This window comes from Streptomyces sp. SAS_281, assembly GCF_052542855.1.
On the sequence record NZ_JBMNDO010000031.1, the window covers coordinates 1 to 55,976 of the forward strand.

Genomic DNA, 55,976 nt, shown 5'->3' on the forward strand with positions numbered 1-55,976 from the left:
TGGTCGGTGTGGTGGTGCTCGATCTCCACTCCGTACTCGCCGCCCATTGCCGCCCGCCCCCGCCGTCTCTCACGCCAGGCGTGCGCGGACCGTCTCGACCACGTCGGAGACGGGGACCGGCGTCTGTTCGCCGGACTCCATGTCCTTGAGCTGGACGTGGCCCTCGGCCAGGTCGCGCTCGCCGGCCACGATCGTGAACCGGGCGCCCGAGCGGTTGGCGCTCTTCATGGCGCCCTTCAGCCCCCGGCCACCGAACGCGAAGTCCGCGGCCACGCCCTCCCGGCGCAGCTGGGTGACGACGCCGAACAGGACCCGGCGCGCCTCCTCGCCGAGCGGGACAGCGAAGACGCTGGTGGTGGAGGGCAGGTCCAGCTCGATGCCCTCGGCCTCCAGGGCGAGGACCGTGCGGTCGACGCCGAGCGCCCAGCCGACCGACGGGAGCGCCGGGCCGCCGATCATCTCGGAGAGCCCGTCGTAGCGGCCGCCGCCGCCCACCGCGGACTGCGAGCCGAGACCGTCGTGCACGAACTCGAAGGTGGTGCGCGTGTAGTAGTCGAGGCCGCGCACCAGCCTCTCGTCGTCCTCGTAGATCACGCCCGCCTCGTTGAGCAGGTCGCGGACCTGCTCGTGGTACGCCTTGCACGCGTCGCACAGGAAGTCGCGCAGCACCGGGGCGCCGGTCAGCTGCCTCTGCACCTCGGGGCGCTTGTCGTCGAGGACGCGCAGCGGGTTGATCTCGATGCGCCGGCGGGTCTCCTCGTCCAGGTCCAGCTCGCGCAGGAAGCCCTGGAGCGCGTCGCGGTAGACGGGACGGCACTCCTTGTCGCCCAGTGAGTTCAGCAGGATCCGGAACTCGCGCAGGCCCAGCGCGCGGTACGCCTGGTCGGCGAGGATGATCAGCTCGGCGTCGAGCGCCGGGTCCTCGGCGCCGATGGCCTCGGCCCCGACCTGCGAGAAGTGGCGGTAGCGGCCCTTCTGCGGACGCTCGTAGCGGTAGTACGAGCCGGAGTACCAGAGCTTGACCGGCAGGTTGCCCAGCTTGTGGAGGTTGGCCTCCAGGGCCGCGCGGAGCACCGATGCGGTGCCCTCGGGGCGCAGCGCGAGCTGGGAGCCGCCCTTGGTGGTGAGGGTGTACATCTCCTTGGTGACGATGTCGGTGGACTCGCCGACGCCGCGGGAGAAGAGGGCCACGTCCTCGAAGCCGGGGGTCTCGATGTAGCCGTAGCCGGAGTTCTTCAGCGGGGCGGCGATCGCCTCGCGCACCGCCAGGTACTTCGCGGAGTCCGGCGGGGTCAGGTCGTACGTGCCCTTGGGGGCCTTGAAGGTGCTCACGATTCCGCTCTCGTCACATTCCTCGTCGGGGCGCGTCCGCACCGGGCATCCCGGTCAGAAACGGGTTGGTGGCGCGCTCGCGGCCGATGGTCGTCTGGGGGCCGTGGCCGGACAGCACCACGGTCGAGTCGTCGAGCGGCAGGCACACGCGGGCCAGCGACTCGAGGAGCTCGGCGTGGTCGCCGCCGGGCAGGTCGGTGCGTCCGACGGAGCCGGCGAAGAGCAGGTCGCCCGAGAAGAGGACCGGGGGGACCTCCGGGGTCTCGGGCATCCTGAACGTCACCGACCCCTTGGTATGGCCGGGCGCGTGCGAGACGCCGAACTCCATGCCCGCGAGGCTCAGGCGGGCGCCGTCGGTCAGCTCCTGGACGTCGTCCGGCTCGCCCACCGTCAGCTCGCCCATGAGCGGCATCCCGATGGAGCGGCCGAGCGCCTTCTCCGGGTCGCTCATCATGTAGCGGTCCTGGGGGTGGATCCAGGCCGGGACGTCATGCGCGCCGCACACCGGAACGACCGAGGCGACATGGTCGATGTGGCCGTGCGTGAGGACGACGGCGACGGGCTTGAGCCGATGCTTCTTCAGCGTTTCCTCGACTCCGGCGGCGGCCTGGTGGCCCGGGTCGATGATCACGCACTCCTCACCCGCGGCGGGGGCGACCAGGTAACAGTTGGTCCCCCAGGCTCCGGCGGGGAACCCGGCAATCAGCACGATCGTCCTTAATTCGTCGTCCTACGCGGAAGAGCGACCGCGAGGTCACAGCAGTTCAGAGCCTACCGGCGCTCCTCATTCCACAGCTAACCCATATACGGTACGGGGCGACCCAGGCCCGAACACACGACGTACAAGGAGAACACCCGGTGGTCACCAGCGATCAGCGGCGGCGGCAGCTCGCCCGGGAGAAGTACGAGCGGCAGCAGCGGCGCCGGGAGGACGCCCGGCGCCGGACGAGGCGGCTGACGCTCGCCATCACCTCGGCCGTCGCCGTGGTGGCGGTCATCGGCGGTGCGACGTACCTCGCCACCAGCGGGGACGACGACAAGGACAAGACGGACGCGGCGGCCAGCCAGAGCCCGTCGGCCGAGGCGTCGCCCTCCCCCACGGAGGAGGCGAAGCCCGAGCCGGCGATGAAGATCGACAAGAAGGCCGAGTACGCGATGTCGATCAGGACGAGCCAGGGGGACATCGCGTTCACCATGGACGCGTCGAAGACCCCGCACACGACGAACTCCTTCAAGTCGCTGGCCGACAAGAAGTTCTTCGACGGCACCAAGTGCCACCGGCTGACCACCGAGAACATCTTCGTGCTGCAGTGCGGCGACCCCAAGGGCGACAGCAGCGGCGGCCCGGGTTACACGATCCCCGACGAGAACCTGACGGCGCTGGGCAAGGCCGACTCGAACGGCGACGTGGTCTACCCGGCGGGCACGGTGGCGATGGCCAACACGGGCCAGCCGCACACGGGCGGCAGCCAGTTCTTCCTGGTCTACAAGGACAGCAAGCTGCCGCCCACGTACACGCCGTTCGGCACGATGGACGAGAAGTCGCTGAAGATCGTCGAGACCGTCGGCAAGGCCGGCGTCGAGGGCGGCGGCCCCGACGGTGCGCCGAAGAAGCCTGTGAACATCTCGAAGCTGACCGTCGACAAGGTGTGATTCCGGGGGCGGGCCCGCCGGGCGCCGAATAAATCCAGCCGGGCTGAGTGCGGACAGCCGGGTGGCCCGTCGCCTAGATTGGCGTCGTGCAGGGCGGGCGGTGCCCGCCCCAGGAAACTGTGGACGATGCCAGGGGGGTGACCCCCTCACGGGCATCAGGTGGAGGAGGCGCTGTGAGCAGCGACCCGTGGGGCCGTGTCGATGAGACAGGCACCGTGTACGTGCGTACAGCCGACGGCGAGCAGGTCGTCGGATCGTGGCAGGCCGGTTCACCGGCGGAGGCCCTGGCCTACTTCGAGCGCAAGTACGAGGGCATTGTGGTCGAGATCGGCCTCCTCGAACGGCGGGTGAAGACCACCGACCTGTCCGCGAAGGACGCGACGACCGCCATCGAGCACCTGCGTACCCAGGTCGACGAGCACCACGCCGTCGGCGACCTGGACGCGCTGCGCAAGCGCCTGGACGCGCTCGTCGCGACGGTCGACTCGCGGCGCGAGGAGCGCAAGGCCCAGAAGGCGAAGCAGGCCGACGAGTCGAAGCAGGCCAAGGAGGCCCTGGTCGCCGAGGCCGAGGAGCTGGCGCAGAGCGAGCAGTGGCGCTCCGCGGGCGAGCGGCTGCGCGCCCTCGTGGACACGTGGAAGGGCCTGCCCAGGCTCGACCGCAAGTCCGACGACGAGCTGTGGCACCGCTTCTCGCACGCCCGCTCGGCGTTCTCCAAGCGCCGCAAGGCCCACTTCGCCTCGCTGGACGCCCAGCGCGAGGAGGCCCGCAAGGTCAAGGAGAAGCTGGTCGTGGAGGCCGAGGCGCTCTCCGGGTCGACCGACTGGGGGGCGACGGCCGCCCGCTACCGCGACCTGATGACCCAGTGGAAGGCGGCGGGCCGCGCCCAGCGCGAGGCCGAGGACGAACTGTGGAACCGTTTCCGCGGCGCCCAGGACGTCTTCTTCGCCGCCCGTGGCGAGGTCTTCGCGGAGCGCGACGCGGAGCAGGGCGAGAACCTCAAGAGTAAGGAGGAGCTCGCCGACGAGGCCGAGAAGCTGGTGCCGGTGACGGACCTGAAGGCGGCCAGGGCCGCGTTCCGGGGCATCAACGAGCGCTGGGAGGCCATCGGCCACGTGCCGCGTGACGCCCGTCCGAAGGTCGAAGGGCGGATGCAGGCGGTGGAGCGGGCGCTCCAGGAGGCCGAGGAGGCCGAGTGGCGCCGGACGAACCCGGAGGCGCGGGCCCGCGCCGCGGGTCTGACCGGTCAGCTCCAGGCCGCCGTGGACAAGCTGCGGGGCCAGATCGACACCGCCCGCGCCTCGGGGAACAACGCCCGTGCGGACAAGCTGGCCCGTGAGCTGGAGGGCCGCCAGGCCCTGCTCGACCAGGCGCTCAAGGGCCTGGAGGAGTTCGGCGGCTGACCGCCTCCCGTGCTTCGTGAGAGGGGCCCTTCCGCGCTCGCGCGGAAGGGCCCCTCTTCGTGTGCGTGACTACGGCCGGCGTGCCGAGGTCACCCGGTAGACGTCGTAGACGCCCTCCACGCCCCGTACCGCCTTCAGGACGTGGCCGAGGTGCTTCGGGTCGCCCATCTCGAAGGTGAAGCGCGAGGTGGCGACCCGGTCCCGGGACGTCTGGACGGCGGCGGACAGGATGTTGACGTGCTGGTCCGAGAGGACCCGGGTGACGTCCGACAGGAGCCGGGACCGGTCCAGCGCCTCGACCTGGATGGCGACCAGGAAGACCGAGGACTGGGTGGGCGCCCACTCGACGTCCAGGATCCGTTCCGGCTGCTGGGAGAGCGAGTCGACGTTCACGCAGTCGGCGCGGTGCACGGAGACGCCGCTGCCCCGGGTGACGAAGCCGATGATGGGGTCGCCGGGCACGGGCGTACAGCAGCGGGCGAGTTTGACCCAGACGTCGTCGACGCCCTTGACGACGACCCCGGGGTCGGCGTTGGAGCGGCGCTTGGCGCGGCTGCGGGAGGGCGGGGTGCTCTCCTCCAGGTCCTCGTTGGCCGCGTCCTCGCCGCCGAGGGCCTGGACCAGCTTCTGCACGACGCCCGCGGCGGCGACGTGGCCTTCGCCGATCGCGGCGTACAGGGACGAGATGTCGGGGTAGCGCATCTCGTGCGCCAGCGTGACCAGCGAGTCGCCGGTCAGGATGCGCTGGATCGGCAGGTTCTGCTTGCGCATGGCCCGCGCGATGGCGTCCTTGCCCTGCTCGATCGCCTCGTCGCGGCGCTCCTTGGAGAACCAGGCGCGGATCTTGTTGCGGGCCCGGGGCGACTTGACGAAGCCCAGCCAGTCGCGGGAGGGCCCGGCACCGGCCGCCTTCGAGGTGAAGACCTCCACGAGGTCGCCATTGTCGAGCGTGGACTCCAGCGGCACGAGCCTGCCGTTGACCCGTGCTCCTATCGTGCGGTGGCCGACCTCCGTGTGGACGGCGTAGGCGAAGTCGACCGGGGTGGCCCCGGCCGGCAGCGCTATGACGTCGCCCTTGGGCGTGAAGACGAAGACCTCGTTGCGCGAGAGGTCGAAGCGCAGCGACTCCAGGAACTCGCTGGGGTCCTCGGTCTCCTTCTGCCAGTCAAGGAGTTGGCGGAGCCACGCCATGTCGTTGACCGTGTCCTGGCCGCGCCCGCTGTTCTTGGGGACGTCGGTGCGCACCTTGGAGGCGCCCGCGACGGCCTCCTGCTTGTACTTCCAGTGGGCGGCGATGCCGTACTCGGCGCGGCGGTGCATGTCGAACGTACGGATCTGGAGCTCGACGGGCTTGCCGCTGGGGCCGATCACCGTGGTGTGCAGTGACTGGTACATGTTGAACTTGGGCATAGCGATGTAGTCCTTGAACCGGCCGGGGACCGGATTCCATCGCGCGTGCACGGTGCCGAGCGCCGCGTAGCAGTCGCGGACGGTGTCCACGAGGACCCGGATACCGACCAAGTCGTAGATCTCGGCGAAGTCGCGGCCCCGCACGATCATCTTCTGGTAGACGCTGTAGTAGTGCTTGGGCCGTCCGGTGACGGTGGCCTTGATGCGGGCGGCGCGCAGGTCCGCCTGGACCTCGTCGGTGACGACGGCGAGGTATTCGTCGCGCTTGGGCGCGCGCTCCGCCACCAGCCGCACGATCTCGTCGTACATCTTGGGGTAGAGGATCGCGAAGGCGAGGTCCTCCAGCTCCCACTTGATGGTGTTCATGCCCAGGCGGTGGGCGAGCGGGGCGTAGATCTCCAGCGTTTCGCGGGCCTTCTTCTCCTGCTTCTCCCGCTTGAGGTACCGCATGGTGCGCATGTTGTGCAGCCGGTCGGCGAGCTTGATGACCAGGACGCGCGGGTCCTTGGCCATCGCGACGACCATCTTGCGCACGGTCTCGGCCTGCGCGGCCTCGCCGAACTTGACCTTGTCGAGCTTGGTGACGCCGTCGACCAGCAGGGCGACCTGGTCGCCGAAGTCGCGGCGCAGGGTGTCCAGACCGTACTCGGTGTCCTCGACCGTGTCGTGCAGCAGCCCGGCCATCAGGGTGGCCGGGTCCATGCCCAGCTCGGCGAGGATCGTGGTGACGGCGAGCGGGTGCGTGATGTACGGGTCGCCGCTCTTGCGCTTCTGGCCGCGGTGCCAGCGCTCGGCGACCTGGTAGGCGCGCTCGATCTGGCGCAGCGTGGCGGTCTCGGTCTTGGCGTCGTTGCCGCGCACGATCCGCAGCAGCGGTTCGAGGACCGGGTTGTACGGGCTGGAGCGCTGCACGCCGAGGCGGGCGAGGCGGGCCCGGACGCGGTTGGAGGAGCCGCCGGAGCGGGAGGCGGGGCCGGTGGGCGAGGTGGACCCGGCGGCGGGTTTCGCGGGGGGCTTGGGCGCGGTCGGGGCGGGCGCGGCCGGCTGGGCGGGCGAAGCGGGCGCGGGGCCGTTCGCCTCGGCGGACGCCGGGCCCGTGCCGGGCTGGGGCGCCGGAGGCTTCGGCTTCTCCGCGGGCTGCTGCTTCGCGGGCGTGGCGGAGGCCGCCCCTGGCTTGTCGGGCTGCGGGGCGGCGACTGGCTGGGCCTCGTCTGGCAAGAGCGCTCCTCGTGCGGATCCGGACACACCCGGAAGGGCCATCGTAACGACCCGGCGGCCGGTCCTCCCCCGGGGACCGTGAGAGCCCCCACAACGCCGACGGGCACCCGGTTGTTCCCGGGTGCCCGTCGGTGGCGGTGCGGCAGGTCCTCAGACCGTGATCAGGGCCTCCAGCGGGGCCCCGCGCAGGCTGTCGGCCAGGCGGGCCCTCCCGTCCAGGAAGCCGAGCTCCATGAGGACGGCGACCCCGGCGACCTGGGCGCCGGCCCGGCGGATGAGCTCCAGGGACGCGTCGGCGGTGCCTCCGGTGGCGAGTACGTCGTCGATGACCATGATCCGGTCGTCGGCGGACAGGTCCTCCGCGTGGATCTCGATCTCGGCGGTGCCGTACTCCAGCTCGTACGCCTGGCTGAGCGTGGCCCCCGGCAGCTTCCCGGCCTTGCGGACCGGTACGAAGCCGAGGCCGGCCCGGACCGCGACGGGCGCGGCCAGGATGAAGCCGCGGGCCTCCAGGCCGACGATCTTCGTGGCGCCGTGCCGGAGGCACAGTTCCGCGAGGGCGTCGGTGAGGGCCGTGAAGGCGACCGGGTCCGCGAGCAGCGGGGTGATGTCCTTGAACATCACGCCCGGCTTCGGGTAGTCCGCCACGTCACGGATGCGGCTGAGCAGGAGTTCCCTGGTGCTTTCGGTGGTGCTGGTCATCAGTGCTTCCCCGGGGTGCGGCCGTGGCCCCTGGGCTCCCGGCGCTGACCGACGACCGCACCGGCGTGGGCGGCGTCCTCGTGGTCGGCCCCGTCCAGCTCGGCCTGCTCGGCCTCGGTGGCCTCGCCCTTGGCGGCGGCGGCCGCGCGCTTGGCGAGGACCCGCTTCTTCAGGGCCTTCATCTGCGGCTCGCGTTCCTTGAGGTCGGCGACCAGAGGGGTGGCGATGAAGATCGACGAGTACGCACCGGCCGCGAGGCCGACGAAGAGGGCGAGCGAGATGTCGTTCAGCATGCCGGCGCCGAGGACACCGCCGCCGATGAACAACAGACCGGCGACCGGCAGCAGGGCGACGACGGTGGTGTTGATCGAACGGACCAGCGTGCTGTTGATGGAGCGGTTGGCGACGTCGCTGTACGTCCACCGGGTCTGCTTGGTGATCCCCTTCGTGCCCTCCTTGAGGCTGTCGAAGACGACGACCGTGTCGTAGAGGGAGTAACCGAGGATGGTCAGCAGACCGATCACGGTGCCGGGGGTGACCTCGAAGCCGACCAGGGCGTAGACACCGACCGTGATGGTGATGTCGTGGATCAGCGCGACGAGGGCCGCCACCGCCATCCGCCACTCGAAGGCGATGGCCAGGTAGATGACGACCAGGATCATGAAGACGCCGAGGCCGGTCCAGGCCTTGTTGGCGATCTGCTCGCCCCAGCTGGGACCGACGAGGTCGGCCGCGATCTTCTCGCGCGGGACGTCGAGGTCCTGGGCGAGCTTGTCCTGGATCTCGTCGGACTTGTTGGTGTCGACCTCGGTGATCTGGATGCGCAGACCGCCGTTGCCGAGCTTCTGGACGATGGCCTGGTGGCCGGAGGCGTCCGAAGCCAGGTCCTCCGCCTCGGAGACGGACACGCTCGTCTTCGGGGTGGTGAAGACGGCACCGCCCTTGAACTCGATGCCCATGTTCAGGCCGCTGACCACCAGACCGAGGATGGCCGTGATGGTGATCAGGACGGAGACGCCGTACCAGATCTTGCGCTTGCCGATGAAGTCGTAGCCGACCTCGCCTCGGTAGAGACGGGCGCCGAGATTCCCGAGTCGCGACATCTCACGCCTCCTTCGGTTCGGTGGGGGCGTTGACACGGCGGGAGCGGCGCAGCGGCGGCTTGGCGCCGAGGCGCTTCGGGTCCAGACCGGACCACGGGTGGCCGCCGGCGAAGAACTTCTTGCGGGCCATGATCGTCATGAGCGGCTTGGTGAAGAAGAACACCACGACGACGTCGAGCAGGGTGGTGAGACCCAGCGTGAAGGCGAAGCCCTGGACCTTGCCGACGGTCACCACGAAGAGCACGGCGGCGGCGAGGAACGAGACGAAGTCGGAGACCAGGATCGTGCGCCGGGCGCGCGGCCAGCCGCGTTCCACGGCGGGGCGCAGCGTACGGCCCTCGCGGATCTCGTCCCGTACGCGTTCGAAGTACACGATGAACGAGTCGGCGGTGATACCGATGGCCACGATGGCACCGCAGACGGCGGGCAGGTTCAGCGCGAAGCCGATGGCCGGGCCGAGCAGCGACATGATCGTGTAGCTGAGGATGCCGGAGACCAGGAGGCTGAGCAGGGCGATGAACGCCAGACCGCGGTAGTAGGCCACCAGGTAGACGACCACGAGGGCGAGGCCGATGGCGCCGGCGATGAGCCCGGCCTTCAGCTGCTCGCCACCGAGCGCGGCGGTGACGGTGGTGACGCTCTGCTCCTTGAAGGAGAGCGGGAGCGCACCGTAGGAGAGCTGGTTGGCCAGGGCCTCGGCGCTGTCCTGGTTGAAGCTGCCGGAGATCTCGGCGCTGCCGCTCAGTTGCTCGCTGACCCGGGGGGCGGAGACGACCTCGCCGTCCAGCGCGATGGCGAACTGGTTCTGCGGCTCCTGCTGCGTGGAGAGCTTCTTGGTGATCGTCTGGAACTGCTTGGAGCCCTTGCCGGAGAACTCCATCTGGACGATCCACATGCCGCGCTGCTGGTCGAAGGCGGCCTTGGCGCTGTCGACCTCGGTGCCGGACACCTCGGCCGGGCCGAGCACGTACTTGGCGTCGCCTTCCTGGCTGCACGCCACGACCGTGTCGCCGGCCTTGCTGCCCTGGGCGGCCTTGGAGCGGGACGCCTTGCTGGAGCAGTCGAGCGACTCGAACTGCTTCTGGAGCTTGGCGGCGGCGGCCTGGTCCTCGGCGGACGCGGACTCACTGGCCTTGGGCGTGGCGCTGGCCTTCGGCGAGGGCGAGGCGTCGGCCTTCAGGGCGCCGGTGACCGCGCGGCCCTGGGTGGTGGCGGACGCGGACGGCTTGGACGAGGGGCTGGCGGCCTTGTCGCCGTCCGTCGCCTTCTCGGAGGCGGACGCCTTGGGCGAGGGCGAGGCGCTGGCCTTGCCGGAGGGCGAGGCGCTGGGGTCCGGGGTGGGCGTGCCCTGGGCGACGGTCAGCACGGGCCGGAAGTACAGCTTGGCCGTGGTGCCGACCTGCGCCCTGGCCTCGGCGGAGTTCGTGCCCTTGGGGATGTTGACGATGATGTTGCGTTCGCCCTGGGTCTGGACCTCGGCCTCGCTGACCCCAAGACCGTTGACGCGGCGGTTCATGATGTCGACCGCGGTGTCCATGTTGGTCTTGTTGATGGCCTTTTCCTGGCCCGGCTCGGCCTTGGCCTCCAGCGTGATGGAGGTACCGCCGGCCAGGTCGATGCCGAGTCGCGGCGTCGGCTGGTCGGCCAGGAACATCCCGCCCGTGAGGGCGACCATGGCGATCAGGATCAGCGCCAGGGAACGCCCTGGGTTCCCCTGTCCGCCGGCCGCGCCTCGGCCCTTCTTCGGTGCTGCCACCTTGTCGTTTCTCCCTGTCCAACCGCCCCGCGCCGGGTATGCGCCCAAGCGGCCACGAAGTTTAGTGGGGGCCCGCCCCCGCGAAGGCACGCACACACCGGGGTGCCGGACGCCTGTGGGCTCACGGCATCCCCGGGTCGCGGTGTGCTACTTCGCGTCGGCCTCGCCGTCGGCCTTGCCGTCGGACTTCTTGTCGTCCGCGGCCTCGGCGTCGTCGTCCGAGTCGGTCTTCTTGACCAGGTCGGTCTTGGCGTCGTCGGCCTCGGTCAGCGAGGAGGCGTCGTCGGGCACGACCGGGGCGTCGACGTCGAGCTCCGGGGTGTCGCCGTGGACGATGCGGTTGTACTCCGCGTCGTCCAGGACTGCGCCGATCGCGTTCTTCGCGTACACGGCGTGGACGCCGGGCGCGACCTCGAGGAGGACCGTGTCGTCGTGAAGCTCCTTGACGGTGGCGTACATGCCCCCGATCGTGCGGACGCCGGTGCCGGGCTGCATGTCATTGCGCATGGCCGCAGCCGCCGCCTGCTTCTTCTTGGCGGACCGCGTCATCAGGAACATGGCCCCGATGAGCACGATGAAGGGGAGGAGAGTCACGGGATTCACGGGACGAATTTCCTTCGCACGACCGCACTGGAGAACGGCCTGGTCTACGGGGGTGGGTACACCGACCCTTTACGGGCGGCATCGGCGGAGTCTAAGCGAGTCCGCATCGATGGAACAACGCCCAGCATGGCACCGGGGTTCCGCTTCCGGTCAACCTGTGACCCATCACGCCCCGAACAGGCCCTGTTGTCCCGTTACGCCGTGCTGCGGAGGAACCAGTCCCAGGTGGGCCCAGGCAGCCGGGGTGGCGACCCGTCCGCGCGGCGTCCTGGCCAGCAGTCCTTCCCGTACGAGGAAGGGCTCGGCCACCTCCTCGACCGTCTCGCGCTCCTCCCCCACGGCGACCGCGAGCGTGGACAGGCCCACCGGACCCCCGCCGAACAGCTTGAGCAGCGCCCCGAGCACCGCCCGGTCCAGCCGGTCCAGTCCCCGGGCGTCCACCTCGTACACCCCGAGGGCCGCCGACGCGATCTCCCGGTCGATCCGGCCGTCGGCCTTGACCTGGGCGTAGTCCCGCACGCGGCGCAGCAGCCGGTTCGCGATACGGGGCGTGCCCCGGGAGCGCCCCGCGATCTCGGCCGCGCCCTCGGCGTCCAGTTCGACGTCGAGCAGGCGGGCGGAGCGGTGGATCACCCGTTCCAGTTCGACGGGGGCGTAGAACTCCATGTGCCCGGTGAAGCCGAAGCGGTCGCGCAGCGGGGGCGGCAGCAGCCCGGCCCGGGTGGTGGCGCCGACCAGCGTGAAGGGGGGCAGCTCCAGCGGGATCGCGGTGGCGCCGGGGCCCTTGCCGACGATGACGTCGACCCGGAAGTCCTCCATGGCCATGTACAGCATCTCCTCGGCGGGCCGGGACATGCGGTGGATCTCGTCCAGGAACAGCACCTCGCCCTCCTGGAGCGAGGAGAGGATCGCCGCGAGGTCGCCGGCGTGCTGGATGGCCGGTCCCGAGGTGATCCGGATCGGGGCGTTCATCTCCGCCGCGATGATCATGGAGAGGGTGGTCTTGCCGAGGCCGGGCGCGCCGGAGAGCAGGACGTGGTCGGCGGTGGCGCCGCGGGCGCGGGCGGCCTTGAGGACCAGGTCGAGCTGTTCGCGGACCTTCTCCTGGCCGACGAACTCGTCCAGGTCCTTGGGGCGCAGCGCGGCCTCGACCGCGGTGTCGTCGCCGTCCGCGCCGGCGTCGACCAGCCGCTCGTCGAGCCGGTCGTCCATGCCGGCTCCGGTGTCGTCCCAGTTCATTTCGTCCTGTCCCGCCTCGGATGTCTCGGTGCCCCGCCGCAGGTGCCCGGCCGGGTGTGAAGGGTGGCCCGCGCCGCTCAGCGCGCCCGGTTGAGGGTCTGCAGGGCGGCGCGCAGCAGCTGCGGCACGGGCGCCCGGCCCCCGGCGGCGAGGGCTTCCTCGGCCTGGGGCGCGACGGCGGCGACCGCCTCGTCGGCCTCGCGGGTGGCGTAGCCGAGGCCGATCAGGGCGGCCTGGAGCTGGTCGCGCCAGGAGGCGGAGACGGCGGTGCCGATGCCCTGGCCGGGGGCGTGGGTGCCGATCGGTTCGCCGAGCCGGTCCTTCAGTTCCAGCAGGAGCTTCTGAGCGCCCTTCTTGCCGATGCCGGAGACGGCGGTGAGCGCCTTCTCGTCACCGGTGGCCACGGCGAGCCGCAGGGCGTCCGGGGTGTGCGTGGCCAGCATGGCCTGGGCGAGCCGGGGGCCGACGCCGCTGGCGGTCTGGAGCAGCTCGAAGACCTGCCGCTCGTCGTCGTCGGCGAAGCCGTAGAGGGTCAGCGAGTCCTCGCGGACGACGAGTGAGGTGGCGAGCCTGGCCTCCTGGCCGACGCGCAGGGCGGCCAGGGTGTTGGGCGCGCACTGCACGGCCATGCCGATGCCGCCGACCTCGATGACGGCCGTGGTCGGGGCGAGCGCGGCGACGGGGCCGGTGACGAAGGCGATCATCGGGGGACCTTCCGGACGGGTGCGGCTGCGGTGCGCGGGACGCGCGGGGTGCGGGCGGCGGCCGCCGCGTGCGCCTGCTGGAGGCGGTTGAGGGCGGGGGCTCGCCAGATGTGGCAGATGGCGAGCGCCAGGGCGTCCGCGGCGTCGGCCGGCCTGGGCGGGGCGTCCAGCCGTAGGAGCCGGGTCACCATGGCTCCCACCTGCGCCTTGTCGGCGCGTCCGCTGCCCGAGACGGCGGCCTTGACCTCGCTGGGCGTGTGCAGGGCGACGGGGAGGCCGCGCCGGGCGGCGCAGAGCATGGCGATCGCGCTGGCCTGGGCGGTGCCCATGACCGTGCGCACGTTGTGCTGGGCGAAGACCCGCTCGACGGCGACGCAGTCGGGGCGGTGCTCGTCCAGCCATTCCTCGATGCCGCGCTCGACGGCCACCAGGCGGTGGCCGAGCTCCGCGTCGGCCGGGGTGCGCACGACGCCCACGCCGAGCATGGTGAGCGGGCGGCCCGCGACGCCCTCGACCACGCCGACCCCGCACCGGGTCAGTCCCGGGTCCACGCCGAGCACGCGCACGGTCGCCCCTCCCTGCCGATCGGTCAACTGTTCCACTGTTTCAGCAGGCTATCGGTCGGCACCGACAATGCGGCGGGCCGGCGGGGTGTGTCCCCCGCCGGCCCGTCGGGAACGGCTGTGTCACAGGCGACTCAGGCGTCGACCTTCGCCATGACCTCGTCGCTGACGTCGAAGTTGGCGAAGACGTTCTGCACGTCGTCGCTGTCCTCCAGCGCGTCGATCAGCTTGAAGATCTTGCGGGCGCCCTCCTCGTCCAGGTCGACCTGCATGGTGGGCAGGAAGTCGGCCTCGGCCGAGTCGTAGTCGATGCCCGCCTCCTGGAGCGCGGTGCGCACCCCGACCATGTCGGTGGCCTCGCTGACGACCTGGTAGCTGTCGCCGAGGTCGTTGACCTCCTCGGCGCCCGCTTCGAGGACGGCACCGAGCACGTCGTCCTCGGTCAGCTCGCCCTTGGGGACGATGACGACGCCCTTGCGGTTGAAGAGGTACGAGACGGAACCCGGGTCGGCCATCGAGCCGCCGTTGCGGGTCATGGCGACCCGGACGTCGGACGCGGCACGGTTGCGGTTGTCGGTGAGGCACTCGATGAGCACCGCGACACCGTTGGGGCCGTAACCCTCGTACATGATCGTCTGGTAGTCGACGCCGCCCGCTTCGAGACCGCCACCGCGCTTGACCGCGGAGTCGATGTTCTTGTTCGGGACCGAACTCTTCTTGGCCTTCTGGATCGCGTCCACGAGGGTCGGGTTGCCCTCGGGGTCCACACCACCGGTGCGGGCCGCGACCTCGATGTTCTTGATCAGCTTCGCGAAGAGCTTGCCGCGCTTGGCGTCAATCACGGCCTTCTTGTGCTTCGTCGTAGCCCATTTAGAGTGGCCGGACATCTGCCTTCTCCTTCGCGTCACCAAATTCCGTACGAACCCGAGAGATCCTACCGGGATCGAGTCACCCGGCCGCGCGCACCATCTCGGTGAAGTACGCGTGGAGGCGGTGGTCCCCGGTCAGTTCCGGGTGGAATGACGTGGCGAGGGCGTTTTGCTGCCGTACGGCCACGATGTGGCCGCCGTGCTCCGCGATCACCTTCGCCCCGGCGCCCACCGACTCGACCCAGGGGGCCCGGATGAAGACGCCCTCCACCGGTCCGCCGCCGATCCCGGCGACCTCGACGGCGGCCTCGAAGGACTCGTTCTGCCGCCCGAAAGCGTTACGGCGCACGATCATGTCGATGCCGCCCAGCGTCTCCTGGCCGGACCGGGGGTCGAGGATCTTGTCGGCGAGCAGGATCATCCCGGCGCACGTGCCGTAGACCGGCATCCCGGCCGCGATCCGCTCCCGCAGGGGTTCCAGCATGCCGAACAGGGCGGCCAGCTTGGACATGGTGGTGGACTCGCCGCCGGGCAGGACCAGGCCGTCCACCTCGGCCAGTTCCTCGGGACGCCGGACCGGCCTGGCCAGGGCGTCCGCCGAGGCCAGGGCGATCAGGTGTTCCCGTACGTCGCCCTGGAGGGCCAGGACTCCGATCACAGGGGTGTCGTTCATCGGTGACTACCAGCCGCGGTTGGCGTAGCGCTCGGCCTCGGGCAGCGTGTCGCAGTTGATGCCGACCATGGCCTCGCCCAGGTTCCGGGAGGCGTCCGCGATGATCTTCGGGTCGTCGTAGAAGGTGGTGGCCTTCACGATGGCGGCGGCGCGCTTGGCCGGGTCGCCGGACTTGAAGATCCCGGAGCCGACGAAGACGCCCTCGGCGCCGAGCTGGCGCATCAGGGCCGCGTCGGCCGGGGTGGCGACGCCGCCCGCGGAGAACAGGACGACGGGCAGCTTGCCCAGCTCCGCGACCTCCTTGACCAGCTCGTAGGGGGCGCGCAGGTCCTTGGCGGCGGCGTACAGCTCGTTGTTGTCGTAGCCGCGCAGCCGGGCGATCTCGTTCTTGATCTGGCGCAGGTGGCGGACGGCCTCGACCACGTTGCCCGTGCCCGCCTCGCCCTTGGAGCGGATCATGGCCGCGCCCTCGGCGATACGGCGCAGCGCCTCGCCCAGGTTGGTGGCGCCGCAGACGAACGGGGTGGTGAAGGCGAACTTGTCGCTGTGGTTGACCTCGTCCGCCGGGGTCAGGACCTCCGACTCGTCGATGTAGTCGACGCCGAGGGACTGGAGGACCTGCGCCTCCACGAAGTGGCCGATGCGGGACTTGGCCATCACCGGGATGGACACCGACTCGATGATCTCCTCGATCATGTTCGGGTCGGACATCCGGGCCACGCCGCCGTCCTTGCGGATGTCGGCCGGCACCCGCTCCAGGGCCATGACGGCCACGGCGCCCGCGTCCTCGGCGATCTTCGCCTGCTCGGCGTTGACGACGTCCATGATCACGCCGCCCTTGAGCTGCTCGGCCATGCCGCGCTTGACGCGGGCGGTGCCGGTGGCCGGGGCGTCGGCGGACTGCGGGGTGCTGGGAAGCGTGGACACGACTGACCTCACTGGGGGGAGCGGATGCGGACGCGCCGAATGGCGCAGTCCCGAGCAAACGCCCCCGCACCAGTCCACAGCAAGGGCCAATATGGGGCCGGTGGATCGTTTTCGCCCAGGCCCCCGCGTACGGGAACGGGGCACTGTCCGTCAGGTGCCCGGCCGGTCCGCCAGGGCCACCGGCGGCTCGTCGTCCATCTCGAACGCCAGCGGGAACGGCGCGTGCCCCGCCAGCCGGAACCACCGCACCGTACGGTGCCGGCGCAGCGCCCGCGCCGCCCGGACCGCGTCGTTGTGGAAGCGGCGCGCCATCGGCACCCGCCGCACCGCGGCCGCCAGCTCGGACGCCGCCTCCTGACCCCCGGGGATCTCCCGTACCGCCTCCACCTGCGCACTCTCACCGAACACCGCGCGCAAGGCGGTGCTCAGCTCGCTCTCGGCGACCTCGCGGTGGTCCTCGGGCGACTGCCTCGCGGCGTGCGCGGCCTCGTACAGCACGATGGACGCGGCCGGGTCGAGGACGCCGGAGGTGGCGAGCTCCTGGGTGACCGAGGCCCGGCGCAGCAGTTGCGCGTCGAGGGCGGCCCGGGCCGCGTCGATGCGGGCGTGCAGCCGGTCGAGACGGCCGGCGGTCCAGCTGAGGTACAGGCCGATCGCGACGAGCACCACGACGGCCCAGATGATGAGGGTTACGGTCACGGGCGGCAAGGCTACCGGGGCGAGGCCCCCGGCCGGTTACTCCCGTGCCAGTCCGAACCGGGCCCGCAGCCCCGTGCGTTCGTCGGCCGCGACCGAGGCGGCGCCGTCCGTCACCGTCTCGTACACCGCGAGGATGTCCGCCCCGACCGTCGACCAGTCGAAGCGCCGCACATGGGCGCTCCCCCGCTCGCGCAGCCCCGCTCGCCGCTCCGGGTCGCCCAGCAGCCGGATCGCCGCCCCGGCCAGCGCGTCCGCGTTCTCGTTGGCGAACAGCTCGCCCGCCGCGCCCTGGTCCAGGACCTGCGCGAACGCGTCCAGGTCGCTGGCGAGGACCGGCGCGCCCGCCGACATGGCCTCGACCAGGATGATCCCGAAACTCTCGCCCCCGGTGTTGGGCGCCACGTACAGATCGACGCTGCGCAGCAGCCGCGCCTTGTCCTCGTCGCTCACCATCCCGAGGAACTCCACGCGTGAGCGCATCTCCACGGGCAGCGAGGCGACGGCCTCCTCCTCGTCGCCCCGGCCGGCCACCAGCAGCCGGGTCTCCGGGCGGGCCGCGAGGATCGCGGGCAGCGCGCGCATCAGCACGGGCAGGCCCTTGCGGGGCTCGTCGATGCGGCCGATGAAGCCGATCGTGCCGCCCTGCCACTCGGGCCGGGGCTCGGCCCGCGCGAAGAAGTCGACGTCCACCCCGTTCGGGATGACCACCGCGTCGCCGCCCAGGTGCTCGACCAGGGTCCGGCGGGCGTACTCGCTGACCGCGATCCGCGCGCTGATCTTCTCCAGCGCCGCCTGCAGGATCGCGTACGCGGCGATCATCGCCCGGGACCGCGGGTTGGACGTGTGGAACGTGGCGACGATCGGGCCCTGCGCCGCCCAGCAGGTCAGCAGCCCCAGCGACGGCGAGGTCGGCTCGTGGATGTGGATGACGTCGAACGTGCCCTCGTGCAGCCAGCGCCGCACCCGCGCCGCCGACAGGAACCCGAAGTTCAGCCGGGCCACCGAGCCGTTGTACGGCACCGGCACGGCCCGGCCCGCGGAGACCACGTACGGCGGCAGCGGCGTCTCGTCGTCGGCCGGGGCCAGCACGGACACCTCGTGGCCGAGCCGGATCAGATGCTCGGCCAGGTCGCGGATGTGGAACTGCACACCGCCCGGAACGTCCCAGGAGTACGGGCAGACGATGCCGATCTTCACGTCGGGTCTCCGCTCCGGTCTCCGTAAGGTTCGAGGTCGGCGAGCCAGAGCCGTTGCAGCATGTGCCAGTCCTCCGGGTGCTCGGCGATGCCCACGGCGAACGCGTCGGCCAGGGCCTGTGTCATCAGAGACGTCTTCCCGGCCCGGTCACCTGTCTCCGGCACCTCGACCGGCGGATGGATCCGCGCCTTCATCACCGGCGTGTCGTCGTACGAGAGCGTCACCGGCAGCAGCAGCGCGCCGGTCTGCTGGGCCAGCAGCGCGGGCCCGGCCGGCATCCGGGCCGTATCGCCGAAGAACGAGACCTCGATGCCCGACGCGGACAGATCGCGGTCGGCGACCAGGCAGACCAGACCGCCCGACCGCAGCCGCCGGGCCAGCGTCCCGAACGCGGCGCCGCCGGTGTGCGGCAGCACCTCCATGCCCAGGCCCTCGCGGTAGGCGACGAACCGGTCGTACAGCGATTCCGGCTTCAGCCGCTCGGCGACCGTGGTGAACGGCACCTTCAGGTCCGTGGTGACCCACGCCCCGGCCAGGTCCCAGTTCCCCAGATGCGGCAGGGCGAGGATCACCCCGCGCCCCGAGTCCAGGCCGTCCGTCAGCCGGTGCGCGTCCGTGACGTCGATCGACGCCTTGATCCGCTCCGGGCTCCAGGTCGGCAGCCGGAACGACTCCATCCAGTAGCGCATGTACGAACGCATGCCGGCCCGCGAGAGGGCGGCCAGCCGGTCCGGATCGGCGTCCGGCACGACCCGCTTCAGGTTGGCCTCAAGGCGCAGCACGCTCTTGCCGCGCCGCTTCCACACCTGGTCGGCGAGGGTGCGGAACAGGGCCCGGGCGGCCGGTTCGGGCAGCGTCTTGACCGCCGTCCACCCCAGCCCGTACAGCGCGTCGCTCAGCCGCTCCCTCGCGCCGGGCCGCGCGTCGGCGCCGCTCACTGCCCGTCCGCGTCCGCCGCGTCCGCCTCCGCCGCCTCACGGCGCACGGTGACGACCCGCTGGATCAGCGTCACCAGGCTGCCCACGGCGACGATCCACAGGGCGATCGGCAGCAGCACCTGGATGCCCGGCACCCCGAACTTGTGCAGACCCGCCAGACCGGCCGCCACCAGCGAGATCACCAGGCGCTCGGCACGCTCCACGAGCCCGTTGACCGCCACCGGCAGCCCGATCGACTCACCGCGCGCCTTGGTGTACGAGACCACCTGACCGCTCGCCAGGCAGAAGATCGCCACCGCGCACAGGATGTTGTCGTCGCCGCTGCCCGCGTACCAGAGGGCGAAGCCGCCGAAGATCGCGCCGTCGGCGACCCGGTCGAGCGTGGAGTCCAGAAACGCGCCCCACCGGCTGGAGATGCCCGCCTGGCGCGCCATGTTCCCGTCGACGAGGTCGGAGAACACGAAGACCGTGATGACGATCGTGCCCCAGAAGAACTCGCCCATCGGGAAGAAGACCAGCGCACCGGCCATCACCCCGGCCGTACCGATCAGGGTGACCGCGTCCGGGCTCACGCCGAGACGGAGGAGCAGTGCGGCGAACGGCGTGAGGACACGCGTGAAAAAGGCACGCGCGTACTTGTTCAGCATGGCCTTCCCGAGGGGTAGCTGGGCCGCGTGACCCCGTCGGCCACCGGCTGGAGGGTTGCTGAAGGCCCTGGCCGGTCGGGGAACGGTGGCCGGTGCGTGCGGCTGCAAGGCGCCGGAGCGTCTCCATGGCGGAGCCATGAAGGCGTTTCGGCAGCACCGCAGACGTGCGTGCCGGGCGCCGCGAGCCCGGCCAGGGCCTTCAGCACCCTCCGGGCCCATCGTAGTCACGCCCGGCGACCGTCACCGTCCGGGCACCCCGGCCCCCCGCGCGCGACGTGTGGACGCGGTCCCGGGGCGGTGCCAAGCTCGGAATACGCGGGCGTCGCCGCCCCTGAGCGCGTGCCCGTGCGCCATCGACGGGAGGCATCACCATGGGCGACAAGGCTCACGCACGCATCGGAGCCGCCGGAGGGACACCGGCGGCCGGCCGCCGCCCCCGCGCCCTGCGCAACGTGGCGCTGGTCGGCCACAGCGGCTCCGGCAAGACCACGCTGGTCGAGGCGCTCGCGCAGACCGCGGGCGCCCTGGGCCGGGCGGGCCGCGTCGAGGACGGCACGACCGTCTCCGACCACGAGGAGATCGAGCACCGCCAGAACCGGTCCGTCCAGCTCTCCCTGGTCCCCGTGGACTGGGACGGCCACCGGATCAACCTGCTGGACACCCCCGGGTACGCCGACTTCGTCGGTGAGGTCAGGGCCGGGCTGCGGGCGGCGGACGCGGCCCTCTTCGTCGTCTCGGCCGCCCAGGAGGCCGAGGCCGTGGCCGCGACCACCCGCGCGCTGTGGGAGGAGTGCGCCGCCGTCGCCATGCCCCGCGCCATCGTGGTCACCCACCTCGACACCGCCCGCACCCCGTTCGACGCGATGACCCGGGTCTGCGGCGAGCTCTTCGGCGGCGACGACCCCGACGCCGTGCTCCCCCTCCACCTGCCCGTGCTCGGCCCCGAGGCAGCCGACGGGCACGCCCCGCTCACCGGCCTCACCGGCCTGCTCACCGAGCGCGTCTTCGACTACTCCGGCGGCGAGCGCGCCGAGCACCCCCCGTCCGGCGACGAGCGGACGCCCCTGGCCGAGGCACGCGCCCGCCTCATCGAGGGCATCATCGCGGAGAGCGAGGACGAGACCCTGATGGACCGCTACCTCGGCGGCGAGTCCATCGACACCGGCACCCTGATCACCGACCTCGAACGCGCCGTGGCACGCGGCTCCTTCCACCCCGTCCTCGCCGCCGCGCCCGCCGCCGAGGGCGCCCGCCAGGGCGTCGGCACCGTCGAACTCCTCGACCTGATCGCCGGCGGCTTCCCTACCCCGCGCGAACATCCGCTGCCCGCCGTCACCACTCCGGACGGCTCCCCGCTCCCCGCCCTCGACGGCGACCCCGGGGGCCCCCTGGTCGCCGAGGTCGTCAAGACGTCCTCCGACCCCTACGTCGGCCGGCTCTCCCTCGTCCGCGTCTTCAACGGCACCCTGCGCCCCGACGACACCGTCCACGTCCACGGCCACGGGCTCGGCTCCCCCGCGCACGAGGACCGCCCCGACCACGAGGCCCGCACCCGCGTCGGCGCCCTCACCTCACCCTTCGGGAAACAGCAGCGGCCCCTCGCCGCGTGCGTGGCCGGTGACCTGGCCTGCGTCGCCCGGCTGGAGACCGCCGGAACCGGCGACACCCTCTCCGGCACCGGCCACCCCCTCCTCCTCGAACCCTGGACCACCCCCGACCCCCTGCTCCCGCTCGCGGTCCGGGCCCACAGCAAGGCCGACGAGGACAAGCTCTCCCACAGCCTGGCCCGCCTGGTCGCCGAGGACCCGGCCATCCGCCTCGAACAGAACCCGGACACCGGACAGCTCGTCCTGTGGTGCCTGGGCGAAGCCCACCTGGACGTCGCCCTGGACCGGCTGCGCGACCACTACGGCGTCCAGGTCGACGCCGTCCCGCACCGCGTCGCCCTCCGCGAGACCTTCGCCGGACCCGCCACCGGGCGCGGCCGCCACGTCAAGCAGTCCGGCGGCCACGGCCAGTACGCGGTCTGCGAGATCGACGTCGAACCGCTGCCCGCCGGCTCCGGCGTCGAATTCGTGGACCGGGTCGTCGGCGGCGCCGTGCCCCGCCCGTTCATCGCGTCCGTCGAGAAGGGCGTCCGCGCCCAGGCCGCCCGGGGTGTCGCCGCGGGCCACCCCCTCGTGGACGTGCGGGTGATCCTGCGGGACGGCAAGGCGCACTCCGTGGACTCCTCCGACGCCGCCTTCCAGACCGCCGGCGCCCTGGCCCTGCGCGAGGCCGCCGCCGATGCCCACGTCCAGTTCCTGGAACCCGTCGCCGAGGTCGGCGTCCTGGTGCCCGACGACTACGTCGGCCCGGTCATGAGCGACCTCTCGGGCCGCCGGGGCCGGGTCACCGGCACCGAGCAGTCCGGCTCCGGACGCACCCTCGTCCGCGCCGACGTACCCGAACTGGAGATCGACCGGTACGCGGTGGACCTGCGCGCCCTGACCCACGGCACCGGCCGCTTCGACCGCGCGTACGCCCGCCACGAGCCGATGCCCGCACAGCTCGCCGACCGCGTCCACGCCCGGCAGGGATGACGCGAAAGCGCCCGCTTCCCCGAACGTTGTCCACAGGGCCGGACGGCGGACGTATCCGGACGATACGCTGAGACCCCAGCTCAGAAAGTGTGCCGGGCACGGCAGTTGGGAAACAGCCGCAGGAGCGGTTCCTCGGTGGCGAGTGGGGGCGACAGTGGCCAGCAACGGATTCGATTTCTCACCCGGAGCGCAGATTCCGCTCCAGGGTTCGGGAGGCGCGGCGGTGGCGACCAACGCCCTCGCCTCCGCCGCGTACCGCGACAGCCCGGTGGAGGACATCCTCAAAGCCAACAGCGAGTGGCACAAGTCCGAGGTGAAGACCGGCCGTTCCGGCTTCCTCAAGTCCGACTACTTCAAGCCCAATCTCGGCGAGGCGTTCGCCCGCGCCGTCCAGGAGCGCATGCTCGGCGGCGCCCGCAAGGACCTCATCCAGTCCTTCGGCACCGACCCGCAGACCGTGGTCGAGCACTGCCTCTCCGCGAACAGCCTGCGCAAGGCACGCGACACCCGGCTCACCGCCGTCACCGTGCTGTTCGGCTTCCTGTTCCTGCCGGGCATGCTGCTGTGGGTCATCGTCTTCCGGCTGCGCGACGGCTTCGCCAAGACCAAGGACCGGCTCCTCACCACCCTCGGCAACAGCCTGCTGCCCCTGGTCGGCATCGGCATCGTCTTCCTGATGATCCGGCTCCCCCTCACCGGGCTCCTCGGCCTCTACCTGCGCGCGATGTTCGTCGCCCCGGTCATCGGCTGGTACTTCGCCAAGCGGATCGCCGAAAGGTCCGCCCAGGACATGCGCGCCCGCTGGGAGGGGCTGCTCTCCGGCGGCGGCGTCACCGCCAAGATCCCCGAGACGGTCCCGAAGAATCCCAACGAGACCGCCCGCGAGGCCCTGCGCCAGGGCCTGGAGAAGCTCTCCGCCGAGCAGCAGTCCAACTCCGTCTTCTACGCCGGCCCCAAGGGCATCCTCGGCATGGGCACCCGCTGGGGCAGCTGGCAGCTCGCCGAGGACCTCGTCGCCAAGGAGCCCGGCAAGGAGATCCACCAGTTCCGCAGCTGGGACGTCATCCGCGTCATCCACGACCAGCTCAAACTGCTGGAACGGGGCCCGCTGAACACCGGCGGATTCCCCACCCCCTCCGTCAACCACTGGATCGTCACTCCCATCGGGGAGAACGCGGACAGCGTCACCCGCCCTCAGGGCGAGGACGTCGCCACCTACCAGATCAAGCCCCACGAGATACAGCGGATCTGCAACCACCAGCAGTTCGGCGGCGGCAACCGCCACTACCTCGGCGTCCAGTTCACCCTCTGGGACGGCCAGCTCGTCATCACCATGATGATCACCGTCACCGTCCTCTACGAGACCCTGCGCATCGAGGTCACCGGGCACGCCCTGGGCCCCGTGCACTCCCTCTTCACCAGCAAGCCCGCCGCGAAGACCCGGACCGTCAACAAGACCGTCCGGTTCTGGGAGACCCGCGACATCACCCTCGCCCTGGTCGACGCCCACGAGGTGACCCGTCTCGCCCTGCGCGCCCCGTTCACCTGGTATCCGCCGCTCCTGGACTACCTCGGCGGCAAGATCGCCCTGCCCGAGCCCTTCGGCCTCCGCCATGCCTGGGCCGAGAAGCCCTGGCGCCACCGCTTCATGGCCGACGACGCCATGCGCGCCGCCACCCCCGTCCTGCGCGTCGTCCACAACGCCGCCATCAAGGTCCTGGAGGAGCACGGCGTGGACACCGAGCGCTTCGCGGGCCGCTCGTCGGTCCTGAGTGGCCTGGTCCAGGCCCCCGCCCCCGGCAAGGCCGACCTCTACGACGCATAACCGGCCGGGTACGCGTGCGGGGCGCCCCGGAAGACCCGGAACGCCCCGCACGGCGAGCAGCAGAGGAATCAGGCGGCCGGCCAGGCGTCCGCCAGCATCTTCCGTGTGTCCGCCAGCAGCTGCGGCAGCACCCTGGTGTGCCCCACCACCGGCATGAAGTTGGCGTCGCCACCCCACCGGGGCACCAGGTGCTGGTGCAGGTGCGCGGCGATGCCCGCACCCGCCACCGCACCCTGGTTCATCCCGATGTTGAAGCCGTGCGCACCCGAGGCCGCCCGCAGCGCGGTCATCGCCCGCTTCGTGAAATCGGCCAGCTCCGCCGTCTCGGGACCGTCGAGCTCCGTGTAGTCCGCGACATGCCGGTACGGCACCACCATCAGGTGCCCGCCGTTGTACGGGTACAGATTCAGCACGGCGTACACCTTCGCACCGCGCGCGACGACGAGCCCGTCCTCGTCCGACTTCTCCGGAATCCCGCAGAACGGACAGCCGTCCCCCGCCTCCGGGCCGGTCGGCTTGTTCTCGCCCTGGATGTACGCCATCCGGTGGGGCGTCCACAGGCGCTGGAACGCGTCGGGCGTCCCCACTCCGATCTGCTGCTCCGGCTCACTCGTCATGCCGGCCAGCATATTGCTTCACCTGTGCGGAGCGTGTCGCCGGGGCCGATCCCCGCCACGCACCGCGATGCTGGGCCGATGAGCGTGCGCACCCCGGACCAGCCCCCTCCCGCTCTGACCCGCTGGGAGCGGCGCACCGAGGTTCCGCTTCTCGCCGCTTCCCTGGTCTTCCTCGCCGGCTACGCGTCCCGCGTCCTCGCCCCGTACGACGCCGAGCCCTGGCACGACCTCTCGCTCGCCCTCGTCGGCGCGACCTGGCTGCTCTTCGTCCTCGACTACGCGGTACGCCTCAGGCTCAGCGGCCTCGGCCTCCGCTTCGTCCGCGTCCGCTGGCTCGACACCCTCGTCCTGGTGCTGCCGCTGCTGCGCCCGCTGCGCATGGTGCAGGTCTACACGGCCGTCCAGGAGAAGCGCGCCCGCCCGCGCCTCGGCCTGTACGCGCGGGTGATCTCGTACGCCGGGATGACCGCCGTGCTCCTCGGTTTCTCGGCGGCCCTCAGCGTCTACCACTGGGAGCACGACGCCCCGGACGCCTCGATCCGCACGTTCGGGGACGCGGTCTGGTGGGCGTGCGAGACGCTGACGACGGTGGGGTACGGGGATGCCGTACCGGTGACGGCGACGGGCCGGACCATCGCGGCGGGCCTGATGGCGTGCGGCCTGGCGCTGCTGGGAGCGGTGACGGGCGCCTTCTCGTCGTGGCTGATCCAGGTGTTCCGGAGGCAGGACGAGGAGGAGCCCCCGGCGAGCGGGTAGCTCGGCCGGGGGCCCAGCCCCGCTTGCGCGGGGAGTGGTCAAGCTCGTTGCCGAGCTTGCGGTGATCGCGCGGGGATCCGCGTCACACCTGCACGCGACGCTCCACCACGTCAACGAGCTTGGCGATCGCTTCGTCACGGGCGATGCCGTTCTCCTGCGACCCGTCGCGGTACCGGAACGACACCGTGCCCGCGTTCATGTCGTCGTCACCGACGATGATCATGAACGGCACCTTGGCGCGCTGGTGGTTGCGGATCTTCTTCTGCATCCGGTCCGACGACGCGTCCACGTCGACGCGCAGCCCCTTCTTCCGGGCCTCCGCCGCGAACTCCTGGAGGTACGGGATGTGGGTGTCGCCGATCGGGATGCCGACCGCCTGGACCGGGGCCAGCCAGACCGGGAACGCACCCGCGTAGTGCTCCAGGAGCACCGCGAAGAAGCGCTCGATGGAGCCGAACAGCGCGCGGTGGATCATGACCGGGCGCTGCTTGGAGCCGTCCGGTCCGGTGTACTCCAGGTCGAACCGCTCCGGCAGGTTGAAGTCGAGCTGGATGGTCGACATCTGCCAGGTCCGCCCGATGGCGTCCCGCGCCTGCACCGAGATCTTCGGGCCGTAGAACGCGGCCCCGCCCGGGTCCGGGACCAGGGGCAGACCCTGCTTCTCGGCGACCTGGCGCAGCGTCTCGGTGGCCTCTTCCCAGGTCTCGTCCGACCCGACGAACTTCTCCGGGTCCTTGGTGGACAGCTCCAGGTAGAAGTCGGTGAGCCCGTAGTCGCGGAGCAGGTTGAGGACGAAGGTGAGCGTGCGGTCCAGCTCCTCCGCCATCTGCTCACGGGTGCAGTAGATGTGCGCGTCGTCCTGCGTGAAGCCGCGCGAGCGGGTCAGGCCGTGCACGACGCCCGACTTCTCGTACCGGTACACCGTGCCGAACTCGAAGAGACGCAGGGGCAGTTCACGGTACGAGCGGCCGCGCGCGTCGAAGATCAGGTTGTGCATCGGGCAGTTCATCGGCTTGAGGTAGTAGTCCACCCCGTCGTCGAGCTGCATGGGCGGGTACATGCCGTCGGCGTACCAGTCCAGGTGGCCGGACTTCTCGAAGAGCTTGCCCTTGGTGGCGTGCGGCGAGTAGACGAACTCGTAGCCCTCCTCCTCGTGCCGGCGGCGCGAGTAGTCCTCCATGGCCCGGCGGATGACGCCGCCCTTGGGGTGGAAGACGGCGAGGCCGGGGCCGATCTCGTCCGGGAAGGAGAAGAGGTCCAGCTCGTTGCCGAGCTTGCGGTGGTCGCGCTTGGCGGCCTCCTCCAGGAACTCCAAGTGCGCCTTGAGCTCGTCCTTGGTGGGCCAGGCGGTGCCGTAGATGCGCTGGAGCATCGGATTGCGCTCGCTGCCCCGCCAGTACGCGGCAGCGTTCCGCATCAGCTTGAAGGCCGGGATGAACCGGGTGGTCGGCAGGTGCGGGCCCCGGCAGAGGTCCTTCCAGCACAGCTCGCCGGTCTTCGGGTCGAGGTTGTCGTAGATGGTCAGCTCGCCGCCGCCCACCTCGACGTCCGCGCCGTCGTCCGAGGAGGCGGAGCCCTTGATGCCGATGAGCTCCAGCTTGTACGGCTCGTCGGCCAGCTCCTCGCGGGCGGCCTCGTCCGTCACGACCCGGCGGGAGAACTTCTGGCCCCGCTTCTGGATCTCCTGCATCCGCTTCTCGATGGCCTTGAGGTCCTCGGGCGTGAACGGCTTCTCGACGTCGAAGTCGTAGTAGAAGCCGTCCTTGACCGGCGGGCCGATGCCGAGCTTGGCCTCGGGGTGCAGCTCCTGCACAGCCTGGGCCATGACGTGCGCGGTGGAGTGGCGCAGGATGTTGAGGCCGTCCTCGGAGGAGATCTCCACGGGCTCGACGGTCTCGCCGTCCTTGAGCTCGTACGCGAGGTCCTTCAGCTCGCCGCCGACGCGGGCCGCGACGACGGTGCGCTCGCCGGGGAAGAGCTCGGCCGCCGTAGTGCCCGTCGTCACCACGCGCTCTTCCCGCTCGGAATCGCGTTGGATGGTCACACGGACGTCTGACACCGGTCTCTCCTGACTCAGGGGGTTGCGCCCGCATTCCTGTCGCGCGCGCAACAGGAATCGTACCGAGCCGAGGGCCCCCATTGCGAAAGGCCCTACTCCCCCGCGCACGCCTCCTCGAAGAAGTCCACGTTCTCCTGGAGCGACTTCATCAGCCGGTCCCGTTCCTCGTCGTCCACCTGAACGGGGACGACCTGCGACGCCCCGGTCAGCCGCCGGAAGCCGCCCCGGCTCTCCAGCCGGCCCTCCACCCGGACCGGCAGCCCGACCAGATGGGCCTGGCCCGCGATCCGGTACGCCTCCTCGTCCAGCTCGATCCGGACGTGCGGCACCTCGGCCCCGGCCAGTACCCGCAGGCGTACGATCCCCGCCCCGCGCGGCCCCGAGCGGCGCAGCCGGACGACGGCCCCGGTGATCCGTACGGTGACGGCGGGCTCGTCGCGCAGGTAGCGGGCCCCGGCCCGGCGCAGCGCGGGCAGGTCACCCGGGGAGAACTCGACGGGTTCGGGGAGGGCGGGGCAGCCGGCGGGGGTTCCGGCGGCAGGCGCCCAGTCCAGCGCGATCGCGGCGCCCTCCGAGCCCCGGACGAGGGCGACGACCGCCTCGGTCAGCTCCCTGCTGACGCCCGCCGCGACGGCGTTGTCGAAGGCTTCCATGCCGCCGGTGGCCCGTTGGTAGTCCACCGCCTCGCGGGTGGCGTGCAGGGCGTGGTGGAGCCGGACGGCGACGGGGCGGCCCGGATCGACGGGGACGAAGGCGGTCAGCGACCGGCCACCGGGTCCGGGGCCGGTGAGCACGGGGCCGAGGGCGGCAAGGGCGCGGCTGCGGCGGCGGGCGCCGTGGTAGCCGGCCGGACCCCGGACTGCGAGCGCACCGGCCAGCAGGATCTGGCGGGCGGCGCTGTGAAGCTGTTCCGCGCCGAGCCAGTCGGCGGTCCCGGCGGCCGGTTCGGGGACCTCGCGGCGCCAGCGGATCTCGTCGCTGGGGACGGTGAGGGCGACCAGGATCTCGCGGGCGGAGGGGGCGGCGCTGCGGGCGAGCGCGGTCAGGGCCTCGCCGAGCAGGTCCTCGCTGTCGGGAAAGGTCCTGGTGCGGGGCACGAGGAGGCTGGTGGTGCCGCCGGGCGGGGTCCAGCGGCTGTACGGGCCGCCCTCTCCCCCGCGCCGCTGCCAGCCGTGCCGGGCGAGCAGGGTGCCGAGGACGCCGGGGTCGACACGGGCAGGGTCGGGCAGGCCCCAGGAGTGCGGGGCGGCCTCGCCGTGGAGGCGTACGGGCTCGTGCATCAGGGTCTCCCTCCCGCCCCGACGCGGGTCATGATCTCGCAGAGCGCCCGGTCGTCGAAGACGCGCGAGGTCAGGAGCCGCACGGTGGTCCGGTGGCGGCCGGTCACGGGGTGGCCGGCCAGGTTGGTCCAGTAACAGCAGTGCCGCAGGTCGAGGCTGTCGGGGCCGGCCCGCAGCCAGTCGTCCTGGCTGCGGGGCACGAGCATCACGACCAGGATCTTGTGCACCGACACGGGCGTCCGGGCGAGCTTCACCAGGTGGGCGTTGTCCAGCGTGAAGGCGAAGGACGGGCCGGGCGGCCGGGGCGGTATCTGGTAGGTGCACTTCAGCTGGACCTTGATGGTCACCTCGTCGTCCACGAGATGGCCGGCGGAACCGTGGCTGACGTGCCAGTCGATGCCGTTGTCGGGAAAGGGCTGCGACAGCGAGCAGCCCGCCGCCGCGGCGACGGCGTGGAGATAGCCCACCTGGAGGGTCTCCATGCAGGCGGTGGTGGCGAGTCCGCCGCGCAGCGGTCCGGTCCGCTGGGGCAGCAGCCCGCTCGGGTCGGGCTGCGCGAGCGCCATGGCTCCGTAAGCCTTCCGGGCCGTACCGATGGGGATGAGGGGTGCCGGGCGGTCAACTTCCGCTGCCGGTACTTCTGTTGTCACCGCACGGGACCGTGCGCAAACGGCGTATCAGGCAAAGGGTGCGGGTATCACCGAACCGGGCGGAGGAATCCCGCCATCTGCCGTGCGTGCGCGAGGAGTTCGGGGATGACTCATTGGTACGAAGGGCCGCTGGCCGCTTTCGACACGGAGACGACGGGTGTGGACGTCGAGGAGGACCGGATCGTCTCGGCCGCCCTGGTGGTCCAGGACCGGGCGGACGGCCCGGTGCGCGTCACCCGCTGGCTGGTGAATCCGGGGGTTCCGGTGCCTCCGGGGGCGACGGAGATCCACGGGCTGACCGACGACCACCTCCAGCGCAACGGACGCTGGCCGGCGCCCGCGGTGGAGGAGATGGCGCGGGCGCTGGCCGAGCAGCGCGCGGCGGGGCGGCCGCTCGTCGTGATGAACGCACCGTTCGATCTGACCCTGCTGGACCGGGAGTTGAAGCGGCACCGGGCGTCATCGCTGGGCGCGTACCTGGAGGGTTCGCCGCTGTGTGTGCTCGACCCCCGGGTGCTGGACAAGCACCTGGACCGCTACCGCAAGGGCCGGCGCACACTCACGGACCTGTGCGAGCTGTACGGGGTGCTGCTGGACGGGGCACACGACGCGGCGGCGGACGCGGCGGCCTCGCTGGAGCTGGTGCGGGCGGTGGGGCGCCGCTTCTCCGCCCGCCTCGAGCGGCTGAGCCCGGCGGAGCTGCACACGCTCCAGGCGGTGTGGCACGCCGCGCAGGCGCGGGGGCTCCAGGCGTGGTTCGCGCGGAGCGGGACCCCGGAGACGGTGGACCCGTCCTGGCCGCTGCGTCCGGAGCTGCGCACGGCGGCATGAGCGGTCGGCGTCCGGACACACAGAGGCCGGTCCGTCGGTGGTGCTGACGGACCGGCCTCTCCGGGGTGGGCGATACTGGGTTCGAACCAGTGACCTCTTCGGTGTGAACGAAGCGCTCTCCCACTGAGCTAATCGCCCGGGAACGGGTTGAACCATACAGGGCGGGGAGGCCGTGGTTCAAACCGCTTCCAGCCGGGCCGCGAGCCCGCGCCGCCCGGCCCGCATCATCAGGGCGTGGTTGGCGCGGAACACCGGCCGGCAGGGCAGCGCGAGGACCCGCAGCAGCGTCCGGCGCACCTCGACCTCCTGCTCGTACACGACGCGGGTGCCGCGGCCGTGGGGCGCGACCGTCCAGCGGACCCAGCCGTCGAGATCGCCGCCGAGCGCGGCTTCGAGGACGCCGTGCACCGGATCGTGGCGCCGTTCGCGCACGGTCGTGACGAGGTCGTACGGGAGCAGGGAGCGGATGCGGGTGGTGCCCGTGTCGCTCCCGGACCGGGTGACCTCGCGAACCTGCGGCCACCACCGCGGATAGTCCTCGACGCGTTCGAGTTCGGCGTACACGGCGTCGGGCGGCGCCTGAAGCTTCCATACGCTGACGAATCGGTAGTGGTTCCAGTTCACTTCCCCATGATGCGCCCCGGGGTGCGCGTACTCAGGCGGGCATCTGAGTACGCGGACGCATGTTCGGCCACGTGGCGCGCAGCACACTCGCGTCCATGGAACATGTGCCGCCGCCCGCAGAGGAATTGGCGCTCCTCGATCGTGAACTGGCCTGGCTGGACACCCGCCGGGCCCAGCTGCTGACCCGCCGCGCCTGGCTGCTGCGGGCGCTGCAAGCCACCGGGCCCGCCCCCCGGGGCCCGGTCGCGCCCTGGGGTCCAGGCCCCGGAGGGTTCGGGCCGGCGGGTCCGGCCCCCGAGCGCAGCGTGCAGAACGTGCTGCTGGTCCTCGGCGGGTTGCTGCTGGCTGTCGCCGCCCTCGCGTTCACCCTGGTCAGCTGGGGCGACCTGGGCATCGGCGGGCGCAGCGCGGTGCTGACCGCGGTGACGGCCGGGGCGCTGGCCGCTCCGGCGGTCCTGCTGCGCCGGGGTCTGGGCGCGACGGCCGAGGCGCTGGCGGCGGTGGCGTCGGTGCTGATGGTGCTCGACGCGTACGCGGTGTACGCGGTGGCGGTGCCGGACGCGGACGGTGCCGCGTACGCGGGGACGGCGGCAGCGGTCCTCGCACTGCTGTGGGCGGCCTACGGGCTGCTCCTGGGCAGGCTGCGGCTGCCGCTTCCGCTGGCGGTCGTCTCGGCGCAGCTGCCGCTGGTGCTGTGGGTGTGGGCGGCGGGCGGCGGGCCGCTGTGGTTCTCGGGGGCGCTGCTGCCGGCGGCCGCGCTGGACGGCGTGGTGGCGCTCAGGGCCGGACGGGCGTCGGTACGGGTCGTGGCGTGCGTCGCCCTGTGTGCGACGGGCGGGACCGGGCTGCTGGTGGCCCTGGTGGAGTCGCTGGCTGCGGCCGGACCCGCCGGTGCGGTGGCGCCGGGGGCACTGCTGCTGGCCGGTGCTGCGGCGGCTCTGGCGGGGGCGCGCCGCGCTCCGGTCGCGTTCGCGACGGCGGGCGGCGTGGTGGCCGGTCTCGCGGCCGTGGCGGCGGTGGGCGGGGTGCCCGCCGCTGCGGTGCCGGACGGCTGGCCCGTGACGGCGTACCTGCTGTGCGCCGGGGCGCTGCTGTGCTCCGTACGCGCTCCGCTGGGCCTCGCGGCGGCCCGGGGGCTCGCGTGGGCGTCGGCGGTCGTGGCGGCCGGCGCGGTCCTGGTCTCGCTGGCCCCGGTGACGGTGGTCGCGGCGGGTCCGGTGACGCGGCTGGGCGCGGTGTGGTCCGGCGCTCCGCGCGGCGGGGCCCGGGGCGCGGTGGGTGCGACGGATCTGCCATGGGAGGCGATGGTGTCCGCCCCGGTGGTGCTGCTGCTGGTGGCCGGGGCGCTCGGGGCCGCGTTCCGCTGGCGGGAGGGCCTGCTCCGGTGGGCCGGGCCCGTACTGGTGCCCGGGCCCGCGTGGCGGGGTGCGGCGGGTTCGGCGGCGGTGGCGCTGGGCTGGGCGGGGCTCATGGTGCTGCCGGCCGCGCTGGACCTGTCCTTCGCCGCGGCCCGGGCGGGACAGCTGGTCCTGGCCGTGGCGGCGTTCGGCCTGGCGGTGGCCGGGCTGCGGGCCGGGGCGCGTGGTGTGGCGGTGACCGCCGGTGCGGTCGGGGTCGCCGGTGCGGTGGGCGCGGCGCTGCTCTCGCTGGCGACCGAGGCGGCCACGTACACGGCGTTCGGTCTGCTCGTGGTGGTGTTCGTGGCACTCGCGGTGGCCCTGGACCGGCAGCGGGGGGCCTCGCCGGTGGTGGTGTCGGCGGCGGCCTGTGCGGCCGTGGTGTGCGCCGTGGTGCCGATGGCGGCGCTGGGGGCTTCGCTGGGGCTCGCGGTGTACGAGGCGGCTGTGCCGGTGCTCGCGGTGCCGGCGGTGACGGCGTTGCTGGGGGCCCGGCTGAAGGGCCGCCCGGTGGCGGTGCCGGTCGAGGTGACCGGTGCGGCGGCGGGCGTGGTGGCGGTCGCCATGGCGGTGGGGGACGCGCGGTTCCTGGCGCTGGTGCTGGCGCTGTGCGGGGTGCTCGCGGCGGGGACGGCGCTGCGCCCGGATCGGCGTCCGTTCGCGGGGTACCTGGCGACGGTGCTGTTCGTGGCGGCGGCGTGGGTGCGGCTCGCGGTGTCGGGGGTGTCGGCGCCGGAGGCGTACACCCTGCCGGTGACGGTGCCGGCGCTGGTGGTCGGGGTGCTGCGGCGGCGCCGCGATCCGTCGGCCTCGTCGTGGGCGGCGTACGGGGCGGGGCTCGCCGTGACGCTGGTGCCGTCGCTGGGCGCGGCCTGGACGGACCCCGACTGGACGCGCCCGCTGCTGCTGGGGGTGGCGGCCCTGGGGGTCACGCTGGTGGGGGCGCGGCTGCGGCTCCAGGCGCTGCTGGCGCTGGGCGGCGCGGTGCTGGCGCTGGACGCGCTGCACGAGCTGGCGCCGTACGTGGTGCAGGTGGCGGGGGCGCTGCCGCGGTGGGTGGCGCCGGCGCTGGCCGGGGTACTGCTGCTGGCGGTGGGGGCGACGTACGAGAAGCGGCTGCGGGACGCCCGGCGGCTGAAGGAGGCGCTGGGGCGGATGCGGTGAGGCGCGGGCGGGAACGCCGACGGCCCGGAAGCTCTTGGAGCTTCCGGGCCGTCGGTCCGGGTGGGCGATACTGGGTTCGAACCAGTGACCTCTTCGGTGTGAACGAAGCGCTCTCCCACTGAGCTAATCGCCCGGGCGCACCGCAAACATTACCCCATGTCAGCGGCGCCCCGTGACCACCTAGGGGAGCGCTCCGGGGTCACTCGTGGATCTTCCAGGGCATGACGATCCCGAACTTCCACACGTAGATCCCGACGAGCACCGCGATGATCACGAGTCCGGTCGCCGTGAGGATGATGTTGCGCCGGCGGACCTTGGGGTCGAGCGCCCGCTGGGCGGCCTCGGTGACCTTGCGCCGGGTCCAGCGCAGCACCAGCTGGGCCCAGACGAACTCGGTCGCCCAGATCGCCATGCCGCCGAAGATCACCAGCCAGCCGGGGCCCGGCAGCGGCAGCATGATGATGCCGGCCACCACGACGGCCAGGCCGACGACGAAGACGCCGACCTGCCAGCTGAGGTGCAGTGCCCTGGACGCCTTGATGAAGCCGGGCGCTCTGGAACCGAGCGCCGGCTCCTCCTTGGCCACTCCCGGTATGACGTCCCCCGTCGCATCGCGAGGCGCTTCCCCCGCGGCGGGAGCCGGTGTCCTCGCTGCCGCGACACCCTCCCGCTCGTCACTCTCCGCGTTCATGGGCCCAACTTACCGGACTGCCTCGTGTCACTGGAATGGCCGCATGACGCAAAGTTACACACCGCTGTACGAGCTACCCGAAGCATCTCAAAACGGTCAGAGGGGTTTACAACGCCACCGTAGGTGGCATGTCGATTTCGCCGACGTGCGAATCCCCGAGCGCACACTGAGCGAAAGGCCCTGGCGCTTATGAACACCACGGTCAGCTGCGAGCTGCACCTGCGCCTCGTTGTGTCGAGCGAGTCCTCACTGCCTGTACCCGCGGGCCTGCGGTATGACACGGCCGATCCCTATGCCGTGCACGCCACCTTCCACACCGGAGCGGAGGAGACGGTCGAGTGGGTTTTCGCCCGCGACCTCCTTGCCGAAGGGCTGCACCGGCCCACCGGCACCGGAGACGTACGTGTCTGGCCATCCCGTAGTCACGGCCAGGGCGTCGTCTGCATCGCGCTGAGCTCCCCAGAGGGCGAAGCACTGCTCGAGGCCCCGGCACGGGCCCTGGAGTCGTTCCTGAAGCGGACCGACGCCGCGGTTCCACCGGGCACCGAACACCGTCACTTCGACCTCGATACGGAGCTCTCACACATCCTGGCCGAGAGCTGAGCCAGGCCGAGAGCTGCACGACGCCGTCCGACTCGGGGAGACGGCGTCGCGCGGACAACCTCATACGGCTGACACCGGCGCCGGTGACCGCGGATCCACCGCGGTGACCGGCGCCGGTCCGCGCCCTGCCCGAGCCAGTAGAGTCGTCCGGCATCGGCGGGCGCCCGTCCGCCGGAGGCCAGGGAGCGAAAGCGTGCTGATCCCCCACGACACCCGGAGCGCCCTCGACCTGGTGGTCGATCTGGTGAACACCGCGCCGGAGAGCGAGCCGGAGGGGGGTGCCGCGCCGGCCGACGGACTCGCCGACGTCGCGGCACTCCACGCGTTCGCCGTACGCCACCGGGTGAGCGGAATCGGTGTGCTCGACCAGCGGGACCTGCGGGCGGTGCACGAGGTGCGCGCCCGGTTCGCCGAGGTCTTCGCCGCCGAGGACGCGCGCACCGCCGCCGGGCTGGTGAACGCCCTGGTGGCCGCGGCGGGCACCACTCCGCAGCTCACCGCCCACGACGGCTACGACTGGCATGTGCACTACTTCTCGCCGGACGCCTCGATCGCCGACCACCTGGCGGCCGACTGCGGCATGGCCCTCGCCTTCATCATCGTGGCGGGCGAGACGGAGCGGCTGCGGCGGTGCGAGGCGCCGGACTGCCGGCATGCCTTCGTGGACCTCTCGCGCAACCGCTCCCGCCGCTACTGCTCCAGCCGCACCTGCGGTAACCGCCTGCACGTGGCCGCGTACCGGGCTCGCCGCCGGGAAGCGGCCGGCTGACCGCTCACAGCAGGAAGAGATCGTGCAACGCGGCCATCAGCAGCAGGCTGCCGACGACCGTGAGGAAGATCATCAGAGGGGGCTGGGAAAGCGCGAAGAGGCAGCCGCGCGGCTCTTCGCCAGGGGGTGCGGGGGCGTCGCCCCGGGAGGTGTCCACCATTTCGGGACGATCATGACGCAGTCCCGGGAGTGCTCGTTACCAACATGCCCCTCCCGGGCGGGAGTTCACCCCTCACGGGGGCGTCCGTAATCGCTCCGGCGTCCGATTTTCCCTTACGTTTTCGGGTTGCCGCCCCCGCCCCGCACCGCGTCGGCTCAGTGCAGCTCGCGCAGCATCCGCAGCTGCGCCTGGCGGTGGACGCCGGTGCCGCCCTCGTGGCCGTTCCAGGGGTAGATCTCGATCTCCTTGGGTCCGGCCCAGCGGTTGTAGGCGGCGAAGACCGTGGAGGGCGGGCAGATCGCGTCCATCAGGGCGACCGAGTACAGCGCGGGCACGGTCGCGCGTGCGGCGAAGCTGACGCCGTCGAAGTACGACAGGGTGCGGAACACCTGGGCGTCCGCGCCGTGCCGGGTGGCGAGGAACCGGACGATCTCCTGGTACGGGTCCTCGTCGGTGATCTCGACGGCCCGCCGGAAATGGGTCAGGAACGGCACGTCCACGAACGCGGCCTTCACATCCGGGCTGAGGGCCGCCACGGCCTGCGTGATGCCGCCGCCCTGGCTGGCGCCGTTCACGACGATGCGGGCCGGGTCGACGGACGGGTGGCTGCGGGCGACCTCGACGGCCCGCACCGCGTCGGTGAAGACCCGGCGGTAGTAGTACGTCTCCGGGTCGAGGATGCCGTTGGTCATGAAGCCGGGCGCCTGCGGGTTGGCGGCGCCGTACGGGTCCGGGGTGGCGCCCGCCGAGTGGTGGTTGACCGCGCCCTGGCCCCGGGTGTCCACGATCAGCGCGGCCCAGCCGGCCGACGGCCACACCAGGTGGTCGTGGGGCAGCCCGCGCCCGCCGCTGTAGCCGAGGTAGTGCACGACGGTCGGCAGGGGGCCATCGGCGCCCGCGGGGACGTTCAGCCAGGCGCGTATCCGGTGCCCGCCCCAGCCGGCGAACGACACGTCGTACGAGTCGACCGCGGTCAGCGCACCGTCGTAGGGCGCGAACTCGGCGTCCAGCGGGTGGGCGGCGGCCTCGTCCAGGGTGAGCTGCCAGAAGGCGTCGAAGTCCTCCGGCTCGTCGGGGTCGGGCCGGTAGCCCCGCAGCTGGTCCAGGGGCAGGTCGAACAGGGCCATCGCTTCTCCGTCTCGGGCACGCGGAAGGGGGCGGCGTGCGCCGCACGGTCCACGTGTCCCGCCCCCGGTGTCATAGGGCCTGAACGCATACGTTCGCAGCCCAGCGGGACGCTATGCGGGACCGCCGGGCAGGGTCAAGGAATCCCGGGCGAAACGATTCACCTGGTGAGACGGGGCGGGGCCCGCCGCATGGTGCGGCGGGGCCCGCGGGTCCGGACGCCTCCGGTGTCAGATGCCGTGCTTCTTCAGGATGGCCTCGATGTCGCTGAAGTCCTCGCCGGCTCCGGCCGGGGCCGACTGCCTGCCCTGCTTCGCGGGCTTGGCGCGCGAGCTCGCGCCGCCCGCCGGGGAGCCCGCGCCGAGCGAGGGGGCGGACGCGGCCGGTTCCACGGCCTCGCCCCGGGCGGCCCGGGCGGCCGCCCGGCGTTCCTTGCGACCGCCGCCGCCCCGGCGTTCCACCGCGCGCGTGATCATGAAGAGCAGCCAGGCCACCCCCAGCAGGCCGAAGCCCAGCCAGACGCTCGGTTTGAAGGCGACGTCCGACACCCACTTCACGACCCCCGTCAGCACCAGGCCGACCGGCACCAGCGAGTAGGCGGCGATCCTCGTCGCGGTGAGGAACCGCTTGCGGTACGCGGTGACGGCCGCGATGCCCAGGCCCGCCGCGGACACCGCGGAACACATGGTCTCGGCAAGCATCGGTGCCTCCTGGCGCAGGGGATACGTCCCTTCCATCCTGCACCGGCCACCGGGCGGGCGGCCATGCCCCGGGCCCGTATCAGGGACATCTCAGGGGCCGGGCTCCTTCCCAGGTGCCGTACCGGCGGTGCCGGGATGAGACCGGGCCGCCCGCCCTGCGAGACTGGCCCCATGAGCGATTCCACCCCCGCAGCGCCGGTCGTCCTCGACGTCTGGTGCGAGCTCCAGTGCCCCGACTGCCACCACGCCCTCACCGATGTGCACGCCCTGCGGGCCCGGTACGGGGACCGGCTGGAGATCCGGCTGCGGCACTTCCCCCTGGAGAAGCACAAGCACGCCCACGCCGCCGCGCAGGCCGCCGAGGAGGCCGTGGCCCAGGGCAGCGGCTGGCCGTACATCGAGGCCGTGCTCGCGCGGACCGGCGATCTCGGGGACCGGGGCGAGGAACTGCTGGTCGAGGTGGCCCGGGAGCTGGGTCTGGACGCGGAGGAGTTCGACACCGCGCTCATCGACGGCCGGCACATGCTGATCGTGGACGCCGACCAGGCCGAGGGCAAGGCGATCGGGGTGACCGGCACGCCGACGTACGTGATCGGCGGGGAACGCCTGGACGGCGGCAGGAGCCAGGACGGGCTGCGCGAGCGGATCGAGGAGATCACCGACCGGCTCCTGGCCGAGCAGGGCTGAGGAGCGGGAGCTACAGCGCCTTGACCAGGTTGTACCGGGTCGGCTCGTAACCGAGCGATTCGTACAGCCGGAGGGCCGGGGTGTTGGCCGTGACGACGTGCAGGCCGATCCACGTCTCGCCCGCCGCCAGGGCGATCCGCTCGGCCTGGAGCATCAGGGCCCGCCCGTAACCGCGCCCCCGGTACCGCTCCGCCACCTCCACGTCGAACACGTAGCCGACGCGCATGCCGGGATGCATCTCGAACGGCGACTCCCAGACGTGGCCGACCGTCTCTCCCTCGTGGCGCAGGTACTCCAGCCGCGCGCCCTCGGTGGCGAGGCCGTCCGGCAGGTGGCGGGCGTGGGAGGCACGGGCCGCGGCCGGCGCCTCCTCGCGCGGGACGCCCCGGTCCACCAGGCTCTCCGTGTAGCCGGCGATCGCGTCGTGCGCCCAGGCGGCGAACTCCTCGGGAGTCATCGGGGATGCGGTGAGCCCGTCGGGGAGGGCCGGAGGCTCCTCCGGCAGCGTCTTGACCATGTTGCGGCTCCGCTCGGTGTAGCCGAGGGCGGCGGCCAGCCGCTGCCCCGCGGTGTCCCCGGCGGCCACCTCCGTACACACCTGGACGCAGCCCCAGCCGCGCAGGATCTCCTCGGAGGCCAGCGCGGCGATGGTGCCCCGGCCGCGCCTGCGGACGGCCTCGTCGATCCGCAGGGCTCTGATCAGGCCCGTCGAGCCGGCCGTGCCCGGCTCGACGGCCAGTGCCACGGAGCCGATGGGGCGCCCGTTGTCGCACACGTCGTACGCGCGCCGCTGTGCGCCGCCGGCGCCTGACTGGATCGGCCCGGCCGGCCGGAGTGTCGTCGTCATCAGGTGCTTTCTATCCCCTGCGCGGGGGCCCGTCACCTGTATTTACGCGGACGGGCCGGTTGCCGGTCACGGGTCGAGGTCGCCGGCCGCGCGCTCTTCGAAGATCCGCATCGCCTTGGCGGTCACCGGTCCCGGCGCGCCCGGCAGCTCCCGGCCGTCGATCCGGTGGACTGCCTGCACGTCACGGAGGGTGGAGGTCAGGAAGACCTCCTCGGCCCGGTCCAGGACGTCGAACGGGAGATCGGTCTCCTGCGCCCCGGTCCACTCCACCGCGAGCGCCCGGGTGATGCCGGCCAGGCAGCCCGAGGCGACGGGCGGGGTGTGGAGCCGCCCGTCCAGGACGACGAAGACGTTGGACCCGGTGCCCTCGCAGAGCCGGTCGGCGGTGTTGGCGAACAGCGCCTCGGAGGCGCCCTGCTCGTGGGCGCGGGCGAGGGCGACGACGTTCTCCGCGTACGAGGTGGTCTTGAGGCCGGTGAGCGCGGAGCGCTCGTTGCGGGTCCAGGGCACGGTGACGACGGCCGTGCTGTCGGGGCGGCGCGTCACTTCGCCGAGGGCGACGACGAGACCGGGGCCCGCGTCGCCCCGGTCGGAGCCGAGGGGCGAGATGCCGCCGGTGTACGTGATCCGCAGCCGGCCCAGCCCGACCGGGTTGGCCTCGACGACGGCGGCGCAGGCGCGGCGCACCTCGTCCAGGTCGGGGGCGGGCAGGCCGAGTCCCTGTGCGGAGCGGGTCAGGCGGTCGAGATGGCGGGTGAGAGCGAAGGGGCGGCCCTGGGAGACCCGGAGCGTCTCGAAGACGCCGTCGCCGACGGTGAGCCCGTGGTCGAGCACGGACACCCGGGCGTCGTCGGCGGGGTGCAGCTCGCCGTTGACCCAGATCCTCATGGTGCGGTCCTTCCGGTCGCTTCGTATGCGCCCGACGCTACAGCGAGCAGCCTGGACGCCTTCAGTTCGGTCTCGTCCCACTCGCGTTCCGGATCGGAGCCCCAGGTGATGCCGGCGCCGGTGCCGAAGCGGAGGAGGGGCGCGGGCCCTGTGCGGTCGGTCCAGAAGGTTCTGATGCCGACGGCGAGCGAGGCGGTCCTCCGGTCGGCGTCCACCCAGCCGATGCCCCCGCAGTACGGGCCGCGCGGGGCGGTCTCCAGTTCGCCGATGATCCGCAGCGCGCTGGACTTGGGGGCGCCGGTGACCGAGCCGGGCGGGAAGGCGGCGGCGAGGATCGCGGGCCAGCCGGCGCCGTCGGCGAGGCGGCCCCGCACGGTGGAGACGAGGTGGACGAGGCCGGGGTGCTTCTCGACGGCGCAGAGGCCGGGGACGCCGACCGATCCGGTGGCGCAGACCCGGCCCAGGTCGTTGCGGACCAGGTCCACGATCATCACGTTCTCGGCGTGGTCCTTCTCCAGCAGGTCGGCCTCGGTGCGGCCGGTGCCCTTGATGGGCCCGGACTCGACCGTGCGGCCGTCCCTGCGCAGGAAGAGTTCGGGGGACGCGGTGGCGATCTCGACGCCGTGCGCGGGGAGCCGAATCGTTCCTGCGTACGGGGCCGGGTTGCCGCGCGCCAGCAGCGCGGTGAGGGCGTCCACGTCGGCCGGGCCCGGGCCGGGCAGGGGCGCGGTCAGCACGCGGCAGAGGTTGGCCTGGTAGACCTCGCCGGCCGCGATGTACGCGCGGATGCGTCGTACGCCTTCCGTGTAGGCCTCGCGGTCGAGCGAGGAGGTCCAGTCGCCGACGGCGGGGCCGCGCCAGGCGCCGGGGACCGGGGCGGGCACAGGGGCGGGCCGCACGGTGTCGAAGCGGGCGCAGGTCAGGGAGGATTCGAAGCCCGCGCAGACGGCCCAGAAGCCGGACGAGTCGAGGGCTGCGGGATCACTGGTCACATCCCGCAGACCGGAGGCGACGAGGCCGCCGAAGCGGGCCATGGGAGCGAGGTCGTGCACGTCCGCGAGTGTAGGGCGGCGCACGGTGACCCGCGCCGGGGCGAGCGCACCTCAGCACGCTGCACAAACGCGTTTTTGTACTGGCCCCGGAATCCGCTAGAGTTCAACACGTCGCCGGGACGCGCAAGCGGGCCGGGAAAGACAAGCGGACGTAGCTCAGTTGGTAGAGCGCAACCTTGCCAAGGTTGAGGTCGCCAGTTCGAACCTGGTCGTCCGCTCGCAGATGGCGGGGGATTCTTCCCGGACTCCCGCCCCTGGTGGAGTGGCCGAGAGGCGAGGCAACGGCCTGCAAAGCCGTCTACACGGGTTCAAATCCCGTCTCCACCTCCAAGGACGATTAGCTCAGCGGGAGAGCGCTTCCCTGACACGGAAGAGGTCACTGGTTCAATCCCAGTATCGTCCACTGATCCGCAAGGATCGTCGGTCCGTAAGGATCACCCGCGCGATTAGCTCAGCGGGAGAGCGCTTCCCTGACACGGAAGAGGTCACTGGTTCAATCCCAGTATCGCGCACGCAGTACACGCAGGTTCACCTGCGCGATTAGCTCAGCGGGAGAGCGCTTCCCTGACACGGAAGAGGTCACTGGTTCAATCCCAGTATCGCGCACTGTCACGAAGCCCCGGTCGTCTCGGCGACCGGGGCTTCGTCGTGCCCGCGTGCGGGCGGGCCGCCGGCACGGATGCCGGGGCCCGCCGGGCACGGTCAGGAGGAGAAGAGCATGCGGCCGAAGCTCTTCTGCCGGTAGTGACCGTGGTGGCCGCCGTGATGCGGGGCGCCCCAGGCGGGCGCGGGGGCGGAGGGGTACGCCTGCGGCGGGGCGGCCGGCGGCGGGGCCTGCTGCGTCCACTGGGACTCGACGCGGGTCAGCGTCTCCAGCTCGCCGTAGTCCAGGAATATCCCCCGGCAGCCACTGCACTGCTCGATCTGGATGCCGTTGCGGTTGTACGTGTGCATCTGTGCGTGGCACTTGGGACACTGCATGTTCGGGCTCACTCCTCGCCGTCGGTTCGCCGTCGCCGGAATGCATGCCCGCCGACGGTCGGTTCACCCTACGACGTGCGTTCGGCCGCCAACTCGGGCGGGAGCGAGGCGATTCGGGCACATGCGTCGATCATCACCTGTTCCACCTCATCCGGATCCCGGCCCTCCGCCGCCGACTTGGCCCAGGCGAGCGCGGCGGTCTGCACGGTCAGCGCGCGGGCCGGCACGTCCAGGGCGGGCCACGGGTCGCCGTCGGCGGGTACGGCGGGGCCCCCTCCCGCCCGGTAGGCGTCCAGGAAGCGGAGCCAGACGTCCGGCGGGAGCAGCCCGGCCGCGTACCAGGCGGCCGGGCGCGCGAGGTCCCAGGCCGGATCGCCGAGGCCCGCGTCGTCCACGTCGATGAGGAGCCAGCGGCCGTGCGGGGCGGGGTGGCGTACGAGCTGGCCCAGGTGGAGGTCTCCGTGGCAGAGGTGCGTTCCCCGGCCCGCCGGAGAGGCCGCCCGCTTCCCGGCCCCCTCCTCGCCCCGCGCCCAGCCCGGCAGCCCCCGCCAGGCGGTGAGCACCGGCTCCACGGCCGGGTCGGCGGGGCGGGCGGTGCGCATCCGGTCGACGGCGAGCGCCGCCTTGACCGGGCCGCGCATGGCGGGGAGTCCGGCGGCGGGGGCGTCGGTGCGGTGCAGCCGGGCCAGGAGCGTCCCGGCCTCTTCCCAGGGAGCCGCGTCGGGATCGCCGGGGTCGACGGGCTCGCCGAGGGGCCAGAGGGTGACGGGGCGGCCGTGCAGCTCGGTGAGATGGGCGCCGTGGGCTCCGGGCAGGGGGGCCAGCAGGATGCCGTCCAGGCCGGGGCCGGCCGCCAGCCGCAGCCGCGCGGCCAGAGCGGCCGTATCCGTGTCGGCGGCGTGGGCCTTGGCGACGACGGGGCCGCTGCGGACGACGATCCCGTCGTCGCGGTCGGCGAGCACGGCGGGGGGCGGGCAGGGGCGGGGCCCGCAGCCTGCCGGGTGGGCCGCACGGTGGGCGAGGTCCCCCAGCGCGCGGACGAGTGCGGCGGTCACGGTCTCCCCCGGTGGTACGGACGGGCGGTGGCGGTCACGCCCCGGCAGAGCGTACGCGGACGGGGTGGCGGCAGGCCGTGTCCGGCCCCGGACAGCGCGATGTCCGGTCAGCTCCCCAGCTGACCGGACAAACGCTGCCGTCCGCCGCACCCCCGTCCCCACGGGGTTGTTGGCCGGATGTCCCGGTCCGGACCGCTCTTCCGGACCCGGGGCGCCGCTCAGCGCCCCAGCATCACGCCCACGGACGACGCCTGTGTGACCACTGCTTCCCAGCCGCCGAAGACGACGACGAGCAGGGCCGCCAGGGGAAGGACCATGACGGTCGCCACCAGCGGGTGGCGACGGCCGGACGCGGCGTACGAGCCGCGTGTCCGCGTGCGGACCACCGTCCGTGCTGCCGTGTCAGCCATGGTTCCTCTCCTGACCTGATGTGGAGCGGCGGGCGTTTGACCTCGGGGGACGAGTGCGACGCCCGCCGCTTGGACTCAACATTAGGGATTCGGGGGGCGGGCGGCGTCATGCCCGCGTACCGAATCCCGGGCCTCCCGGAGGATGAGCCGTGCCCGGTCGGCGTACTCCCCTGGGTGGAGACCGGGCTACGCGGGGTTGGGGTCTTCCCGGAGGGGGTGCTCGGAGGCGTCCTCCCTGGGCACCGGCTGTTCGACCAGGGCGAGGACCCTGGTCGCCATGAAGCGGGCCGTGCGCACCACGGACCCGTTCCGGGTGACTTCACTCACTTCGACCACGCCCCGGCGGACCGCGGTCTCCACCCGGCGGCCGGCCCGGGAGGCCACCACCTCGTAGGTCCGGGTGCTGTCCCCGGCGTCCACCACTATCTCGACTCGATCGCCCTTCACTGACCCAATCCCCCTTCTGCGACGGACCTTTGAGATCTCGCACGGGCCGGGGCGCCTGGATCCGCGGCTCCCTGACCACTCCTCAAGTCTCCCATCCGGCACTGACAATCGAATGCCTCGCGAGGGCGCGGCCTCTGAGCGCCCCGGGCGGCGGGTACGTAAGCTGTGCCTCGTCAGGCGTACCAGGCAGCGGGGATGGGCAGACATGGCGATGATGCGGCTCCGGCGCGAGGACCCGCGTGTCGTCGGCTCGTTCAGGCTGCACCGGCGGCTCGGGGCCGGCGGGATGGGGGTCGTCTACCTGGGTTCGGACCGGCGGGGCCAGCGCGTGGCGCTCAAGGTGATCCGGCCGGACCTGGCGGAGGATCAGGAGTTCCGGTCGCGGTTCGCGCGCGAGGTGTCCGCCGCCCGGCGGATCCGGGGCGGCTGTACGGCCCGGCTGGTCGCCGCCGACCTGGAGGCGGAGCGCCCCTGGTTCGCCACGCAGTACGTCCCGGGCCCCTCGCTGCACGACAAGGTGGCCGAGGAGGGCCCGCTGTCGGCCGCCGAGGTCGCGTCGATCGGGGCGGCGCTCTCCGAGGGTCTGGTCGCGGTGCACGAGGCCGGGGTGGTCCACCGGGACCTGAAGCCGTCGAACATCCTCCTCTCCCCCAAGGGCCCCCGGATCATCGACTTCGGGATCGCCTGGGCGACGGGCGCCTCCACGCTGACGCACGTCGGTACGGCGGTGGGCTCGCCCGGCTTCCTCGCGCCCGAGCAGGTGCGCGGCGCGGCGGTGACACCGGCGACGGACGTGTTCTCGCTCGGGGCGACGCTGGCGTACGCGGCGATGGCCGACTCCCCCTTCGGGCACGGCAGTTCCGAGGTGATGCTCTACCGCGTGGTGCACGAGGAGCCCCAGCTCTTCGATGTGCACGACGCGCTGGCGCCGCTGGTGAGCGCCTGTCTGGCGAAGGACCCCGAGGAGCGTCCGAGCACGCTCCAGCTGTCGATGCGGCTCAAGGAGATCGCGGCGCGCGAGGCGCAGGGGCTGCACGAGAGCCGGCCGCCCGTCCAGCGTTCGGCCCAGGAGGCGGACCGCCCGACCGGCCGGCTGGACGGCCCGTACACCGAGCAGCAGACCCGCCGGGCGGCCGGTCCGGCCCCGGGGTCCCGCCCTCAGAACCGGCCGTCGGCGGCGCGTTCCGCCCCCGCCCGCACCGGAGGCGGCCGCCCGGTGCAGCAGCAGCCGCGCGGTACGGCGCGGCCGGCCAGGCGTCCGCAGGGCACCAACGGGACGAACGGCAGGCCGGGCACCCGGCCCGGGACGCGGACGACCTCGACGGGGCGGCGCCCGGCCAACCCGAGGCTGCTGCGGCAGCGGCTCGTCGTCTTCGTGGTGGTGACGCTGCTGGTGGCGCTGGGGATCGCGGCGGCGCAGGGCTGCCAGGGGCCGGCCCGGGGGCTGGGCGTGGACCTCGGGCACGGGCAGAGCCAGAGCCGGGAGCGGCCCTAGAGCGTGCTTCGAAAGTCCCGCCTGCCGGGCGACGCCCGACCCGCCCTGCGGGCGGACGGCGCTACTTTCGAAACACGCCCCGGTCAGCTCTCCGGGCGGCCCGTGGCCACCGCATAGAAGGCGACCGCGGCGGCCGCGCCGACGTTCAGCGAGTCCACACCGTGGGCCATCGGGATGCGCACCCACCGGTCGGCGGCGGCGAGAGCCCGGGCGGAGAGGCCGTCGCCCTCGGCACCGAGCATGAGGGCGACCCGGTCCATCCGGTGCGGCGCCGCCTCCTCGATGCTCACGGCCTTCTCTGCGGGTGTCAGCGCGAGCACCGTGAACCCTGCCTCGCGTACGGTCCCGAGTCCCTGCGGCCAGGTGTCGAGGCGTGCGTACGGTACGGAGAACACCGCGCCCATCGAGACCTTGACGGAGCGCCGGTACAGCGGGTCGGCGCAGTCCGGGGAGAGCAGGACGGCGTCCATCCCGAGGGCGGCGGCGCTGCGGAAGATCGCGCCGATGTTCGTATGGTCGTTGACGGCCTCCATGACGGCCACGCGGCGGGCCGTGCGGAGGAGTGCACCGGCGTCCGGGAGGGGTTTGCGCTGCATGGAGGCGAGGGCGCCCCGGTGCACGTGGTAGCCGGTGACGCGTTCGGCGAGGTCCGGGGCGACCGTGTAGACGGGGGCGGGGCTCTCCTCGATGACGTCCCGCATCTGGTCGACCCACTTCGCCGACAGCAGCATGGAGCGCATCTCGTACCCGGCCTGGCGGGCGCGGCGGATCACCTTCTCGCCCTCGGCGATGAAGAGGCCCTCCGCGGGCTCCTTCCGGCGCCGGAGTTCCACGTCGGTGAGGCTGACGTAGTCGCTGAGGCGGGGGTCGTCGGGTGCGTCGATGGTGAGGGGTTCAGCCACGGTTCTGCTGCTGCCTTGTCCGGAGAGGGGTGCCGACTGTCGGGGGCCGTTACGGCTTGCTACTCGCCGTTCGGAGTGGCGTCCGCGCCGACCTCGACCACGGCGCCGATCACGATGACGGCGGGCGGGCGGACGTCCTCCGCGGCCACCCGCTCGGCCACCGTCGCGAGGGTGGCGTCGACGCGGCGCTGGGCGGCCGTCGTGCCCTCCTGGACGAGGGCGACCGGGGTCTCGGGCGACCGGCCGTGCTCCACGAGCGTACGGGCGATGGCGCCGATCTTGTCGACGGCCATCAGGAGCACCAGGGTGCCGCGCAGCCTGGCGAGGGCCGCCCAGTCGACCAGGGAGCGCTCGTCGTCGGGGGCGACGTGCCCGCTGACCACGGTGAACTCGTGGGCGACGCCCCGGTGGGTGACGGGGATGCCGGCCGCGCCGGGGACCGAGATGGAGCTGGAGATGCCGGGCACGACGGTGCACGGGATGCCCTCGGCGGCGAGCGCCTGGGCCTCCTCCATGCCCCGGCCGAAGACGAACGGGTCACCGCCCTTGAGCCGGACGACCGCCTTGCCGGCCTTGGCGTGCTCGATGAGCGCGTTGTTGATGGCCTCCTGGGCCATGAAGCGGCCGTACGGGATCTTCGCGGCGTCGATGACCTCGACGTGCGGCGGCAGTTCGTCCAGGAGGTCGCGGGGGCCGAGGCGGTCGGCGATGACGACGTCCGCCTCGGCGAGGAGGCGCCGGCCCCGGACGGTGATGAGGTCCGGGTCGCCGGGGCCACCGCCGACCAGCGCGACGCCGGCGGTGCGGGTGCGGTGGTGCGGGGCGGCGATGCTGCCGTCGCGCAGGCCCTCCACGATCGCGTCGCGGACGGCGGCGGAGTGGCGCGGGTCGCGGCCGTGGGCGCCGGCGGTGAGCACGGCGACGGTCACGCCCTCGCTCCGACCGGTGGCGGGCGTCCAGGCGGTGGCCGCTTCGGCGTCGTCGCTGCGGACGCACCAGGTGCGGGTGCGCTCCGCCTCGGCGGACGCTGCTTCGTTGGCCGCGTCGTCGTCGGTCGCGATGAGCGCGTACCAGGTGTCGACGAGGTCGCCGTCGGCGTACCTGCGGCGCTCCCAGCGGATCTCGCCGGCGTCCGCCATCGCCTCGACGGAGGGGGTGGCGGACGGCGACACGAGGACGATGTCGGCGCCGGCCGCGATGAGGGCGGGGAGCCGGCGCTGAGCGACTTGGCCGCCGCCGACGACGACTACGCGGCGCCCGTTGAGGCGCAGTCCGACGGGGTAGGCGGGGCGATCGGCGTGCTCGGCCATGGCGGTGCGGGCTCCTCGGGGCGGTGCGGGGTGCGCGGGCCGCTGCGGCGGTGGAGCGGCGTGGTGTGGTGGGTGGGGATCACGATACGGGGTGGCCTGGGGGCCACGGTGTCCGGTGGGCGGGTGCGGGCGGGGGCGCCTGCGGCGGGCCTTGTCCCCTCCCCGCCCCTTCCCGGAACCGGGGCGCTGCCCCCGAGGAGGTGCCGCTACTTCTCCGTCACGCCCGCCGAGTCGAACGTCGCCACCTCGTGCATCGCACGCGCGGCGCTCTGCACGATCGGCAGCGCCAGCAGCGCGCCCGTCCCCTCGCCGAGGCGGAGGTCCAGGTCGACCAGCGGGCGCAGGCCCAGCTTGTTGAGCGCGGCCACATGGCCCGGCTCCGCGCTGCGGTGGCCGGCGATGCACGCGGCCAGGGCCTCCGGGGCGATCGCCCGGGCCACCAGGGCAGCGGCGCCCGCGCTCACGCCGTCCAGGATCACCGGCGTACGGAGCGACGCGCCGCCCAGCAGGAAGCCGGCCATCGCCGCGTGCTCCAGGCCGCCGACGGCCGCCAGGACGCCGATCGGGTCCGCCGGGTCCGGCTGGTGGAGTTCCAGGGCGCGCCGCACCACGTCGATCTTGCGGGCGTGCATCTCGTCGTTGATGCCGGTCCCCCGGCCCGTCACCTCGGCCGGGTCCATCCCGGTGTACACGCAGATCAGCGCGGCCGACGCCGTCGTGTTCGCGATGCCCATCTCGCCGGTCAGCAGGCCCTTGTTGCCCGCCGCCACCAGGTCGCGGGCGGTCTCGATGCCGACCTCGATCGCCGCGTGGACCTCCTCGCGGGTGAGCGCCGGTCCGGTGGTGAAGTCCGCCGTGCCCGCCCGTACCTTCCGGGGCAGCAGGCCCGGCATCGCGGGCAGTTCCGCGACCGCGCCCACGTCGACCACACACACCTCCGCGCCCACCTGCGACGCAAAGGCGTTGCACACCGCGCCGCCGCCGAGCATGTTGGCGATCATCTGGCCGGTGACCTCCTGGGGCCACGCCGTGACGCCCTGCGCGTGCACCCCGTGGTCGCCCGCGAACACCGCGACGGCCGCCGGCTCCGGGATCGGCGGCGGGCACATCCGGGAGAGCCCGGCCAGCTGCGCCGAGATGATCTCCAGCATGCCGAGCGCGCCGGCCGGCTTCGTCATCCGCTTCTGGCGCTCCCATGCCTCGCCCAGCGCCTTGGCGTCCAGCGGGCGGATGTCGGAGATCGTCTCCTGGAGCAGATCGTGCGGCGCCTCGCCGGGCAGGGCGCGGCGGCCGTACGTCTCCTCGTGGACGACCCAGGAGAGCGGGCGCCGCTTCGACCAGCCCGCCTGCATCAGCTCCGGGTCCTCGGGGAACTCGTCCACGTACCCCACGCAGAGGTACGCCACGATCTCCAGGTGCTCCGGCAGCCCCAGCGCGCGCACCATCTCGCGCTCGTCGAAGAAGCTCACCCAGCCCACGCCCAGGCCCTCGGCCCGCGCCGCCAGCCACAGGTTCTCCACGGCGAGCGCCGAGGAGTACGGGGCCATCTGCGGCTGCGTGTGCCGGCCGAGCGTGTGGCGGCCGCCCCGCGTCGGGTCGGCGGTCACCACGATGTTCACCGGGGTGTCGAGGATGGCCTCGATCTTCAGTTCCTTGAACTGCTTGGCCCGCGCCTTCGGCAGCGACTTCGCGTACGCGTCCCGCTGCTGCTGCGCGAGCTCGTGCATCGAGCGGCGCGTCTCGGCGGACCGGATGACGACGAAGTCCCAGGGCTGCGAGTGCCCCACGCTGGGCGCCGTGTGCGCGGCCTCCAGGACGCGCAGAAGCACCTCGTGCGGGATGGGGTCGCTGCGGAAGCCGTTGCGGATGTCGCGGCGCTCCCGCATCACCCGCAGGACCGCCTCCCGCTCGGCGTCGTCGAAGCCGGGCGCGGGGGGTGCGGTGGGCGCCTCTTCGGACGCCTCCTGCTGTACGGGCTCCGCCTCGTCGCTCAGGTCCGGGGTCTCGATGACCTCGGGACCGGACTCGGACTCCGGGGCCGGTGCCCCGGGCTGTATCGACTGTACGGGCACCGGGGCGTCGGCCGGCGCCGCCGGGAGCGCGTCCGCCTCCGGCTCGGGCGCGGGGACCGGGACGGGCTCCTCCGGGGCGACGAGCTGCGGTTCGGCGGCCGGTACGGGCTGCGGCTCGGCGACGGGCGCGGCTTCCGCCACGGCGACGGGCTGCGGGACGGCGTCCGCCGCGGGCTCCGACTCGGGGGCCTCCGCAGGCTCCGGCTCGGGGGCCGGTGCGGGCTGCGGCTCGGCGACGGGCGCGGCTTCCGCCACGGCGACGGGCTGCGGGACGGCGTCCGCCGCTGGCTCCGGCTCGGGGGCCTCCGCAGGCTCCGGCTCGGGGGCCGGTGCGGGCTGCGGCTCGGCGACGGGCGCGGCTTCCGCCACGGCCACCGGCGCCGGCTCCGCAGCCGGTACGGGCTCGGCTGCGGCCTCGGGCTGCGGCTCGCCGGCCTGCACGGGCCCGGGCTCGGGTGCCGGCGCGGGCTGGGGCTCTGCGGCCGGTGCGGGCTCCGCCACGGCTGCCGGTGCCGGCTCTGCAGCCGGTGCGGCCTCCGCGACCGGTGCCGGTACGGCCTCGGCCACCGGGGCCGGTACGGCCTCGGCCACCGGGGCCGGGGCGTGCTCCGCCACGGCGACGGGCTCCGGCTCCACCACGGCCACCGGCTCGGGCTCCGCGGCCGGCTGCTCGGCAACCGGTGCCGGGGCCTCCGGCGCCACCGCGTCCGGGACCTGCGCCTCGGCCACCGGGGCCGCGGGCTCCCCCACGGGCTCGGGCTCGGCCTGCTCCGGGGCGACCGGCGCCTCCGGCGGCACCGGCGCCGTCCACGGCTGGGCGTTCTGCGGCGGGATCTCGCCGAGCTGCGGGCCCGGAAGGGGCTGATCCGCCGGCTGCGGGTCGAAGTACTCCGGTTCGGCGGTCGCCGGGCCCGCGTGGCGGGCCGGGGGCGCTCCGGCCGGGCCGCGGTCGGCGAGGGAACGGACCACACCGGCCCCCGACGTACCGCCGTAGGACGGCTCGGGCGAGGCCGGGCCGCGGTGCAGGGCACGTCGGGCGGGGGCGGCCTGGGGCTGCGCGGCGGGGGCGGGGGCGGGGATACGGACGGCGCCGAGGTCGACGGAGCCGGAATCGCGGCCTCCGGACTCATGCGCGCCGGGGCCGGTCTCGGGCAGCGGCGCGGCCTGGTGCATCGCGTACGCGGGGGCCTGCTCCTGGAGCTGGACGGGGCCCTGGGCGTGCGCCGGGTCGGCCGGCGGGAAGTGCTGCTGGTACCCACCCTGCGCGGCGGGGTCCGCGTAGTGCTCCGTCGTCTGCGCCGTCGGCTGGGGTTCGCCCCAGGCGCCCTGGGCGCTCGGCATCAGGAGGAGGTCGTCGTCCTCGGGGGTGTGCGCGGAGGGTTCGAGGTAGGTGTAGGAGTCAGGCGCGGGGACGCCCGGCTGCTCCACCGTGCCCGTGTTCTCCGGCAGTCCCTCGCCCGGGATCCGGCCGGTGTCACTCATGCGTTCCCCTCGCCCATCGTCAGTGCTCCTTCGGCCCTTCGCCCGGGACGCCCGGACACGGCACGCGGTGCTCGTCCGGTGGAACGAGCGGGCGCGCCGCGCGGCACGAATCGGTCGCGGACATCCTGCATTCTCGCGGTCGTTCGCCGCCGCGGCAGCTCATTTCGCCACGGCCCGCTGTGGACTGCGCCACGTTGCGCGTCCCAGGGTGCTGCCGTACCACAACGGGGACCAAAACGGTCCTCTTTTCCGGACATTGACGAACGAAGCGACGAACGTCCGGGAGCGGTGCGACGATCGGCCAGCCTACCTCGCACCGCTTGCCGACGGGTCAGGGGGCAAGGTCCGAACGAAGTGCGGAAAGCAGAAAGACGACTGTGCGTTCGCGCTCCGACCAGGCGGTCGTGTCGAGTTCGACGGACTGGAGGAGCGAGCAGGAGACCGTGTAGCCGTTTACGGCCAGTGCGGCCCCCAGTGCCTCGGCCTCGTCGCGGGTGGAGGCGTGCGTGACGATCCGTTCCGGCCTGCGGTCCGCGACGGCGGTGGCGACGGGGACACCGCCGCCTCCTATGCGTACGACATCGGGCTCGGGCAGCCGTTCCAGGACGTGCGGGGCACGGCCCTCGACGACCTGGAGCTGTACGCCGAAGGCGCGGGCGGCGGCCGCGGTGCGGGCGCAGGCGTCGGGGTCGCTGTCCACGGCGAGGACCGCCGCGCCGAAGCGGGCCGCCTCGACGGCCAGCGCGCCGCCCCCGGAGCCGATGTCCCAGACGAGGTCGCCGGTGCGGGGGCCGAGGTGGGCGAGCTGGGCTGCGCGCAGGACGGGGCCCTCGCCCTCGCCGCTCTCCCCGGTCGGGCGGGCGCCCGGGTCGGGGTAGGCGCCGGCGGGCAGCGCCCATCCCCGTACGCCCTGCGGGTAGGCGGGGTGGCGGCCGGCGATCCAGGCGCCGTCGGTCTGCCGCTCGGGGCTGCCGCCGATGACGATGACGACGTTGGGGTCGCGCCAGACGTGGTCGGCGGCGGTGTCGGAGGTGACGACGGTGACCTGTTCGCGGTCGGTGCCCAGTTCCTCGCAGATGACGAACGTGCGGTGGACGCCTTCGAGGAGCAGGGCGAGTTCGGCGGGTCCGGCGCCGGGCGAGGTGAGGACGGCGACCTTGTGGTGGGCGCGGCAGACGTTCACGGCGCGGCGCAGGGTGCGGGGGTGGGCGACGACCGTCTGGGCGTCCTCCCAGGGCATGCCGGCGCGGGCGAAGGCGGTGGCGACGGAGGAGACGGCCGGGACGACCTCGACCTCCAGGCCGTGCTGCGGGGCGCGCAGGGTGCGGACGACGCCGAAGAAGCCGGGGTCTCCGTCGGCGAGGACGACGGCGCTGCCGCGGTGGCCGGCGATGCGGCGGGCGGCGAGGTCGACGGAGCCGAGGCGGATGCGTTCGGCGCTCCGGGGGACTTCCGGCAGCGCGAGGTGGTGGGCGGCCCCGGCGACCAGGGTCGCGGCCGAGAGCGCTGCGGTGGCCGCTCTGGTCAGCGGCGAGCCGTCCCAGCCGATCACTGTGACCCGGTCGGCCATCTTGGTGTCATTCTCCTGGAGTCGTCGCAGGCGGGGCTGGTTGCCCGGGGGCGGGCAGGGTGAGGTTACCGGGTCCCCTGCGGCGGGGGGCCGGGGCCCCGGCGCCGGTCAGTTCCAGTCGCTGTAGGTGCCGTAGCCGCCGGCGTCGGCGAGCTGTTCGGCGACGCCTTCGAGGTCCTCGGGGAGCAGGCCCCAGACGATGAGGTCGGTGCGGATGTCGGTCCAGCCGCCGTCCGTGCCGTTCTCGGTCCGGGTACGCGCTATGCGGGCGTTGCGCAGGACGCCCTCGCTGATGCAGCCGAGCTTCTGGGCGACCTGCTGGGAGGCGGTGTTGTCGGCGGCGGTGCGCAGTTCGATGCGCTCGAAGCCCTGGTCGCGGAAGAGCCACTGGGCGACGGCGAGCACGGACTCGGTGGCGTAGCCCTCGCCGCGGGCCCAGGGGGCGGTGATGTAGGCGGCCTCGGTGGAGAGGGTGCGCCAGTCGGTGTTGCGGAGGCGTACGGAGCCGACGAGGCGCTGGGTGAGGAACTCGGTGACGGCCAGGGCGATCCCGTCGCCCTTGGTGCGGTGTGCCGGAGCGATTCTGCGCACCCAGCGTTCGGCGTCGACCTGGGTGTACGGGTGGGGTGCGTCGGTCCAGGCGGTGACCAGCTCGTCGTTCATCATCTCGATGTACGCGGGGATGTCCGCCATGTCGAATGGGCGCAGCACCAGCCGGTCCGTGCTGATGGAGATGTCCGGGAAGGTGGAAGTCATGCGCAGCTCCATGCCGAAGACCGTGTAAATGCACAGCATGCAGCATCGCGGGGGGCGCGTGCATGGCCGGGTGGGTACGGCGGAGCCCCGCACCCCCTGGGCGGGGTGTGCGGGGCTCCGGGGGCAAGTGGCGCGTGCGGGTCAGGACTTGGCGTCACCGAAGGCCGGGACGACCGAGCCCTGGTAGGTGTCCTCGATGAACTTCTTGACCTCGTCGGAGTGCAGGAGCTTCAGGAGCTTCTGGACGCGGGGGTCCTTCTCGTCGCCCTTCTTGACGGCGACGATGTTGGCGTACGGGTTGCCGTCGGCCTTCTCCAGGACGAGGGCGTCCTTCGCGGGCTTGAACTTGGCCTCGATCGCGTAGTTGCCGTTGATGACGGCGGCGTCCACGTCGTTCAGGGCGCGCGGGACCGTCGCGGCCTCCAGCTCCTTGAACTCCAGGCCCTTCTTGTCGGTGATGTCGCTCAGCTTGGCGCTGGTGCCGACGCCGTCCTTGAGGGTGATGAGGCCGTTCTCGGCGAGCAGCTGGAGCGCGCGGCCCTCGTTGGTGGTGTCGTTGGGGACGGCGATGGTCTGCCCGGCCTTGATGGCGTCGAGGTCCTTGACCTTCTTGGAGTAGAGGCCGAGGGGTTCGAGGTGGACGGTGCCGACGGAGACCAGGTGGGTGTTGTTCTTCTTGTTGAAGTCGTCCAGGTAGGGCTGGTGCTGGAAGAAGTTGGCGTCGACCTGGCCGGTCTCGGTGGCGGTGTTCGGCAGGACGTAGTCCGTGAACTCCTTCACCTCCAGCTTGAGTCCGGCCTTGGCAGCGAGGTTCTTCTTGACGAAGCCGAGGATGTCGGCGTGCGGCGTCGGGGACGCGGCGACGACGAGGGCCTTGGAGGCGTCGGTGCCGCCGCTCTTGGACGACGGGTCGGAGTCCGTGCCGCAGGCGGTGAGGCCGAGGGCGAGGGCGGTGGTGGCCGCGGCGGCGGCGGTGATCTTGATGCTGGTACGCACGAAAAGTGCCTCTTTCAGGTGGTGATGGTGGTGCGCCCGGACAAGGAGTGCGGGCTTGGTGGGGAGGGGAAGTCTCAGGAGGTGCGGCCGCGGCGGGCCAGCAGGCGGACGGCGAGGTCGCCGATCAGCTGGACGAGGGTCACGATGACGATCAGCAGCGCGACCGTGATCAGCATGAACCGGTTGTCGAAGCGCTGGAATCCGTAGGTGACGGCCTTGGAGCCGAGCCCTTCGCCGCCGACCGCGCCGGCCATCGCGGAGTAGCCGATGAGCACGATGACGGTGGTGGTGATACCGGAGACCAGGGAGGGCAGGGCCTGCGGGAGGAGGACCTTGCGGACGATCGTCGGGATGGAGCCGCCCATGGACTGGACGGCCTCCACGAGCCCGTGGTCGACCTCGCGGACCGCCGTCTCGACCAGCCGGGCGAAGAACGGGACGGCGCCGACGGCGAGCGGCACGATCATGGCGGTGGGGCCGATGAAGGTGCCGACGACCCAGGTGGTGAACGGGATCAGGGCGATCAGCAGGATGATGAACGGCAGCGAGCGGCCGATGTTCACGATCGCGCCGACGACCTTGTTCACGGGAGTGTTCTGGAGCAGTCCGCCCTTGTCGGTGAGGACGAGGAGGACGCCGAGGGGCAGCCCGGCCAGGACGGTGACGAGGGCGGACCACAGCACCATGTAGAGGGTGTCGACGGTGCCCTGGGTCAGCAGCGGCTGCATTTCGGACCAGGTCACTTCGCCACCTCCTTGGTGAGCGGTGCGGGTACGGACACGGGTGCGGCTTCCACGATCTCGGCCTGGAGGCCCTGTTCGCGCAGAAAGCCGATCGGGACGACGTTCTCCTCGAACCGGCCGGGCAGTTCGATGCGCATGCGGCCGATCTGCCTGCCGGCGACGGTGTCCATGGCGGCGCCCAGGATCGAGATGTCGATGTTGTACGTACGGGAGAGCTGCGAGATCACCGGGCGGGCGGCGGCCTCGCCGTGGAAGGTGACGTCCACGACGGTGCGGTCGGGCGCGGAGGCGGTGCCGCCCACGGGGAACAGCTCGTGGGCCAGCTCGGAGCCGGGAGTGGCGAGCAGTTCGCCGACGGTGCCGGACTCGATCACCCGGCCGCCCCGCATCAGCGCGGCGGAGTCGCAGATGGTCTTGACGACGTCCATCTCGTGCGTGATGAGCAGGACGGTGAGCCCGAGCTGCTGGTTGAGGTCGCGCAGGAGCTGGAGGATGGAGCGGGTGGTCTCGGGGTCCAGGGCGGAGGTCGCCTCGTCGGACAGGAGCACCTTGGGGTCGCCGGCGAGGGCGCGGGCGATGCCGACGCGCTGCTTCTGGCCGCCCGAGAGCTGACCCGGGTAGGACTTGGCCTTGTCGGCGAGGCCGACCAGGTCGAGGAGTTCGAGGGCCTTGCGGGAGCGCTCGCGGCCGGTGACGCCGAGGATCTCCAGGGGGAGTTCGACGTTGCGCTGCACGGTGCGGGAGGCCAGCAGGTTGAAGTGCTGGAAGACCATGCCGATGCGGCTGCGCGCCTCGCGCAGTTCCTTGCCGGCC

52 protein-coding genes and 7 tRNA genes (1 of these 59 running past the window's edge) are annotated in these 55,976 nt (G+C 72.6%); 16 read left to right on the top strand and 43 right to left on the bottom strand.

What is annotated here, in order from left to right:
- Positions 1-69: 69 nt before the first annotated feature.
- Together hisS and ACN6LM_RS14405 are read right to left on the bottom strand one after the other, a co-directional pair.
- Positions 70-1,332 (bottom strand): histidine--tRNA ligase, encoded by a 1,263-nt coding sequence (gene hisS / locus ACN6LM_RS14400; RefSeq protein ID WP_445065756.1) that lies wholly within the window; start codon positions 1,330-1,332, stop codon positions 70-72.
- A 13-nt stretch (positions 1,333-1,345) separates the two neighbouring features.
- Positions 1,346-2,041, bottom strand: coding sequence for an MBL fold metallo-hydrolase (locus ACN6LM_RS14405; protein WP_445065757.1), 696 nt, complete (start codon positions 2,039-2,041; stop codon positions 1,346-1,348).
- Between the two features lie 149 nt (positions 2,042-2,190).
- Between ACN6LM_RS14405 and ACN6LM_RS14410 the strand changes: the two genes are divergently transcribed.
- Together ACN6LM_RS14410 and ACN6LM_RS14415 are read left to right on the top strand one after the other, a co-directional pair.
- Positions 2,191-2,985, top strand: a complete 795-nt coding sequence (locus ACN6LM_RS14410) for a peptidylprolyl isomerase (protein ID WP_445065758.1) — start codon at positions 2,191-2,193, stop codon at positions 2,983-2,985.
- A 173-nt stretch (positions 2,986-3,158) separates the two neighbouring features.
- A complete protein-coding gene (locus ACN6LM_RS14415) occupies positions 3,159-4,388 on the top strand; it encodes a DUF349 domain-containing protein (protein ID WP_445065759.1) in 1,230 nt (409 codons plus the stop codon).
- A gap of 69 nt (positions 4,389-4,457) precedes the next feature.
- Here ACN6LM_RS14415 and ACN6LM_RS14420 read toward each other — a convergent pair whose 3' ends face one another.
- The 15 genes from ACN6LM_RS14420 to pgsA all read right to left on the bottom strand — a co-directional run bounded on the left by ACN6LM_RS14420 (position 4,458) and on the right by pgsA (position 19,636).
- On the bottom strand, positions 4,458-7,016 hold the full coding sequence (locus tag ACN6LM_RS14420; RefSeq protein WP_445065760.1) for a RelA/SpoT family protein: 2,559 nt from the start codon (positions 7,014-7,016) through the stop codon (positions 4,458-4,460).
- Between the two features lie 150 nt (positions 7,017-7,166).
- The gene (locus tag ACN6LM_RS14425; RefSeq protein ID WP_143624522.1) at positions 7,167-7,718 is read right to left on the bottom strand and encodes an adenine phosphoribosyltransferase; all 552 of its coding nucleotides are present in this window, start codon (positions 7,716-7,718) and stop codon (positions 7,167-7,169) included.
- Complete coding sequence (secF, locus tag ACN6LM_RS14430; RefSeq protein WP_445065761.1) at positions 7,718-8,821, bottom strand: protein translocase subunit SecF; 1,104 nt, start codon at positions 8,819-8,821, stop codon at positions 7,718-7,720. Before secF ends, ACN6LM_RS14425 begins: the two co-directional genes overlap by 1 nt.
- Position 8,822: 1 nt before the next feature.
- Positions 8,823-10,577 (bottom strand): protein translocase subunit SecD, encoded by a 1,755-nt coding sequence (gene secD, locus ACN6LM_RS14435; RefSeq protein ID WP_445065762.1) that lies wholly within the window; start codon positions 10,575-10,577, stop codon positions 8,823-8,825.
- 147 nt (positions 10,578-10,724) lie between these two features.
- Positions 10,725-11,180: a preprotein translocase subunit YajC gene (gene yajC / locus ACN6LM_RS14440; protein WP_445065763.1), complete on the bottom strand. Its 456-nt coding sequence runs from the start codon at positions 11,178-11,180 to the stop codon at positions 10,725-10,727.
- Between the two features lie 165 nt (positions 11,181-11,345).
- Positions 11,346-12,419, bottom strand: coding sequence for a Holliday junction branch migration DNA helicase RuvB (gene ruvB / locus ACN6LM_RS14445; protein WP_445065764.1), 1,074 nt, complete (start codon positions 12,417-12,419; stop codon positions 11,346-11,348).
- Positions 12,420-12,496: 77 nt separating this feature from the next.
- Positions 12,497-13,123, bottom strand: a complete 627-nt coding sequence (gene ruvA, locus ACN6LM_RS14450; protein WP_445065765.1) for a Holliday junction branch migration protein RuvA — start codon at positions 13,121-13,123, stop codon at positions 12,497-12,499.
- Complete coding sequence (ruvC, locus tag ACN6LM_RS14455) at positions 13,120-13,689, bottom strand: crossover junction endodeoxyribonuclease RuvC (RefSeq protein ID WP_445065816.1); 570 nt, start codon at positions 13,687-13,689, stop codon at positions 13,120-13,122. Before ruvC ends, ruvA begins: the two co-directional genes overlap by 4 nt.
- Before the next feature lie 131 nt (positions 13,690-13,820).
- Entirely contained in the window at positions 13,821-14,573 is a 753-nt protein-coding gene (locus tag ACN6LM_RS14460; protein WP_445065766.1) for a YebC/PmpR family DNA-binding transcriptional regulator, read from the bottom strand.
- Between the two features lie 61 nt (positions 14,574-14,634).
- Positions 14,635-15,228 carry a pyridoxal 5'-phosphate synthase glutaminase subunit PdxT gene (gene pdxT / locus ACN6LM_RS14465; RefSeq protein WP_445065767.1) on the bottom strand — a complete coding sequence of 198 codons (594 nt, stop codon included), beginning with the start codon at positions 15,226-15,228 and terminating at the stop codon, positions 14,635-14,637.
- Positions 15,229-15,234: 6 nt separating this feature from the next.
- Positions 15,235-16,155, bottom strand: coding sequence for a pyridoxal 5'-phosphate synthase lyase subunit PdxS (pdxS, locus tag ACN6LM_RS14470; RefSeq protein WP_018103870.1), 921 nt, complete (start codon positions 16,153-16,155; stop codon positions 15,235-15,237).
- Positions 16,156-16,305: 150 nt separating this feature from the next.
- Entirely contained in the window at positions 16,306-16,854 is a 549-nt protein-coding gene (locus ACN6LM_RS14475; RefSeq protein WP_445065768.1) for a hypothetical protein, read from the bottom strand.
- 36 nt (positions 16,855-16,890) lie between these two features.
- Positions 16,891-18,051 carry a glycosyltransferase family 4 protein gene (locus ACN6LM_RS14480; RefSeq protein ID WP_445065769.1) on the bottom strand — a complete coding sequence of 387 codons (1,161 nt, stop codon included), beginning with the start codon at positions 18,049-18,051 and terminating at the stop codon, positions 16,891-16,893.
- Positions 18,048-18,989, bottom strand: a complete 942-nt coding sequence (locus tag ACN6LM_RS14485; RefSeq protein WP_445065770.1) for a phosphatidylinositol mannoside acyltransferase — start codon at positions 18,987-18,989, stop codon at positions 18,048-18,050. The genes ACN6LM_RS14480 and ACN6LM_RS14485 overlap by 4 nt, the downstream gene beginning before the upstream one ends.
- On the bottom strand, positions 18,986-19,636 hold the full coding sequence (gene pgsA, locus ACN6LM_RS14490; RefSeq protein ID WP_445065771.1) for a phosphatidylinositol phosphate synthase: 651 nt from the start codon (positions 19,634-19,636) through the stop codon (positions 18,986-18,988). Before pgsA ends, ACN6LM_RS14485 begins: the two co-directional genes overlap by 4 nt.
- A gap of 371 nt (positions 19,637-20,007) precedes the next feature.
- Between pgsA and ACN6LM_RS14495 the strand changes: the two genes are divergently transcribed.
- Both ACN6LM_RS14495 and ACN6LM_RS14500 read left to right on the top strand, forming a co-directional pair.
- Complete coding sequence (locus tag ACN6LM_RS14495; RefSeq protein ID WP_445065772.1) at positions 20,008-22,218, top strand: elongation factor G-like protein EF-G2; 2,211 nt, start codon at positions 20,008-20,010, stop codon at positions 22,216-22,218.
- Positions 22,219-22,372: 154 nt separating this feature from the next.
- Positions 22,373-24,043 (top strand): hypothetical protein, encoded by a 1,671-nt coding sequence (locus ACN6LM_RS14500; protein ID WP_445065773.1) that lies wholly within the window; start codon positions 22,373-22,375, stop codon positions 24,041-24,043.
- A gap of 68 nt (positions 24,044-24,111) precedes the next feature.
- On the opposite strand, the gene ACN6LM_RS14505 is transcribed toward ACN6LM_RS14500, so the two are convergent.
- Complete coding sequence (locus tag ACN6LM_RS14505; RefSeq protein WP_365684176.1) at positions 24,112-24,672, bottom strand: HIT family protein; 561 nt, start codon at positions 24,670-24,672, stop codon at positions 24,112-24,114.
- A 66-nt stretch (positions 24,673-24,738) separates the two neighbouring features.
- Between ACN6LM_RS14505 and ACN6LM_RS14510 the strand changes: the two genes are divergently transcribed.
- Positions 24,739-25,416 (top strand): potassium channel family protein, encoded by a 678-nt coding sequence (locus ACN6LM_RS14510; protein ID WP_445065774.1) that lies wholly within the window; start codon positions 24,739-24,741, stop codon positions 25,414-25,416.
- 82 nt (positions 25,417-25,498) lie between these two features.
- Here ACN6LM_RS14510 and thrS read toward each other — a convergent pair whose 3' ends face one another.
- From thrS to ACN6LM_RS14525, 3 genes are all read right to left on the bottom strand, one after another.
- Positions 25,499-27,475, bottom strand: coding sequence for a threonine--tRNA ligase (gene thrS, locus ACN6LM_RS14515; RefSeq protein ID WP_445065775.1), 1,977 nt, complete (start codon positions 27,473-27,475; stop codon positions 25,499-25,501).
- A gap of 92 nt (positions 27,476-27,567) precedes the next feature.
- Entirely contained in the window at positions 27,568-28,755 is a 1,188-nt protein-coding gene (locus ACN6LM_RS14520) for a hypothetical protein (protein WP_445065776.1), read from the bottom strand.
- Positions 28,755-29,321, bottom strand: a complete 567-nt coding sequence (locus tag ACN6LM_RS14525; RefSeq protein ID WP_445065777.1) for a DUF4365 domain-containing protein — start codon at positions 29,319-29,321, stop codon at positions 28,755-28,757. The genes ACN6LM_RS14520 and ACN6LM_RS14525 overlap by 1 nt, the downstream gene beginning before the upstream one ends.
- Positions 29,322-29,510: 189 nt before the next feature.
- Here ACN6LM_RS14525 and ACN6LM_RS14530 point away from each other — a divergent pair, with 189 nt between their 5' ends.
- Complete coding sequence (locus ACN6LM_RS14530) at positions 29,511-30,236, top strand: 3'-5' exonuclease (protein ID WP_445065778.1); 726 nt, start codon at positions 29,511-29,513, stop codon at positions 30,234-30,236.
- A gap of 66 nt (positions 30,237-30,302) precedes the next feature.
- Here ACN6LM_RS14530 and ACN6LM_RS14535 read toward each other — a convergent pair.
- Together ACN6LM_RS14535 and ACN6LM_RS14540 are read right to left on the bottom strand one after the other, a co-directional pair.
- Positions 30,303-30,374, bottom strand: a tRNA-Val gene (locus ACN6LM_RS14535).
- Between the two features lie 39 nt (positions 30,375-30,413).
- Positions 30,414-30,860: an SRPBCC family protein gene (locus ACN6LM_RS14540; protein ID WP_445065779.1), complete on the bottom strand. Its 447-nt coding sequence runs from the start codon at positions 30,858-30,860 to the stop codon at positions 30,414-30,416.
- Positions 30,861-30,955: 95 nt separating this feature from the next.
- Between ACN6LM_RS14540 and ACN6LM_RS14545 the strand changes: the two genes are divergently transcribed.
- Complete coding sequence (locus ACN6LM_RS14545) at positions 30,956-33,421, top strand: SCO7613 C-terminal domain-containing membrane protein (RefSeq protein ID WP_445065780.1); 2,466 nt, start codon at positions 30,956-30,958, stop codon at positions 33,419-33,421.
- A 61-nt stretch (positions 33,422-33,482) separates the two neighbouring features.
- Here the strand turns inward: ACN6LM_RS14545 and ACN6LM_RS14550 are convergent.
- A tRNA-Val gene (locus ACN6LM_RS14550) sits at positions 33,483-33,554 on the bottom strand.
- Positions 33,555-33,620: 66 nt separating this feature from the next.
- The gene (locus tag ACN6LM_RS14555; RefSeq protein ID WP_445065781.1) at positions 33,621-34,112 is read right to left on the bottom strand and encodes a TIGR02611 family protein; all 492 of its coding nucleotides are present in this window, start codon (positions 34,110-34,112) and stop codon (positions 33,621-33,623) included.
- A gap of 189 nt (positions 34,113-34,301) precedes the next feature.
- Between ACN6LM_RS14555 and ACN6LM_RS14560 the strand changes: the two genes are divergently transcribed.
- Positions 34,302-34,715, top strand: coding sequence for an SsgA family sporulation/cell division regulator (locus ACN6LM_RS14560; RefSeq protein ID WP_003959770.1), 414 nt, complete (start codon positions 34,302-34,304; stop codon positions 34,713-34,715).
- A gap of 193 nt (positions 34,716-34,908) precedes the next feature.
- A complete protein-coding gene (locus ACN6LM_RS14565) occupies positions 34,909-35,484 on the top strand; it encodes a CGNR zinc finger domain-containing protein (RefSeq protein WP_445065782.1) in 576 nt (191 codons plus the stop codon).
- A gap of 4 nt (positions 35,485-35,488) precedes the next feature.
- Here ACN6LM_RS14565 and ACN6LM_RS14570 read toward each other — a convergent pair whose 3' ends face one another.
- The 3 genes from ACN6LM_RS14570 to ACN6LM_RS14580 all read right to left on the bottom strand — a co-directional run bounded on the left by ACN6LM_RS14570 (position 35,489) and on the right by ACN6LM_RS14580 (position 37,470).
- The gene (locus ACN6LM_RS14570) at positions 35,489-35,644 is read right to left on the bottom strand and encodes a hypothetical protein (protein WP_018103853.1); all 156 of its coding nucleotides are present in this window, start codon (positions 35,642-35,644) and stop codon (positions 35,489-35,491) included.
- A gap of 155 nt (positions 35,645-35,799) precedes the next feature.
- Positions 35,800-36,771, bottom strand: coding sequence for an acetylxylan esterase (locus tag ACN6LM_RS14575; RefSeq protein WP_445065783.1), 972 nt, complete (start codon positions 36,769-36,771; stop codon positions 35,800-35,802).
- 228 nt (positions 36,772-36,999) lie between these two features.
- Positions 37,000-37,470 carry a hypothetical protein gene (locus ACN6LM_RS14580; RefSeq protein ID WP_445065784.1) on the bottom strand — a complete coding sequence of 157 codons (471 nt, stop codon included), beginning with the start codon at positions 37,468-37,470 and terminating at the stop codon, positions 37,000-37,002.
- A gap of 171 nt (positions 37,471-37,641) precedes the next feature.
- Between ACN6LM_RS14580 and ACN6LM_RS14585 the strand changes: the two genes are divergently transcribed.
- Positions 37,642-38,157 (top strand): DsbA family protein, encoded by a 516-nt coding sequence (locus ACN6LM_RS14585; protein ID WP_445065785.1) that lies wholly within the window; start codon positions 37,642-37,644, stop codon positions 38,155-38,157.
- A 10-nt stretch (positions 38,158-38,167) separates the two neighbouring features.
- Here the strand turns inward: ACN6LM_RS14585 and ACN6LM_RS14590 are convergent, their stop codons facing one another.
- The 3 genes from ACN6LM_RS14590 to ACN6LM_RS14600 all read right to left on the bottom strand — a co-directional run bounded on the left by ACN6LM_RS14590 (position 38,168) and on the right by ACN6LM_RS14600 (position 40,926).
- Positions 38,168-39,004 (bottom strand): GNAT family N-acetyltransferase, encoded by an 837-nt coding sequence (locus ACN6LM_RS14590; protein ID WP_445065786.1) that lies wholly within the window; start codon positions 39,002-39,004, stop codon positions 38,168-38,170.
- A 66-nt stretch (positions 39,005-39,070) separates the two neighbouring features.
- Positions 39,071-39,892, bottom strand: coding sequence for an aminotransferase class IV (locus tag ACN6LM_RS14595; RefSeq protein ID WP_445065787.1), 822 nt, complete (start codon positions 39,890-39,892; stop codon positions 39,071-39,073).
- Complete coding sequence (locus ACN6LM_RS14600; RefSeq protein ID WP_445065817.1) at positions 39,889-40,926, bottom strand: chorismate-binding protein; 1,038 nt, start codon at positions 40,924-40,926, stop codon at positions 39,889-39,891. The genes ACN6LM_RS14595 and ACN6LM_RS14600 overlap by 4 nt, the downstream gene beginning before the upstream one ends.
- 163 nt (positions 40,927-41,089) lie before the next feature.
- Here ACN6LM_RS14600 and ACN6LM_RS14605 point away from each other — a divergent pair.
- The 5 genes from ACN6LM_RS14605 (at position 41,090) to ACN6LM_RS14625 (ending at position 41,550) form a co-directional block, all read left to right on the top strand.
- Positions 41,090-41,162: transfer RNA gene (locus ACN6LM_RS14605), tRNA-Gly, on the top strand.
- Between the two features lie 38 nt (positions 41,163-41,200).
- A tRNA-Cys gene (locus ACN6LM_RS14610) sits at positions 41,201-41,274 on the top strand.
- A gap of 1 nt (position 41,275) precedes the next feature.
- A tRNA-Val gene (locus ACN6LM_RS14615) sits at positions 41,276-41,347 on the top strand.
- A gap of 37 nt (positions 41,348-41,384) precedes the next feature.
- A tRNA-Val gene (locus ACN6LM_RS14620) sits at positions 41,385-41,456 on the top strand.
- A gap of 22 nt (positions 41,457-41,478) precedes the next feature.
- Positions 41,479-41,550, top strand: a tRNA-Val gene (locus tag ACN6LM_RS14625).
- A 96-nt stretch (positions 41,551-41,646) separates the two neighbouring features.
- On the opposite strand, the gene ACN6LM_RS14630 is transcribed toward ACN6LM_RS14625, so the two are convergent.
- From ACN6LM_RS14630 to ACN6LM_RS14645, 4 genes are all read right to left on the bottom strand, one after another.
- Positions 41,647-41,925 carry a TFIIB-type zinc ribbon-containing protein gene (locus ACN6LM_RS14630; RefSeq protein WP_445065788.1) on the bottom strand — a complete coding sequence of 93 codons (279 nt, stop codon included), beginning with the start codon at positions 41,923-41,925 and terminating at the stop codon, positions 41,647-41,649.
- 68 nt (positions 41,926-41,993) lie between these two features.
- Complete coding sequence (locus ACN6LM_RS14635) at positions 41,994-42,980, bottom strand: phosphotransferase (RefSeq protein ID WP_445065789.1); 987 nt, start codon at positions 42,978-42,980, stop codon at positions 41,994-41,996.
- Between the two features lie 218 nt (positions 42,981-43,198).
- Positions 43,199-43,390: a hypothetical protein gene (locus ACN6LM_RS14640; RefSeq protein ID WP_445065790.1), complete on the bottom strand. Its 192-nt coding sequence runs from the start codon at positions 43,388-43,390 to the stop codon at positions 43,199-43,201.
- A 186-nt stretch (positions 43,391-43,576) separates the two neighbouring features.
- Entirely contained in the window at positions 43,577-43,837 is a 261-nt protein-coding gene (locus tag ACN6LM_RS14645; protein ID WP_164404613.1) for a hypothetical protein, read from the bottom strand.
- A 205-nt stretch (positions 43,838-44,042) separates the two neighbouring features.
- Here ACN6LM_RS14645 and ACN6LM_RS14650 point away from each other — a divergent pair, with 205 nt between their 5' ends.
- Entirely contained in the window at positions 44,043-45,332 is a 1,290-nt protein-coding gene (locus ACN6LM_RS14650) for a serine/threonine-protein kinase (protein WP_445065791.1), read from the top strand.
- An 83-nt stretch (positions 45,333-45,415) separates the two neighbouring features.
- On the opposite strand, the gene ACN6LM_RS14655 is transcribed toward ACN6LM_RS14650, so the two are convergent.
- The 8 genes from ACN6LM_RS14655 to ACN6LM_RS14690 form a co-directional block, all read right to left on the bottom strand.
- Positions 45,416-46,234, bottom strand: coding sequence for a TrmH family RNA methyltransferase (locus ACN6LM_RS14655; RefSeq protein ID WP_445065792.1), 819 nt, complete (start codon positions 46,232-46,234; stop codon positions 45,416-45,418).
- A 59-nt stretch (positions 46,235-46,293) separates the two neighbouring features.
- Entirely contained in the window at positions 46,294-47,544 is a 1,251-nt protein-coding gene (gene cobA / locus ACN6LM_RS14660; protein ID WP_445065793.1) for a uroporphyrinogen-III C-methyltransferase, read from the bottom strand.
- A 206-nt stretch (positions 47,545-47,750) separates the two neighbouring features.
- The gene (gene cobT / locus ACN6LM_RS14665) at positions 47,751-51,098 is read right to left on the bottom strand and encodes a nicotinate-nucleotide--dimethylbenzimidazole phosphoribosyltransferase (protein ID WP_445065794.1); all 3,348 of its coding nucleotides are present in this window, start codon (positions 51,096-51,098) and stop codon (positions 47,751-47,753) included.
- 331 nt (positions 51,099-51,429) lie between these two features.
- Entirely contained in the window at positions 51,430-52,668 is a 1,239-nt protein-coding gene (gene cbiE / locus ACN6LM_RS14670) for a precorrin-6y C5,15-methyltransferase (decarboxylating) subunit CbiE (RefSeq protein WP_445065795.1), read from the bottom strand.
- 108 nt (positions 52,669-52,776) lie between these two features.
- Positions 52,777-53,463, bottom strand: coding sequence for a GNAT family N-acetyltransferase (locus ACN6LM_RS14675; protein WP_164404000.1), 687 nt, complete (start codon positions 53,461-53,463; stop codon positions 52,777-52,779).
- A gap of 102 nt (positions 53,464-53,565) precedes the next feature.
- Positions 53,566-54,420, bottom strand: coding sequence for a MetQ/NlpA family ABC transporter substrate-binding protein (locus ACN6LM_RS14680; RefSeq protein ID WP_445065796.1), 855 nt, complete (start codon positions 54,418-54,420; stop codon positions 53,566-53,568).
- A 74-nt stretch (positions 54,421-54,494) separates the two neighbouring features.
- A complete protein-coding gene (locus ACN6LM_RS14685) occupies positions 54,495-55,163 on the bottom strand; it encodes a methionine ABC transporter permease (protein ID WP_445065797.1) in 669 nt (222 codons plus the stop codon).
- A protein-coding gene (locus ACN6LM_RS14690) for a methionine ABC transporter ATP-binding protein (RefSeq protein ID WP_445065798.1) crosses the window boundary here: on the bottom strand, positions 55,160-55,976 show its 3' portion. It continues 233 nt past the right edge of the window; 817 of the gene's 1,050 nt are visible here — the last part of the coding sequence; the start codon falls outside the window, past its right edge; the stop codon is at positions 55,160-55,162. Before ACN6LM_RS14690 ends, ACN6LM_RS14685 begins: the two co-directional genes overlap by 4 nt.

Coding starts and splice junctions, on each gene's coding strand:
- ACN6LM_RS14425 (WP_143624522.1), bottom strand. CDS start 7,718: ATGACCAGCACCACCGAAAGCACCAGGGAACTCCTGCTCAGCCGCATC.
- secF (WP_445065761.1), bottom strand. CDS start 8,821: ATGTCGCGACTCGGGAATCTCGGCGCCCGTCTCTACCGAGGCGAGGTC.
- ruvB (WP_445065764.1), bottom strand. CDS start 12,419: ATGAACTGGGACGACACCGGAGCCGGCATGGACGACCGGCTCGACGAG.
- ruvA (WP_445065765.1), bottom strand. CDS start 13,123: ATGATCGCCTTCGTCACCGGCCCCGTCGCCGCGCTCGCCCCGACCACG.
- ACN6LM_RS14460 (WP_445065766.1), bottom strand. CDS start 14,573: ATGTCCGGCCACTCTAAATGGGCTACGACGAAGCACAAGAAGGCCGTG.
- pdxT (WP_445065767.1), bottom strand. CDS start 15,228: ATGAACGACACCCCTGTGATCGGAGTCCTGGCCCTCCAGGGCGACGTA.
- pgsA (WP_445065771.1), bottom strand. CDS start 19,636: ATGCTGAACAAGTACGCGCGTGCCTTTTTCACGCGTGTCCTCACGCCG.
- ACN6LM_RS14495 (WP_445065772.1), top strand. CDS start 20,008: ATGGGCGACAAGGCTCACGCACGCATCGGAGCCGCCGGAGGGACACCG.
- ACN6LM_RS14505 (WP_365684176.1), bottom strand. CDS start 24,672: ATGCTGGCCGGCATGACGAGTGAGCCGGAGCAGCAGATCGGAGTGGGG.
- ACN6LM_RS14510 (WP_445065774.1), top strand. CDS start 24,739: ATGAGCGTGCGCACCCCGGACCAGCCCCCTCCCGCTCTGACCCGCTGG.
- ACN6LM_RS14520 (WP_445065776.1), bottom strand. CDS start 28,755: ATGCACGAGCCCGTACGCCTCCACGGCGAGGCCGCCCCGCACTCCTGG.
- ACN6LM_RS14525 (WP_445065777.1), bottom strand. CDS start 29,321: ATGGCGCTCGCGCAGCCCGACCCGAGCGGGCTGCTGCCCCAGCGGACC.
- ACN6LM_RS14530 (WP_445065778.1), top strand. CDS start 29,511: ATGACTCATTGGTACGAAGGGCCGCTGGCCGCTTTCGACACGGAGACG.
- ACN6LM_RS14545 (WP_445065780.1), top strand. CDS start 30,956: ATGGAACATGTGCCGCCGCCCGCAGAGGAATTGGCGCTCCTCGATCGT.
- ACN6LM_RS14555 (WP_445065781.1), bottom strand. CDS start 34,112: ATGAACGCGGAGAGTGACGAGCGGGAGGGTGTCGCGGCAGCGAGGACA.
- ACN6LM_RS14560 (WP_003959770.1), top strand. CDS start 34,302: ATGAACACCACGGTCAGCTGCGAGCTGCACCTGCGCCTCGTTGTGTCG.
- ACN6LM_RS14570 (WP_018103853.1), bottom strand. CDS start 35,644: ATGGTGGACACCTCCCGGGGCGACGCCCCCGCACCCCCTGGCGAAGAG.
- ACN6LM_RS14575 (WP_445065783.1), bottom strand. CDS start 36,771: ATGGCCCTGTTCGACCTGCCCCTGGACCAGCTGCGGGGCTACCGGCCC.
- ACN6LM_RS14580 (WP_445065784.1), bottom strand. CDS start 37,470: ATGCTTGCCGAGACCATGTGTTCCGCGGTGTCCGCGGCGGGCCTGGGC.
- ACN6LM_RS14585 (WP_445065785.1), top strand. CDS start 37,642: ATGAGCGATTCCACCCCCGCAGCGCCGGTCGTCCTCGACGTCTGGTGC.
- ACN6LM_RS14590 (WP_445065786.1), bottom strand. CDS start 39,004: ATGACGACGACACTCCGGCCGGCCGGGCCGATCCAGTCAGGCGCCGGC.
- ACN6LM_RS14595 (WP_445065787.1), bottom strand. CDS start 39,892: ATGAGGATCTGGGTCAACGGCGAGCTGCACCCCGCCGACGACGCCCGG.
- ACN6LM_RS14600 (WP_445065817.1), bottom strand. CDS start 40,926: ATGGCCCGCTTCGGCGGCCTCGTCGCCTCCGGTCTGCGGGATGTGACC.
- ACN6LM_RS14630 (WP_445065788.1), bottom strand. CDS start 41,925: ATGCAGTGTCCCAAGTGCCACGCACAGATGCACACGTACAACCGCAAC.
- ACN6LM_RS14640 (WP_445065790.1), bottom strand. CDS start 43,390: ATGGCTGACACGGCAGCACGGACGGTGGTCCGCACGCGGACACGCGGC.
- ACN6LM_RS14650 (WP_445065791.1), top strand. CDS start 44,043: ATGGCGATGATGCGGCTCCGGCGCGAGGACCCGCGTGTCGTCGGCTCG.
- cobA (WP_445065793.1), bottom strand. CDS start 47,544: ATGGCCGAGCACGCCGATCGCCCCGCCTACCCCGTCGGACTGCGCCTC.
- cobT (WP_445065794.1), bottom strand. CDS start 51,098: ATGAGTGACACCGGCCGGATCCCGGGCGAGGGACTGCCGGAGAACACG.
- cbiE (WP_445065795.1), bottom strand. CDS start 52,668: ATGGCCGACCGGGTCACAGTGATCGGCTGGGACGGCTCGCCGCTGACC.
- ACN6LM_RS14675 (WP_164404000.1), bottom strand. CDS start 53,463: ATGCTGTGCATTTACACGGTCTTCGGCATGGAGCTGCGCATGACTTCC.